Source organism: Streptomyces sp. CNS606, assembly GCF_000426325.1.
This window is the reverse complement of the sequence record NZ_AUFD01000014.1, coordinates 55,864-112,359: the sequence shown is the minus strand read 5'-3', so window position 1 is coordinate 112,359 and position 56,496 is coordinate 55,864. Positions and strand designations below refer to the sequence as shown.

At 72.4% G+C, this 56,496-nt stretch carries 52 protein-coding genes and 3 pseudogenes (2 of these 55 cut by a window edge); 25 read left to right on the top strand and 30 right to left on the bottom strand.

What is annotated here, in order from left to right; genetic code table 11:
• The 5 genes from K304_RS0111830 to K304_RS0111810 form a co-directional block, all read right to left on the bottom strand.
• A protein-coding gene (locus tag K304_RS0111830; protein ID WP_027763918.1) for a site-2 protease family protein crosses the window boundary here: on the bottom strand, positions 1–866 show its 5' portion. 445 nt of this gene lie to the left of the window's left edge; only the first 866 of its 1,311 coding nucleotides appear in the window; its start codon is at positions 864–866; the stop codon falls past the left edge of the window.
• A complete protein-coding gene (gene dxr / locus K304_RS0111825; RefSeq protein ID WP_027763917.1) occupies positions 863–2,137 on the bottom strand; it encodes a 1-deoxy-D-xylulose-5-phosphate reductoisomerase in 1,275 nt (424 codons plus the stop codon). Before dxr ends, K304_RS0111830 begins: the two co-directional genes overlap by 4 nt.
• Before the next feature lie 118 nt (positions 2,138–2,255).
• Entirely contained in the window at positions 2,256–3,755 is a 1,500-nt protein-coding gene (locus K304_RS0111820) for an FtsX-like permease family protein (RefSeq protein ID WP_199779600.1), read from the bottom strand.
• Positions 3,752–4,480 (bottom strand): ABC transporter ATP-binding protein, encoded by a 729-nt coding sequence (locus K304_RS28600; protein ID WP_051308330.1) that lies wholly within the window; start codon positions 4,478–4,480, stop codon positions 3,752–3,754. Before K304_RS28600 ends, K304_RS0111820 begins: the two co-directional genes overlap by 4 nt.
• Positions 4,477–5,016, bottom strand: a complete 540-nt coding sequence (locus K304_RS0111810; RefSeq protein ID WP_027763915.1) for a PadR family transcriptional regulator — start codon at positions 5,014–5,016, stop codon at positions 4,477–4,479. Before K304_RS0111810 ends, K304_RS28600 begins: the two co-directional genes overlap by 4 nt.
• Before the next feature lie 134 nt (positions 5,017–5,150).
• Here K304_RS0111810 and bla point away from each other — a divergent pair, with 134 nt between their 5' ends.
• The gene (bla, locus tag K304_RS0111805) at positions 5,151–6,086 is read left to right on the top strand and encodes a class A beta-lactamase (protein ID WP_027763914.1); all 936 of its coding nucleotides are present in this window, start codon (positions 5,151–5,153) and stop codon (positions 6,084–6,086) included.
• 64 nt (positions 6,087–6,150) lie between these two features.
• Here bla and K304_RS34000 read toward each other — a convergent pair.
• The 4 genes and pseudogenes from K304_RS34000 to K304_RS33340 form a co-directional block, all read right to left on the bottom strand.
• Positions 6,151–6,274 (bottom strand): annotated as a pseudogene (locus K304_RS34000) (PIN domain nuclease); the annotation flags it as partial.
• A 51-nt stretch (positions 6,275–6,325) separates the two neighbouring features.
• Positions 6,326–8,227 (bottom strand): acyl-CoA dehydrogenase family protein, encoded by a 1,902-nt coding sequence (locus tag K304_RS0111800; protein ID WP_027763913.1) that lies wholly within the window; start codon positions 8,225–8,227, stop codon positions 6,326–6,328.
• A 98-nt stretch (positions 8,228–8,325) separates the two neighbouring features.
• Entirely contained in the window at positions 8,326–9,129 is an 804-nt protein-coding gene (locus K304_RS28595) for a metallophosphoesterase (RefSeq protein WP_051308328.1), read from the bottom strand.
• Positions 9,130–9,324: 195 nt separating this feature from the next.
• The gene (locus K304_RS33340) at positions 9,325–9,936 is read right to left on the bottom strand and encodes a hypothetical protein (RefSeq protein WP_027763912.1); all 612 of its coding nucleotides are present in this window, start codon (positions 9,934–9,936) and stop codon (positions 9,325–9,327) included.
• A 70-nt stretch (positions 9,937–10,006) separates the two neighbouring features.
• Between K304_RS33340 and K304_RS0111785 the strand changes: the two genes are divergently transcribed.
• On the top strand, positions 10,007–10,774 hold the full coding sequence (locus tag K304_RS0111785) for a bestrophin-like domain (RefSeq protein WP_027763911.1): 768 nt from the start codon (positions 10,007–10,009) through the stop codon (positions 10,772–10,774).
• Positions 10,775–10,829: 55 nt separating this feature from the next.
• Here the strand turns inward: K304_RS0111785 and K304_RS0111780 are convergent, their stop codons facing one another.
• The 3 genes from K304_RS0111780 to K304_RS0111770 all read right to left on the bottom strand — a co-directional run bounded on the left by K304_RS0111780 (position 10,830) and on the right by K304_RS0111770 (position 16,796).
• Positions 10,830–12,287 (bottom strand): aldehyde dehydrogenase family protein, encoded by a 1,458-nt coding sequence (locus K304_RS0111780; protein WP_027763910.1) that lies wholly within the window; start codon positions 12,285–12,287, stop codon positions 10,830–10,832.
• Positions 12,288–12,815: 528 nt separating this feature from the next.
• Positions 12,816–14,585 carry a PucR family transcriptional regulator gene (locus tag K304_RS0111775; protein WP_027763909.1) on the bottom strand — a complete coding sequence of 590 codons (1,770 nt, stop codon included), beginning with the start codon at positions 14,583–14,585 and terminating at the stop codon, positions 12,816–12,818.
• A 48-nt stretch (positions 14,586–14,633) separates the two neighbouring features.
• Entirely contained in the window at positions 14,634–16,796 is a 2,163-nt protein-coding gene (locus K304_RS0111770) for a hypothetical protein (RefSeq protein WP_027763908.1), read from the bottom strand.
• 321 nt (positions 16,797–17,117) lie between these two features.
• On the opposite strand from K304_RS0111770, the gene gabT reads away from it, so the two are divergent.
• Entirely contained in the window at positions 17,118–18,467 is a 1,350-nt protein-coding gene (gabT, locus tag K304_RS0111765; protein ID WP_027763907.1) for a 4-aminobutyrate--2-oxoglutarate transaminase, read from the top strand.
• A gap of 384 nt (positions 18,468–18,851) precedes the next feature.
• Positions 18,852–19,541 carry a phosphatase PAP2 family protein gene (locus tag K304_RS28585; RefSeq protein WP_486591640.1) on the top strand — a complete coding sequence of 230 codons (690 nt, stop codon included), beginning with the start codon at positions 18,852–18,854 and terminating at the stop codon, positions 19,539–19,541.
• On the opposite strand, the gene K304_RS28580 is transcribed toward K304_RS28585, so the two are convergent.
• Positions 19,528–20,217 carry a DUF4190 domain-containing protein gene (locus tag K304_RS28580; protein ID WP_078528950.1) on the bottom strand — a complete coding sequence of 230 codons (690 nt, stop codon included), beginning with the start codon at positions 20,215–20,217 and terminating at the stop codon, positions 19,528–19,530. The two genes, K304_RS28585 and K304_RS28580, sit on opposite strands and share 14 nt — an antisense overlap.
• Before the next feature lie 96 nt (positions 20,218–20,313).
• Between K304_RS28580 and K304_RS0111750 the strand changes: the two genes are divergently transcribed.
• Positions 20,314–21,366: an adenosine deaminase gene (locus tag K304_RS0111750; protein ID WP_027763906.1), complete on the top strand. Its 1,053-nt coding sequence runs from the start codon at positions 20,314–20,316 to the stop codon at positions 21,364–21,366.
• 18 nt (positions 21,367–21,384) lie between these two features.
• Here K304_RS0111750 and K304_RS28575 read toward each other — a convergent pair whose 3' ends face one another.
• The 3 genes and pseudogenes from K304_RS28575 to K304_RS0111735 all read right to left on the bottom strand — a co-directional run bounded on the left by K304_RS28575 (position 21,385) and on the right by K304_RS0111735 (position 25,029).
• Positions 21,385–21,630: a zinc-ribbon domain-containing protein gene (locus K304_RS28575; RefSeq protein WP_037790066.1), complete on the bottom strand. Its 246-nt coding sequence runs from the start codon at positions 21,628–21,630 to the stop codon at positions 21,385–21,387.
• Between the two features lie 101 nt (positions 21,631–21,731).
• Positions 21,732–23,296: pseudogene (locus tag K304_RS28570) on the bottom strand (APC family permease).
• 284 nt (positions 23,297–23,580) lie between these two features.
• A complete protein-coding gene (locus tag K304_RS0111735; protein ID WP_027763905.1) occupies positions 23,581–25,029 on the bottom strand; it encodes a gamma-aminobutyraldehyde dehydrogenase in 1,449 nt (482 codons plus the stop codon).
• Between the two features lie 177 nt (positions 25,030–25,206).
• Between K304_RS0111735 and K304_RS0111730 the strand changes: the two genes are divergently transcribed.
• The 5 genes from K304_RS0111730 (at position 25,207) to K304_RS28560 (ending at position 31,278) form a co-directional block, all read left to right on the top strand.
• Positions 25,207–25,689 (top strand): Lrp/AsnC family transcriptional regulator, encoded by a 483-nt coding sequence (locus tag K304_RS0111730; protein WP_486591643.1) that lies wholly within the window; start codon positions 25,207–25,209, stop codon positions 25,687–25,689.
• Positions 25,674–27,053, top strand: coding sequence for an aspartate aminotransferase family protein (locus K304_RS0111725; protein WP_027763903.1), 1,380 nt, complete (start codon positions 25,674–25,676; stop codon positions 27,051–27,053). The genes K304_RS0111730 and K304_RS0111725 overlap by 16 nt, the downstream gene beginning before the upstream one ends.
• A 258-nt stretch (positions 27,054–27,311) precedes the next feature.
• Positions 27,312–28,292, top strand: a complete 981-nt coding sequence (locus K304_RS32070; RefSeq protein WP_078528948.1) for an ATP-binding cassette domain-containing protein — start codon at positions 27,312–27,314, stop codon at positions 28,290–28,292.
• Entirely contained in the window at positions 28,274–29,488 is a 1,215-nt protein-coding gene (locus K304_RS0111715) for a hypothetical protein (protein ID WP_027763902.1), read from the top strand. The genes K304_RS32070 and K304_RS0111715 overlap by 19 nt, the downstream gene beginning before the upstream one ends.
• Before the next feature lie 653 nt (positions 29,489–30,141).
• Positions 30,142–31,278: an SLOG cluster 4 domain-containing protein gene (locus K304_RS28560; RefSeq protein WP_037790064.1), complete on the top strand. Its 1,137-nt coding sequence runs from the start codon at positions 30,142–30,144 to the stop codon at positions 31,276–31,278.
• Between the two features lie 12 nt (positions 31,279–31,290).
• On the opposite strand, the gene K304_RS0111700 is transcribed toward K304_RS28560, so the two are convergent.
• From K304_RS0111700 to rlmN, 4 genes are all read right to left on the bottom strand, one after another.
• Positions 31,291–32,334 (bottom strand): ABC transporter ATP-binding protein, encoded by a 1,044-nt coding sequence (locus K304_RS0111700; RefSeq protein ID WP_027763900.1) that lies wholly within the window; start codon positions 32,332–32,334, stop codon positions 31,291–31,293.
• On the bottom strand, positions 32,334–33,950 hold the full coding sequence (locus tag K304_RS0111695; RefSeq protein ID WP_027763899.1) for an ABC transporter permease: 1,617 nt from the start codon (positions 33,948–33,950) through the stop codon (positions 32,334–32,336). The genes K304_RS0111700 and K304_RS0111695 overlap by 1 nt, the downstream gene beginning before the upstream one ends.
• A gap of 125 nt (positions 33,951–34,075) precedes the next feature.
• Complete coding sequence (locus K304_RS0111690) at positions 34,076–35,161, bottom strand: thiamine ABC transporter substrate-binding protein (protein ID WP_027763898.1); 1,086 nt, start codon at positions 35,159–35,161, stop codon at positions 34,076–34,078.
• Between the two features lie 313 nt (positions 35,162–35,474).
• The gene (gene rlmN, locus K304_RS0111685; RefSeq protein ID WP_027763897.1) at positions 35,475–36,581 is read right to left on the bottom strand and encodes a dual-specificity RNA methyltransferase RlmN; all 1,107 of its coding nucleotides are present in this window, start codon (positions 36,579–36,581) and stop codon (positions 35,475–35,477) included.
• A gap of 206 nt (positions 36,582–36,787) precedes the next feature.
• Between rlmN and K304_RS32065 the strand changes: the two genes are divergently transcribed.
• Entirely contained in the window at positions 36,788–38,131 is a 1,344-nt protein-coding gene (locus tag K304_RS32065) for a Fic family protein (protein ID WP_158687333.1), read from the top strand.
• Positions 38,132–38,446: 315 nt separating this feature from the next.
• Here the strand turns inward: K304_RS32065 and K304_RS0111680 are convergent, their stop codons facing one another.
• Entirely contained in the window at positions 38,447–38,914 is a 468-nt protein-coding gene (locus K304_RS0111680) for an NUDIX domain-containing protein (RefSeq protein ID WP_027763896.1), read from the bottom strand.
• A gap of 16 nt (positions 38,915–38,930) precedes the next feature.
• Between K304_RS0111680 and K304_RS0111675 the strand changes: the two genes are divergently transcribed.
• The 13 genes from K304_RS0111675 (at position 38,931) to K304_RS0111610 (ending at position 47,427) form a co-directional block, all read left to right on the top strand.
• A complete protein-coding gene (locus K304_RS0111675) occupies positions 38,931–39,710 on the top strand; it encodes a GntR family transcriptional regulator (protein ID WP_027763895.1) in 780 nt (259 codons plus the stop codon).
• 136 nt (positions 39,711–39,846) lie between these two features.
• Complete coding sequence (locus K304_RS0111670; protein WP_027763894.1) at positions 39,847–40,203, top strand: SCO3933 family regulatory protein; 357 nt, start codon at positions 39,847–39,849, stop codon at positions 40,201–40,203.
• Between the two features lie 2 nt (positions 40,204–40,205).
• Positions 40,206–41,549 (top strand): FtsK/SpoIIIE domain-containing protein, encoded by a 1,344-nt coding sequence (locus K304_RS0111665; RefSeq protein ID WP_027763893.1) that lies wholly within the window; start codon positions 40,206–40,208, stop codon positions 41,547–41,549.
• An 88-nt stretch (positions 41,550–41,637) separates the two neighbouring features.
• A complete protein-coding gene (locus K304_RS31675) occupies positions 41,638–42,378 on the top strand; it encodes a DUF2637 domain-containing protein (protein ID WP_051308325.1) in 741 nt (246 codons plus the stop codon).
• 19 nt (positions 42,379–42,397) lie between these two features.
• Positions 42,398–42,544 (top strand): hypothetical protein, encoded by a 147-nt coding sequence (locus K304_RS33335; protein ID WP_158687332.1) that lies wholly within the window; start codon positions 42,398–42,400, stop codon positions 42,542–42,544.
• Between the two features lie 2 nt (positions 42,545–42,546).
• On the top strand, positions 42,547–42,741 hold the full coding sequence (locus tag K304_RS0111650; RefSeq protein WP_027763892.1) for a mobile element transfer protein: 195 nt from the start codon (positions 42,547–42,549) through the stop codon (positions 42,739–42,741).
• Between the two features lie 13 nt (positions 42,742–42,754).
• Positions 42,755–42,949: a hypothetical protein gene (locus K304_RS0111645; RefSeq protein ID WP_027763891.1), complete on the top strand. Its 195-nt coding sequence runs from the start codon at positions 42,755–42,757 to the stop codon at positions 42,947–42,949.
• A gap of 16 nt (positions 42,950–42,965) precedes the next feature.
• Positions 42,966–43,310 carry a hypothetical protein gene (locus K304_RS0111640; protein ID WP_027763890.1) on the top strand — a complete coding sequence of 115 codons (345 nt, stop codon included), beginning with the start codon at positions 42,966–42,968 and terminating at the stop codon, positions 43,308–43,310.
• A gap of 98 nt (positions 43,311–43,408) precedes the next feature.
• A complete protein-coding gene (locus K304_RS0111635; RefSeq protein ID WP_027763889.1) occupies positions 43,409–43,597 on the top strand; it encodes a hypothetical protein in 189 nt (62 codons plus the stop codon).
• On the top strand, positions 43,594–44,991 hold the full coding sequence (gene repSA, locus K304_RS0111630; RefSeq protein WP_027763888.1) for a replication initiator protein RepSA: 1,398 nt from the start codon (positions 43,594–43,596) through the stop codon (positions 44,989–44,991). The genes K304_RS0111635 and repSA overlap by 4 nt, the downstream gene beginning before the upstream one ends.
• A gap of 2 nt (positions 44,992–44,993) precedes the next feature.
• A complete protein-coding gene (locus tag K304_RS0111625; protein WP_051308354.1) occupies positions 44,994–45,188 on the top strand; it encodes a helix-turn-helix domain-containing protein in 195 nt (64 codons plus the stop codon).
• Entirely contained in the window at positions 45,188–46,423 is a 1,236-nt protein-coding gene (locus tag K304_RS0111620) for a site-specific integrase (protein WP_027763886.1), read from the top strand. The genes K304_RS0111625 and K304_RS0111620 overlap by 1 nt, the downstream gene beginning before the upstream one ends.
• Before the next feature lie 551 nt (positions 46,424–46,974).
• Complete coding sequence (locus K304_RS0111610) at positions 46,975–47,427, top strand: hypothetical protein (protein WP_158687331.1); 453 nt, start codon at positions 46,975–46,977, stop codon at positions 47,425–47,427.
• 98 nt (positions 47,428–47,525) lie between these two features.
• Here K304_RS0111610 and K304_RS0111605 read toward each other — a convergent pair whose 3' ends face one another.
• The 5 genes from K304_RS0111605 to rpsB all read right to left on the bottom strand — a co-directional run bounded on the left by K304_RS0111605 (position 47,526) and on the right by rpsB (position 52,247).
• The gene (locus K304_RS0111605) at positions 47,526–48,692 is read right to left on the bottom strand and encodes a phosphatidate cytidylyltransferase (protein WP_027763884.1); all 1,167 of its coding nucleotides are present in this window, start codon (positions 48,690–48,692) and stop codon (positions 47,526–47,528) included.
• 12 nt (positions 48,693–48,704) lie between these two features.
• Positions 48,705–49,262 carry a ribosome recycling factor gene (gene frr, locus K304_RS0111600; protein ID WP_027763883.1) on the bottom strand — a complete coding sequence of 186 codons (558 nt, stop codon included), beginning with the start codon at positions 49,260–49,262 and terminating at the stop codon, positions 48,705–48,707.
• A gap of 109 nt (positions 49,263–49,371) precedes the next feature.
• Positions 49,372–50,145, bottom strand: a complete 774-nt coding sequence (gene pyrH / locus K304_RS0111595; RefSeq protein WP_486591639.1) for a UMP kinase — start codon at positions 50,143–50,145, stop codon at positions 49,372–49,374.
• Positions 50,146–50,319: 174 nt separating this feature from the next.
• Positions 50,320–51,156, bottom strand: coding sequence for a translation elongation factor Ts (tsf, locus tag K304_RS0111590; protein ID WP_027763881.1), 837 nt, complete (start codon positions 51,154–51,156; stop codon positions 50,320–50,322).
• A 173-nt stretch (positions 51,157–51,329) separates the two neighbouring features.
• Positions 51,330–52,247: a 30S ribosomal protein S2 gene (gene rpsB / locus K304_RS0111585; RefSeq protein ID WP_027763880.1), complete on the bottom strand. Its 918-nt coding sequence runs from the start codon at positions 52,245–52,247 to the stop codon at positions 51,330–51,332.
• Positions 52,248–52,577: 330 nt separating this feature from the next.
• On the opposite strand from rpsB, the pseudogene K304_RS32060 reads away from it, so the two are divergent.
• Positions 52,578–53,105, top strand: a pseudogene (locus tag K304_RS32060) (peptidoglycan DD-metalloendopeptidase family protein); the annotation flags it as partial.
• Positions 53,106–53,285: 180 nt separating this feature from the next.
• Here the strand turns inward: K304_RS32060 and K304_RS0111580 are convergent.
• The 4 genes from K304_RS0111580 to K304_RS0111565 form a co-directional block, all read right to left on the bottom strand.
• Positions 53,286–53,846 (bottom strand): TetR/AcrR family transcriptional regulator, encoded by a 561-nt coding sequence (locus tag K304_RS0111580; protein WP_027763879.1) that lies wholly within the window; start codon positions 53,844–53,846, stop codon positions 53,286–53,288.
• A 53-nt stretch (positions 53,847–53,899) separates the two neighbouring features.
• Positions 53,900–54,745: an RNA polymerase sigma factor WhiG gene (gene whiG, locus K304_RS0111575; RefSeq protein ID WP_027763878.1), complete on the bottom strand. Its 846-nt coding sequence runs from the start codon at positions 54,743–54,745 to the stop codon at positions 53,900–53,902.
• Positions 54,746–55,052: 307 nt separating this feature from the next.
• On the bottom strand, positions 55,053–56,261 hold the full coding sequence (dprA, locus tag K304_RS28550; RefSeq protein ID WP_051308322.1) for a DNA-processing protein DprA: 1,209 nt from the start codon (positions 56,259–56,261) through the stop codon (positions 55,053–55,055).
• Positions 56,258–56,496 carry the end of a YifB family Mg chelatase-like AAA ATPase gene (locus K304_RS0111565; RefSeq protein ID WP_027763877.1) on the bottom strand. The gene runs 1,363 nt beyond the window's last position, so only the last 239 of its 1,602 coding nucleotides appear in the window; its start codon lies beyond the right edge, outside the window — the gene reads right to left on this strand; its stop codon occupies positions 56,258–56,260. Before K304_RS0111565 ends, dprA begins: the two co-directional genes overlap by 4 nt.

The following is a 56,496-nucleotide window of genomic DNA, read 5'->3' as shown; positions in this document are numbered from 1 at the left end:
ATGTCGCCCATCCGGTCGACGGCCTGCGGGAAGGACTGCTCGACCACACCGGACGCGGGCCGGAAGCCGAGGAAGCCGGTCGTCACCGTCTCGCCCTCGACCTGTCGACCGTCCTCGCCGATCTTGGCGACCTCGTTCTCCACCAGGTCGGCCTGGAGGGTGCGGCGCTCTCCGTCCTTGCCCTCGACGACGAGGGTGGCCTCGCCGGTGGTCTTCCGGATGGCCTCGCGGAGCTGCTCCCACTCGGTGACCTTCTCGCCGTCGAACGACACGAAGGTGTCGCCCGGCCGCAGCCCGGCCTTCTCCGCGGGCGTGTCGGCGGCGCCCTTCGGACACTTCTCGTCGACGGACGCCGAGGCCGGCAGCACGCAGTCGGAGACGCTCGCCACCGTCGTGGTGGTGGTGTTGACGCCGAAGGTCATCAGGACCCCGAGGAAGACCGCCACGGCCAGGATCAGGTTCATGAACGGCCCGGCGAACATGACGATGACGCGCTTCCACGGCTTGCGCGTGTAGAACAGCCGCTTCTCGTCCCCCAGCTGGAGCTCCTCGTACGCGGCCTCGCGAGCGTCCTCGATCATGCCGCGGAACGGCGAGGTGGAACGCTTCCGCACCTTCCCGTCGTCGCCGGGCGGGAACATGCCGATCATGCGGATGTAGCCGCCGAGCGGGATGGCCTTGATGCCGTACTCGGTCTCGCCCTTGCGGCGGGAGAAGAGGGTCGGACCGAAGCCGACCATGTACTGCGGCACCCGGACGCCGAACATCTTGGCGGTGGTCAGGTGGCCCAGCTCGTGCCAGGCGATGGAGATCAGCAGGCCGATCGCGAAGACGACTATGCCGAGGATCCACATCAGGGTCGTCATGCGCGCGCCTCCACTACCGCCCGGGCCGCCAGCTCGCGGGCTCTCGCCCGCGCCCACTCCTCGGCCTCCAGGACACCGGTCAACGTCAGGTCGGTTCCGCCGGGCGAGCCGTCCGTGCGCCCGCCGGTGTGCTCCTCGACCACGGAGGCGACCGTATCGACAATTCCGGTGAAGGGCAGCCTGCCGGCGAGGAACGCGTCGACGCACTCCTCGTTGGCGGCGTTGTAGACGGCGGGGGCGGTGCCGCCGAGCGCGCCGACGTGGCAGGCGAGCGGGACGGAGGGGAAGGCGTCCTCGTCCAGCGGGAAGAAGTCCCAGGACATGGGCTGCGTCCAGTCGAACACCGGCCCGGCGTCCGGCACCCGTGCGGGCCAGCCGATGCCCAGGGCGATGGGCAGCCGCATGTCGGGCGGGCCGCACTGGGCGAGCGTGGAACCGTCGGTGAACTCCACCATCGAGTGGATGGCTGACTGCGGGTGGACGACGACCTGGATGCGGTCGAAGGGGATGTCGTACAGCAGATGGGCCTCGATGACCTCCAGGCCCTTGTTGACCAGGGTGGCCGAGTTGACGGTGATCACCGGGCCCATCGCCCAGGTGGGGTGGGCGAGGGCGTCCTCGGGGGTCACGTCCGCCAGCTCGGCCCGGGTGCGGCCGCGGAACGGACCGCCTGAGGCGGTGACCAGCAGCTTCCGCACCTCGCCGCGGGTGCCGCCCTTCAGCGCCTGGAACAGTGCCGAGTGCTCGGAGTCGACGGGGACGATCTGACCCGGGCGGGCGAGGGCCTTCACCAGCGGGCCGCCGACGATCAGCGACTCCTTGTTGGCCAGCGCCAGCACACGGCCGGCCTCGAGCGCCGCGAGAGTGGGGGCGAGACCGATGGAACCGGTGATGCCGTTGAGGACGGTGTGGCACTCGGACCCGGCCAGCTCGGTCGCCGCGTCGGGCCCGGCCAGCACCTCCGGCAGCGGTTCACCGGGGCCGAAGGCGGCGCGCAGCGCCTCGCGCAGGTCGTCGGCCCTGTCGGCGCGGGCGACGGCCACCGCGCGTACCCGCAGCCGCCGCGCCTGCTCGGCGAGCTCGGCCACGCGCCCGCCGTTGGCGGACAGCGCGGTCACCCGGAAGCGCTCCGGGTTGCTGAGCACGACGTCCACCGCCTGGGTGCCGATCGAGCCGGTCGAGCCGAGGATCACGATGTCCCGAGGGCCGCCGGACGGGGGTGGGTCGGCGGGACAGGGGGCGTGCGGGTCAGCGAGGAGGTGGTCCGTCATGGGTCCATTGTGTCTGTTCCACGGAGCGTCACGTGCAGCGGCGGGGCGGGGCCCCCTCTCCGGTGCCCCACCCCGCCGTACCGTGCCCCGGGGCGTCCCCGCCGGGCCGCGCCCGTCGTCAGCCGGTCCGCAGCTCCTCCACGGAGGTGCCGCCGCGCAGGAACGCCCATCCCACGGCGACCGCGCCCCCCGCGAGCGCCAGGGTGACCGCGCCGTACAGGCCCAGTTCGGCCCAGGGCACGGCCGCTTCGCGGACCACGTTGAAGGACGGCTCGTTGCCGAGGGCCTCGTACTCGTGGCCGTAGCCCCGGGCGAGGAGCGTTCCCACCGTCAGGGCGAGCGCCGTGGCCGGGACGAGCGGGGCGAAGGTCTGCCAGGCGACCACGCGCCGCAGCACACGCCGGGGCACCCCCGTGGCCGCCAGCGCGGCGTGCGCGCCGCGCCGGGAGACCACGCCCTCCGCGAGGGCGGCGATCAGGCCGAGTGTCGCGACGACGAGGGACAGCAGCACGGCCACCTGGACGAGGTCCATCGTGCCCAGGTAGAAGTCCGCGTCCGAGCCGCCGAGTCCGGTCGGTTCCCGCCCCGCCCGGATGTCGGAACGGCGCTGAACCTCGATCCGCGCGGCGACGAGCGCCGCGAACAGTTCCCGGACGCCCGCGGCCACCGCGCCGACCACCACACAGGTGAGGACGGCGGCGAGGGCCCGGCTGCCGCTCCACGGGTCTTCCCGGAGGCGGCGCGACGCGACCAGCGCCGCGGGCCCGCGGGCGTAGCGGTGCAGCACGCGACCTGCCGTGTGGGTGATCCACCCCGCGCCCAGGACGACGCCCAGAACGCAGCAGATCCCGCCGCCGAGCAGGGCGAACAGAGCGACGCCGACCGGTGGACCGGCGGGTCGGTCAAGAGCGAGCAGCGGCGTGAACTGGGCGAGCGTCGCCAGGGCGAGCCCGAGGGCGATCAGCGCCGCGGGCCAGGGCCGCGGCGCGCCTTTCCGGCGTGCCCGGCGGGTCACGCCCAGCGGACTGACGACGGCCCGGCGCAGCAGCACCACCGCGGTGAGGGCGGCGAGGCCCGGCAGGCCCAGGACCACCGCCCCGAAGGCCAGGGGAGACGGCAGGACGTCCGTGGGGAACGGCAGCCGCCCGTCGGGGCCCGGGTCGTGCAGCACCACGCGCAGGACGAGGAAGACACCCAGTCCGGCGACCGTGCCGGCCAGCGCGGCGAGGCCGGTCTCCGTCGCGGCGATCACCCTCGCCTGGCGGGGCGTGGCACCGGCCAGGCGTACGGCGGCGAGCCGGCGGTCGCGTGCCGGCGCGCCGATGCGGGCGCACTGGCCGAGCAGGGCCAGCACCGGCAGGGTCATCATCAGCAGCGCGAGGACGACGCCCGGCCGCAGGCCGGGCTGGCGGAGCAGTGCGCTGCTGTAGTGCTGCGCCGAGCCCGGCCGGGCGGCACCGAACGGTCCGGACGGGTCGATCGCCAGCACGGTCGCCGCACACAGCGCGGCGAGCCCTCCGAGGGCGGCGCCGAAAGCGGTCAGTGCCGCCCGCAGGGTGTCCGTGCGGGTGCCGGCGAGGGCGAGGCGGAGGAGGGCCGCGGGCTTCAACTCCCTCACGCGGCACCCCGGTTCTCCGCCGCGAAGCGGGTCGCCGCGGTGTCGAAGCCGGTGACGCCGAGGCCCGTGGAGTCGACCTCGCCGTCACGGAGCACGATCTCGCGGTCGGCGTAGCCGGCGACCCGTGGTTCGTGGGTGACCAGGACGACGGTGGTCCCCTGTTCCCGGGTGAGGCGGCTGAGCAGGCCGAGGAGTTGCTCCCCGGCCAGGGCGTCCAGCGCGCCGGTGGGCTCGTCGGCGAACAGCACCTGGGGCTCGGTGACCAGCGCACGGGCGGCCGCGCAGCGCTGCTGCTGGCCGCCGGAGGTCTCTCCGGGGAGGGAGTCGGCGACGTCGGCGACGCCGAGGCGTTCCAGCCAGGTCAGGGCGGTGGCCCGGGCCTCGCGGCGGCTCCGGCCGCCGAGCAGCAGGGGCAGCGCGACGTTCTCGGCGGCGGTCAGTTCGGCGACGAGACCACCGAACTGGAAGAGCACGCCGAACGCGGTGCGGCGCAGCCGGGAGCGGGCGTCCTCGGTGAGGTCGTCCAGCCGCCGGCCGCCGAAGTGCACCTCGCCCGCGTCGGGGGCGAGGATGCCGGCGAGGCTGTGCAGCAGCGTGGACTTGCCGGAGCCGCTGGGGCCGGTGACGGCGACGAACTCGCCGTGCGCGATGTCGAGGGTCACCCCCCGGAGCGCGGGGGTGCGTCCGTAGGACTTCTCGAGTCCGCGGGCGTGCAGGAAGGTCATGCGTGGACCTCTCGGTGCAGGTCGGCGACGCGTTCCAGAGTGGTCTGCATCCAGCGCAGGTCGGCGTCGATGTGGGCGAGGGCGAAGTCCGCGGCGACGACGTCGCCGAGCGGGGCCGCGGGGTCGGTCTTGAGTGCGGTCAGTTCGCGCAGGCGGGCGGCATGGGCCTGTCGTTGCGCGGACAGGTAGGCGCGCGCCTCGTCGGTGTCGGCGACGAGCAGGGCGACGACGACCTTGGCGAGCAGTTCGCTGCTGATGTACGGCGCGGGCGTCTCGACGTGTGCGAGCCAGCCGGTGAGTTTTTCCCGCCCGGCGGCGGTGAGGGCGAACTCGGTGCGGTCGGGGCCGCCGTCACGGCTCTGGCCGGCCTGCTCGACGAGTCCGTCCCGTTCGAGACGGCCCAGCGTGCCGTAGACCTGGCCGAAGGCGATCGGCTTCGCCTGCGGAAAGCGCTGGTCGTGCGCCTTCTTGAGGTCGTAGCCGTGCTGCGGGCCGGTGGCCAGCAGGGCGAGCAGCACGTGTGCGGCTGTGGACATGCACAGCACTATTCTCTGAGAGAATAGTGCCTGTCAAGTCACCCGTGCGCACCCGCCGGTGAGGGAACCGGGGGGCTGGTGAGGGCGTGTCAGGGGAGGCAGACGACGTTCGGTTCGGTGAGGGGAGAGTTCAGGTGGAGGTCAGGGGTACGGGTACGGGTGCGCACGCGTCACGGCGCGTCGCGCTCTCGCTGGGCGCCGGGGCGCTCGTGGCCGCGGCGGCGCCGCTGGGCGGCAGCGCGCACGCGGCACCGGCGACGGCCGACGGGGACCGACTCGCCCGGCGGCTCACGGAGCTGGAGAACCGGCACGCCGCACGGCTCGGCGTCTTCGCCCACGACACGGCCACCGGCCGGAGCGTGCAATACCGGGCGCAGGAGCGGTTCCCGATGTGCTCGGTCTTCAAGACCCTCGCCGTCGCCGCCGTGCTGCGGGACCTCGACCGGCACGGAGAGTTCCTGGCGCGGCGCGTGCGCTACGACGAGAAGACCGTCACGGACTCCGGCTACGCCCCCGTCACCGGGAAGCCGGAGCACCTCGCGCACGGCATGACGGTCGAGGAGCTGTGCGACGCGGCGATCCGGTACAGCGACAACGCCGCGGCCAACCTGCTGCTGCGCGCACTGGGCGGGCCGCGGGCCGTCACCCGCTTCTGCCGCTCCGTCGGGGACCGCGTCACCCGGCTCGACCGGTGGGAGCCGGAGCTGAACTCGGCGGAGCCCGGGCGGCGTACGGACACCACCACGCCGCGCGCCGTCGCAGGCACCTACGCGCGGCTCACCCTCGGGGACGCACTCGACCGCGGCGACCGGCGCCGGCTCACCGGGTGGCTGCTGGGCAACACCACCAGCGGCGCGAAGTTCCGGGCCGGGCTGCCCGACGGCTGGGCCGTCGCGGACAAGACCGGCGGCGGGGAGTACGGCACCAACAACGACGTGGGCCTCACCTGGCCGCCCGGCCATCCGCCGATCGTCCTGGCGGTGCTGACCACCCGCTTCACTCCGGACGCGGAACGGATCGACCCGCTCGTCGCCGAGGCCGCGTCCCTGGTCGCCGCCGAACTCGGCTGACGCGCCTGCGGGTGCAGCCGCCTCCAGCACGGCGACGGCGGGAGGACCCGATCGGGCCCTCCCGTCACAGAGCGCCGGGAGGGGCCAACCACTGGGTCGGCTGACCGGTCACCTCTGCGACGGTCTCGGTCACGGTCGTAGTGGAGCACTGTCAGACCCTGGAGTTCCGCCGTCGCCGCGATCATCAGTGGGAGGGAGGCCGCTGCGGAGCAGCGGCCTCCCTCCCCCGTGCGGAAACGTCAGCGGATGGGGCGGTGGGCGTTCTCCTTGGTGGACGGACCGGGGGTCTGGTCCGCGATCCAGGCGCCGTCGGTGGAGGCGTCGAGGACGCCCTCCTCCAGCCAGGTGTAGGAGCCGTTCATGAGGCCCTTGACCACGGTGCGGTCCAGGTCGTCGGTGTTGTGCCACAGGCGGCTGAACAGTTCCTCGACGCGGACCCGCGACTGGCGGCAGAAGGCGTCCGCGAGCTGGTGGGCGGCCTTGCCGTTGTCGTCGTCGCGGCGCATCTGCTCCGCACGGACGCAGGCGGCGCTCATCGCGAAGAGTTCGGCGCCGATGTCGACGATGCGGGCGAGGAAGTTCTGCTTGGTCTCCATCCGGCCCTGCCAGCGGGACATGGCGTAGAACGTGGACCGCGCCAGCTTGCGGGCGGTGCGCTCGACGTAGCGCAGGTGCGGGGCGAGGTTGTCGAACTCGGCGTAGGCGTTCGGCAGCTGGCCGGCGCCGGCGACCAGCTTGGGCAGCCAGCGGGCGTAGAAGCCGCCGGCCGCGAGGGCGGCCTTCCGCTTGTCGGCGAACGTGGCCTCCGGGTCGATCAGCTCGCCCGCGACGGAGAGGTGCGCGTCGACGGCCTCGCGCGCGATCAGCAGGTGCATGATCTCCGTGGAGCCCTCGAAGATCCGGTTGATGCGCATGTCGCGGAGCAGCTGCTCGGCGGGGATGCCCTTCTCGCCGCGGGCGGCGAGCGAGGCGGCGGTCTCGTAGCCGCGGCCGCCCCGGATCTGCACCAGGTCGTCGGCCATCTGCCAGGCCATCTCGCTGCCGAAAAGCTTCGCGAGGGCGGCCTCGATGCGGATGTCGTTGCGGTCCTCGTCAGCCATCTGGGAGGACAGGTCGACGACCGCCTCCAGCGCGAAGGTGGTCGCGGCCATGAACGCCATCTTGCCGCCGACGGCCTCGTGCTTGGCGACCGGCTTGCCCCACTGCACCCGGGCCTCGCTCCACTCGCGGGCGATCTTCAGGCACCATTTGCCGGCGCCCACGCAGGTCGCGGGGAGGGAGAGGCGTCCGGTGTTGAGCGTGGTCAGCGCGATCTTGAGGCCGGCGCCCTCCTTGCCGATGAGGTTGGCCTTCGGCACGCGCACCCGGTGGAAGCGGGTGACGCCGTTCTCGATGCCGCGCAGGCCCATGAACGCGTTGCGGTTCTCCACCGTGATGCCCTCGGCGTCGCCCTCGACGACGAAGGCGCTGATGCCGCCGGGGTGGCCGTCCGACTTCGGCACCCGCGCCATCACCACCAGCAGGTCGGCGACGACGCCGTTGGTGGTCCACAGCTTCACACCGTCCAGCACGTAGTGGTCGCCGTCGGGAACGGCCGTCGTGGCGAGGCGGGCCGGGTCGGAGCCGACGTCGGGTTCGGTGAGCAGGAAGGCGGAGATGTCGGTGGTGGCGCAGCGCGGCAGGAAGGTGTCCTTCTGCTCCTGCGTGCCGAACAGCTTCAGCGGCTGCGGCACGCCGATCGACTGGTGCGCGGAGAGCAGCGCGCCGACGGCCGGGCTGGCGGAACTGGCGAGGGCGAGGGCCTTGTTGTAGTAGACCTGCGACAGGCCGAGGCCGCCGTACTCGGTGCCGACCTTCATGCCGAGGGCGCCGAGCCCCTTGAGGCCGTTGATCACGTCGTCCGGGATCTGCGACTCGCGTTCGATGAGCGCGCCGTCGATGCTGGTCTCGCAGAAGGTGCGCAGCTTGGTGAGGAAGTCCTCGCCGCGCTGCACGGACTCGGGGTCGGGCGCCGGATGCGGGTGGATGAGGTCGAGCCGGAATCGGCCCAGGAAGAGTTCCTTGGCAAAGCTGGGCTTTCGCCAGTCCTGCTCCCGCGCCGCCTCGGCGACCTCTCGGGCTTCGCGTTCCGTAACGGTCATGACGCGTGCTCACCTCGCACTCTCGCACTACTGACGGGTGCTACTCGACCGTATGTACCCGGAACGGGCGATCCCTACCAGCCCTCACGCGAGCGGGCTCACCTCTCCGGTCCCCCGCCGGTACGCGCGCCTGCTCGGGGCACCACGCGGAAGTGGGTGGTCAGCCGCTCGCCGTCGTGGACGTGGTAGGCGAGCAGCGGGGGCAGCGCGTAGTCGATCGGCCCGTCCGCGTCGCCCTCCCAGGGCATCCGCAGGGTGGAGACGACGCCCGGCGCGGCGATCAGCGGGAGTCCGGCGAAGGTGGTGGCGGCCGGGGTGTGGGTGTGGCCGCAGAGCAGGGCGGCGACGTGCGCGTGGCGGGCGACGACGGCGGCGAGGCGTTCCTCCCCGAACTGGCGGATCGGGTCGACGTACTGGCCGTGCAGCGGCACCGGCGGGTGGTGGAAGCACACGAACGCCGGGAGGTCGTGCGGCCCGGCCGCCAGTTCGGCGTCGAGCCAGGCGAGGGTGGCGTCGTCCAGGTGGCCGTCACCGCGGCCGGGGATGCTGGAGTCGCACATCAGGAAGGTCGCGCCGGGCAGCCGGTGGACCTGGTTCACCGGCGCGTCGTCGGCGGGGTCGCCGCCGAGCAGGGCCGCGCGGTACGGCCCGCGGGCGTCGTGGTTGCCGGGGCAGTGCAGCAGCGGTGCGTGCCGGGAACGGGCGAGCAGCCCCGCCGCCTCGGCGTACTCCTCCTCGGTGCCGTGATCGGTCAGGTCGCCGGTGACCAGGACGGCGTCGAGGTCGCCGGGCAGCGCGTCCAGGTGGCCCAGTACCCGCTCGGTGCGCTCCCGGGCGCGGGCGCCGGCGTCGCCCCGGTCGTGGCCGAGGTGGATGTCGCTGAGCTGGGCGAAGACGAACATCGCCGATCCCTTCGTCGCCGCGGCGTGCGCGGCCGGGCGCCGTGGACGGGCCGGGCCCGCCGTGTGAGCGGTACCGGGACAGCCTGTCACCCGCCACCCGGCCCCCGTGGACGGGCCCGCACGGGCCGGGCAGCCGCGCCACGCCCGGCGCGGCTGGCCCGCACCGCCCCGGATCATGCGCCGGGGAGGGCAGGTTCAGCGCTTCGGGGGATCTTCGCCCCGGCCCTCTTCAGCCGCCCGGCCGCGGTCCGCATGCTCGGGCGATGTGACGACACCGACGTGGACGTGGATACCGAAGACGGCTGCTGCCGCGGTGTGCGCGGTCGCCGCCCTCGCCCTGCCGCCCTCCACCGCCTCGGCCGACCCGCTGCCCGTGCCGTCGGTGCGGGTACGCATCGACCCCACCGCGGGCGTCGAGGTGGACGTGCGCGGCCCCGGGGTGGACGTGGGGACGACCGTACGGCCGCCCGCGGCGGGCGGCTGCGGGAGCGTGGAGGCGGGCGCGGCACCGCCCGGCGTGCAGGTGCGGGTGTCCGGGCCGGGGTGTGCTCCACCGCCACCGCCGCCACCACCGCCGCCGCCACCCGCGCCTGCGCCCGTGCCGGAGCCGGAGCCGGTGGTGCGGGAGCCCGAGCCGACGCCCCCGCCCCCGCCACCTCCACCTCCCAGACCGACACCGCCCCCGTCGCCCACGCCGGAACCGAGCCGTACACCCGACCCGCCGCTCGCCGGGGCCGCGCGGGCGACGGCGCCGCGCCAGGAGCCGTCCGGGGAGATGTCGATGGTGACCCGCACACTGCTGATCATCGCGCCGGCCGTGCTGGCCGCGGCCGCGCTCCGTCCCCGCTCGTCCGCGTCCTCCCGCTAGGAGCCCTTCGTGTCGCAGTGGTTGATCCTGCTCGTCTGCCTGGTGGTCGCGTGTGCGGCGGTCATCGGCGTGGTGTTCCTCCGGCAGCGCCGGGCGGGCGAGGAAGACGACCCGTCCGAGACCCCGGACGTGATCGAGTACATGACGATGATGATCGGGGTGGTGTACGCGATCGTGCTGGGCCTGGCGATCGCCGGCGTGTGGGAGGCGCGCAACGCGGCCGACGAGACCGTGCAGCGGGAGGCGCAGGCGCTGCACGAGATACACGAACGTGTCCAGGTCTATCCCTCCGACGAGCGCGGCCGGATTCGCGCGGACGTGGCGGCGTACGTGCGCCACACCGTCGGCCCCGAGTGGACGCACATGACGGCCCAGGGCGAACTCACCGCCCGCGGCGACCGGTTGCTGAGCGCGCTGCGCCGCGACGTGCAGGCCGTGCGCCCCGAGAGCACACAGGCCGTGCAGGCGTACCAGGGGGTCGTCGATCAGGTCGCGGTGGTGGACGCGGCCCGGGTGCAGCGGGAGGCGCAGGCGGCGCCGACCATGCCGAGTGTGGTGTGGTTCGGGCTGATCGGCGGCGGGGTGCTGACCGTGGGGATGGTCTTCGCCCTGCAGATCCAGCGCTCACGGCGGGAGATGATGCTGGCGGGCCTGTTCAGCGCGCTGGTCGTCTTCCTGATCTTCCTGGTCTGGCACTTCGACTCCCCCTTCACCCGGGGGCTGAGCGAGCCGACCGAGGCGTACACGGCGCTGTTCCCGCGGGCCGCGCCCGACTAGCGAGGGCGGGGCCGGGGTGTTCCCCCGGCCCCGCCCTCAAGGGGTGCTGCGGCCGTCAGAGCTCCAGGCCGGTGAGCACCATGACCCGCTCGTAGGTGTAGTCGTCCATGGCGTACTGCACGCCCTCGCGGCCCACGCCGGACTGCTTGGTCCCGCCGTACGGCATCTGGTCCGCGCGGTAGGAGGGCACGTCGCCGATGATCACACCGCCGACCTCCAGCGCACGGTGCGCGCGGAACGCCGTCTGCACGTCGTGCGTGAACACGCCCGCCTGGAGGCCGTAGATCGAGTCGTTGGCGGCCTCGTACGCCTCCCGCTCGCCGTCGACCCGCGTAAGGGTGAGGACGGGGCCGAAGACCTCCTCGCAGCCGATCTGGGTGTCCCGGGGGACGTCCTCCAGCACGGTCGGAGCGTAGGAGGCGCCGTCACGCTTGCCGCCGGTGAGCAGGGTGGCCCCGGCGGTGATGGCCTCCTCGACCCAGGACTCGATGCGCTTCGCGGCGTCCTCGCTGATCTGCGGACCGACCTCGGTGGCGGGGTCGGTCGGGTCGCCGGTCACCTGCGCCTCGACGGCCGCGACGACCCGCGGCACCAGACGGTCGTACACCGAGGTGTCGGCGATGACGCGCTGCACGGAGATGCAGGACTGGCCGCCCTGGTAGTTGGAGAACATCGCGATGCGCTGCGCGGCGTGGTCCAGGTCGGCGTCCGAGGAGTAGTCGGACAGCACGAGCGCCGCGCCCTGGCCGCCGAGTTCGAGGGTGAGGTGCTTGCGCGGCACGGCGTCGACCAGGGACCAGCCGACGGGGCCGGAGCCGGTGAAGGAGATGACCGGCAGCCGCTCGTCCCGCACCAGGGCGGGCATCCGGTCGTTGGGGACGGGCAGCACGCTCCAGGAACCGGCGGGCAGGTCGGTCTCGGCGAGCAGTTCGCCGATGAGCAGACCCGACAGCGGCGTGGCCGGAGCGGGCTTGAGGATGATCGGCGTGCCGACGGCGATGGCCGGGGCGACCTTGTGGGCGCACAGGTTCAGCGGGAAGTTGAACGGCGCGATGCCCAGGACCGGACCGCGCGGGAAGCGGCGGGTCAGCCCGAGGCGGCCCTGCCCGCCCGCGTCGGAGTCGAGGCGCTGCGCGGTGCCGCCGTTGAAACGCCGGGCCTCTTCGGCGGCCCAGCGGAAGACGGAGATGCAGCGGCCGACCTCGCCCCGGGCCCAGCGCAGCGGCTTGCCGTTCTCGGCCGTGATCAGTTCGGCGATCTCGTCGGCGCGCTCGGTGACGCGGCGGCAGATGTGGTCGAGAGCGGCGGCACGCACGTGGGCCGGGGTGGCGGCGAACTCGTCCGCGACCGCGGTGGCTGCAGCGACGGCCTCCTCCACCTGGGCCTCGGTGGGGACGCTCACGGTGCCGACATGGCGGCCGTCCCAGGGGGAGGCGACGTCGAAGGTCTCCTCGCCGGTGGCCTGTCGGCCGGCGAGCCAGAACGCATGGGTGGCGGCTTCCTTGACTGGCACAGTGAATCCCGGCCCTTCCGAAATGGTGGGGATGGTGCGTTTGCTCTGGGCGACACGTTAGGCGGAGGACGCCGCGAGGGTGATTGTCCGACGCGGCCACATCGCGCACGGCCATGCGCCGTATTGGCGCGCGGCGCGGGAGCGGGCGCGCGGCGGTCGGCGCGCGGCGGTCGGCGGTCGGCGCGGGAGTGCGGGCCCGCTGCGGGAGTGCGGGCCCGCTGCGGGCGACGCCGGGAGACGACCCGCGCACGCGCCCGGATCGGCGCACGGCCCTGGCCGGCAACCGTGCGGAGTCTCGCCGCCTGGCCCGGTGCAGGCTCCCGCGAAGACGCGGCCGGGCGGGAGGGCTCCGCCCCCCCGTCGTCCGGCGGCGGCACGCGAGGCGTGCGGAAGTCGGGGCGGGCCGTTCCGCGTGAGGCGTGCGCGGGCCCACGTCCGCGTGCGCGCGGGCCGGGGACGTGACACCCGGTGCGAGACGTCCGCCCCGCGGCGGTCGCGAGGGCCTCGGTGCCCGGCGGAGCAGCCCGCTCAGGCGGTGACCTTGAGGGCGAGCCAGAGCTCCATGCGCACGTCGGGGTCGTCGAGTGAGCGGCCGAGGATCTCCTCGACGCGGCGCATGCGGTAGCGGAGGGTGTGGCGGTGCACGCCCAGGTCCGCGGCCGCGGCGTCCCACTGGCCGTGCCGGGAGAGCCAGGCGCGCAGCGAGGCGACCAGGTCGCCCCGGCCGTGGGCGTCGTGTTCGTACAGCTTGCGCAGCAGGCCGTCCGCGAAGGCCCGCACGGCGTCGTCGGCGAGCAGCGGCAGCACGGACCCGGCGGCCACGTCCTCGTGCTCCACCAGGACCGAGCCGCGGCGGCGGGCCACCGACAGCGCCTGGTCGGCCTGCTTGAACGCGACCCCGGTGCCGGCGAGTCCGGCGGGCGCCGAGACGCCGATGACCGGCGGGTCGTCCCAGCGGTCGCCCTCCGCGTCGGCCCGGCCGAACCGCTCGGCGCGGTCCGCGGCGGCCCGGGCCGCGTAGCGGGCGCACGCCGTGGCGGCGGCGCCTCCGTCGGAGGCGAGGACGACGAGCCGTTCGCCGTCCGGCACGACCAGGACGGCTTCGCCACTGCGGGCCGCCGCGGTCTCGATCGCGTCGGCGAGGTCGTCGAGCAGGCCGTTCTCCGGTGCCGACAGCGCGCCTGCGACCAGGCCGTCGGGCCGGCCGGCGCGGGCGGCGGCGGGCAGGTCCGGTTCGGGGCCGGCGACCGGGGCACCGGACGGGGTGATGGCCTGCGGCGCCGGTCTCCCGGCCTCGCCCCCGGCGGCGGCACGCGCGGTCGCCGCCCGGCGCCGGGACGCCGGCCCGGCCGCCGGTTCGGCGACGATGACCCGCATCGGCGCGTCCAGCAGGCTCCCGTAGAGCCGTCCGGCGACGGCTCGTGCATGTCCGGCCTCGCCCGAGAGCAACATGCGCAGCACCGCCGCGCCCAGTCGCTGCTCGGCCTCCTGGAGGGCGCGCGAGCGTTCCGTGGTGAGGGTGAGGAGCGCGACCGCGGAGTGCACGGCGTAGCGCTCGGCGGTGCCGGGCGGGGCGGCGGTGCCGACGGCCAGCACGGCCTTGGCGCGGCGCCCGGTGCCGACCGACTGGAGTTCCACCCGGTCGTCGCCGGCCTCCGGCTCGCTGACCACGGCGCTGGCGGGCGCCGGCCGGTCGCGGAGCCGTTCGGCGTCGGCGGCGTACCGGGCGGCGCGGCGGGCCGCCCACGCGGGCGCGGTGGCGACGACGGCGCCCGTCACGTCGTAGAGCGCGGCCCAGCCGTCGACGTGGGTGGCGAGCCGCCCGAGCAGCGCGGTGGGGCCCTCCTGGGAGAGCGCCGCGGTGGTCAGGTCGCGCTGTGCGTCGAAGCCCGCGGTGACCGCCTGGTACTGGTCGGCGGCGATGGCCGCGGAGACGAACTTGCTGATCGCGATGAACGGGGTGCGCCGCGGCACCTCCAGCAGCGGCATGTCCGCGTCTCGGGCCGCCTCGACCAGGGCGTCGGGCACCTTCTCGTAGTTGACCCCGGCCGCGAAGCCCAGCCCCACGACGCCCCGGCCGGCCAGCAGCCGCACGTAGCCGCGCATCGCCCCGGGATCCTCGGCGTCGAGTTTCAGCGCGGTGATCAGCAGGAGTTCCCCGCCGTCCAGATACGGCGTCGGGTCGGCCAGCTCGCTGGCGTGCGCCCAGCGCACGGGGGTGTCCAGCCGGTCGTGCCCCGCGAGCACGGACAACCGGAGTGCGGAGTGCTGCACGAGCGCGGCGAGAGTGGGTGGCATAACGCCCTCACCGTACCGCCGCGGGACCCGCCGCGGCCCTGGTCCGGGCTATTCGCCGAGCCTCGCGAGCACCGGGGGCGTGCGCCTGCCGCGGACGGTGGTGAAGGAGACCACGGCCTGGCCGGGCTCGAGCTCGTTGGCCAGGTCGGACGCGGACCAGCGCTGGCGCTGCACGGTCCGCACGGTGACCGACTCGGCGGTCACGTGGCGGCCGGTCACCATGCGCCGGATGCCGTGCATCAGCTTGGTCAGCGGCTCGTCGGAGACGAGCTGGCGGTTGGTGACGTCCCGGGTCTGCACCCACTCGGTGCCCCAGACCTCGGCGAACCGTTCCGCGTCCCAGGGCGTGACGCCCGCGCAGACCACGCGGCAGCCCACCGCGCCGAGCAGCGGCCCGCGCAGCGGCTCCGGCACGTCGTCCAGTGCCCGGAGGGTGAGCAGCACCCCGGCGTGGCCGCTGCGCAGCCGCTGGAGCCCGCGGAGTGCCTGCGGGGTGACGGTGCGGTCGGCGTCGTCCAGCACCAGGCAGGCGAAGAGCGACTGGTCGTCGCGGGCGAGCGCGGCGTCGGTGAACTGCGCGAGGACCAGCCGGGCGAGGATCCGGGAGGCTTCGGCGTGGCCGCGCTCGGGGAGGTCGATGCGCACCCGCAGCGGGTGTTCGAGGGCACGCAGCGAGAACGGCCGGTGGTCGCCGCCCGCGGCACCGCGGGCGAGGCCGGGGGGTGCGAAGAAGTCGGCGAAGGCGGGCCGGTCGAGCAGCGCGACGCGGTCGGCGAGCAGGGTGCCGGTGTCGCCGGGGCGGCCGAGCTGCCGCTCGTAGGCGTCGAGTTCACGCAGGTGCGCGCGGTGGCCGGGCCGGGCGGGGTCGCGGCCCAGCGCCTCGCGGAGTGCGGCGAGGGGTGCGGGGACGCCGTCGAGGAGTTCCCGGAGTTCGGGCACGGCGGGGAAGCGGCCGTGGGCCGTCCGGAAGGGGCCGAGGAGCTGGGCGAGCGTCGTCGCGGCGCGGCGGCTGTCGCCCCCGGGCAGTCCGTCGGCGAGGTCGCCGACCAGCGCCTCGGCGAGGAGGGCGGCGGCCTCGTCCGGGTCGTCGGTGCCGCCGTAGAGGTCGAGGTCGTAGGCGGATTCCGGACGGCCGGGCCGCACCACGACGTCGAAGGCGTCGTCCGGGGCGGGCTTCGTGCCGGAGGAGGTGACGGCGACGACGGCGGCCTGCCCGGCGAGCGCCTGGAGGCACAGCGATTCCACGACGGGCCGCACCAGGCGGGTCGTCTTGCCGGCCCCGGAAGGGCCGACGGCCAGCGCGGACGTGCCCAGCAGGGCGGGTTCGAGCGCCAGACCGGCGCCGCGGTAGTCCTGCGGATTGCGGTCGTCGGCGGCGGCGGTGCCGATCCGGACCTGACTCAGGGACAGGTCGTGCCGGGCAGCGCGCGACGGCAGGTCGCGCGCTCCGGAGGGGTGGGTGCAGGCGGCGGCACCGTCCCGCAGGACCGCCTCGGTGAACTGCGGGAGTCCGACGGGCCGGGACCGCACGGACTGCCAGGCCCGCTCGATGCGGGCGTGGTCGACGTCGCTCATCCGGCCGGCGAGCACTTCGGCGGTCAGCCGCTCGGCGGCCTGCTCGGAGCCGCCGCCCGCGCGGCGGAGCTGCGGCCACACGACCGGGTCCTCGCCCGGCGGCGGGGGCGCGGCGGCGCGGCGGGACGTACGGGAGCGGCCCTTCAGGCGCGCCGCGGCCCGGCGCCCCACCTCGTCCCAGTGGCCGAGGCGGCCGAAGACGGCGGCCAGCCCGGCGAGGACCAGGCCGTAGTAGAGGTAGGTGGCCATGACCAGGGGCACGGTGCCGCGCCAGGCGTCCGGGGTGAGGACGTACAGCGGCCAGAGCCAGTAGTCGCCGAGATAGCCGTTCCACAGCAGGGACCAGACGAGCCAGCCGATCAGGAACGAGAGCACGGCCCCGCTGGCGAGCTGCCGCGCCGGGGTGCGGTCGGGGTCGGCGGCCGGGAGGGGGTCGTGGCCGCAGCGCCAGATGCCGGGTTCGGCCTCCGGCCGCGGGGTGCGGAGCCAGTCCGCGAGCGGGGGCGCGCCGCGCGGAGCGGCCGACGGGAGGGGGGGCGCGGACGGCTGCGGGGGCACGTGGGGGGTGGTGGTGCCGTTCTCCACGTGCTCGACGCCTCTCGTGCCGTGGCTCCGTGCGGAGGGCCCGGTGTCCATCGTGTGCTGCACCCCTGCCTTTGCGCTGCGCGCGGCTGTGCGCGTGCCGTGTGTGGGCTCCCAATTTAGTGCGGGGTGCGACGAGTTGCCCCACGGTGCTCTTCCCCACCCGCGCCCCGTCCCGAAACCGGGGCTCCACCCGGGGTCCGGGGCCCCGCCGCGCCCGACCCCGCTGGGCGGGCCGGGCGCGGCGGGAAGGCTCCGTGGTGGCCAAGAGGAGGACGCGACTACTCCGTGGCGGTGCATGTCTCGGCCCCGGCCCAGGACCTAGCCTGCGGGTGACGCACACCACTTCCTCCTGAGGAGACCGCTATGACCACGATGACCGATCCGCACGGCGGCACCGCTCTCCCCCAGGAGCGCCGCCTGGTGACCGCCGTGCCCGGGCCCAAGTCGCAGGAGCTGATGGCCCGCAAGCAGGCGACCGTGGCGGACGGCGTCGGCACCGTGATGCCGGTGTTCGCCAAGCGAGCGGGCGGCGGCGTACTGGAGGACGTCGACGGGAACTCCTTCATCGACTTCGGCTCGGGCATCGCCGTCACCTCGGTGGGCAACAGCGCCGCCGAGGTGGTGCGCAGGGCGACGGCTCAGCTGGAGGCGTTCACCCACACCTGCGTGATGGTGACGCCGTACGAGCCGTACGTGGAGGTGTGCGAGCAGCTCGCGGAGCTGACGCCGGGCGACCACGCCAAGAAGTCCGCGCTCTTCAACTCGGGCGCCGAGGCCGTGGAGAACGCGGTCAAGATCGCCCGGGTGCACACCAAGCGGCACGCGGTCGTCGTCTTCGAGCACGGCTACCACGGCCGCACGAACCTCACGATGGCGCTGACCTCGAAGAACATGCCGTACAAGCACGGCTTCGGCCCGTTCGCGCCGGAGGTCTACCGGGTGCCGGTGGCGTACCCGTTCCGCTGGCTGACCGGCCCGGAGAACTGCGCCGAGGAGGCCGCGGCACAGGCCATCAGCCAGATCGAGAAGCAGGTCGGCGCCGAGAACGTCGCGGCGGTCATCATCGAACCGCTGCTGGGCGAGGGCGGGTTCATCGAGCCGGCGAAGGGCTTCCTGCCCCGCATCGCGCGGTTCGCGAAGGACAACGGCATCGTGTTCGTCGCGGACGAGATCCAGTCCGGCTTCTGCCGCACCGGTCACTGGTTCGCCTGCGAGGACGAGGGCGTGGTGCCGGACCTGATCACCACCGCGAAGGGCATCGCGGGTGGCCTGCCGCTCGCGGCCGTGACCGGCCGGGCCGAGATCATGGACGCCGCCCACGCGGGCGGCCTGGGCGGCACCTACGGCGGCAACCCGGTGGCCTGCGCCGCCGCGCTCGGCTCGATCCACACCATGCGCGAGATGGACCTGGCGTCCCGGGCACGCCGGATCGAGGACGTGATGAAGCCCCGGCTGCAGAAGCTGGCCGAGCAGCACGGCGTGATCGGCGAGGTCCGGGGCCGCGGCGCGATGCTGGCGATCGAGCTTGTCCAGCCGGGCACCAAGGACCCGAACCCGGAGGCGACGGCTGCCCTGGCGAAGGCCTGCCACCAGGAGGGCCTGCTGGTGCTGACCACCGGCACCTACGGCAACGTGATGCGGTTCCTGCCACCGCTGGTCATCGGCGAGGACCTGCTGAACGAAGGGCTGGACATCCTCGAGGGCGCGCTCGCCTCGCTCTGACCCCTGTCGCGCCGCGGATTTGCGCGGGCCCGGCACCCCGCCCGGACTCGGAGCCGTTCGCCGCGGTGCCCGTGACACGCCTCACGGGCACCGCGGCACCACAGCGGTCACCTGCGACGCTGAGCAGGTGACGCAGCACGTGAAGAATGTGTGCGAGCACCATGCCGGGTCCGTGAGGCGCCTGTCCGGCGTGGTCCGCCTGACGTACGGTTTCAGCAGATGAAAGCCGTGCCGCTTTTTCCCCGAAGCCGGCTCGGTCGTGCCCTCGCGCACACTCCTCACAGATCGGACGCCCGCACGCCCCACACCCCCCGGGGCGGGCGGAGGTCCGGTCCTTGCGGCCGCCCCGGAACTCTCCCCCCTGTTCCGGGGCGGCCGACTGTCGTGTATGCGCTCGTCATCGGCGCTCTCCTCACGGTCTTCGCCGTGATCAGCTGGCAGGTGGCGGTCGCCGGACCGCTGCTGGCCGCCGACCTCGCGGTGCGCGACGCGGCAGCCGGCCCGGCCTCCGGGAACGGGACCCTGCAGGCCCTCGCGGAGGCGGGCGCGGACCTGGGCGGGGGCGGGGCCGCGGGTGCCGTGCTGGCCGTCGGCGCCTCAGCTGCCGCCCGGCGCGCACGTTCCTGGCGACCGCTGCTGCTCGCCGCCCTCGCCGTCGTGGCGGTGCCCGCGGTGGTGCTGCCGCTCAAGGAGGCGTTCGGCCGTCTCGGCCCGGACGGGCTCCCGCTGTACGGCTACGCCGGCTACTACCCGTCCGGCCACACCCTGACGGCGGTCGTCGCGTACGGGACGACCGCGCTGCTGTGCGCGCACCGCTTCCCGGTGGCCGGGCCGGTGGCGGCGACGCTGCTCAGCCTGTGCACGGGGCTGGGCCTGGTGCTGCGCGGCTACCACTGGGCCACCGACGTGGTGGCGAGCGTGGCGCTCGGCGGGATCGTGCTGTGCCTCCTGGCCGCCCTCCCCGGACGCACCCCGCGGGGGGCCGGGCCCGGCTCCTCCCGTCCCGCACCGCCGGGCACGCGGGCCGCGCCCGGCCCGGAGCAGGCCGGGCGCGGGGCGGTCAACGGCCGCTGAGGGAGACGACGGAGGCGGCGGGGACGCGGAGCGCGTCCTGGTAGTCGCCGCCGTACGTGCCGCCGGTGCCGCTCTCGGCGTTCTCGGACAGCACGATCCCCACGATCAGGGCGGCCGCGACCAGCACCGACAACACGGTGCCGACGATGCCCATGACGAAGCCGCTGGTGGCGTGGCTGCGTCCGCCGCCCTCGCCGCGGTCGGCCTTGCGACGGGCGCTCACCCCCAGGCCGAGTGCGACGGGGGCGACGAAGATCCCGAGGAACGCCCCCCAGCAGGTGACGACGAGGATCAGTCCGACGATGCCCAGCACCATGGAGGCGGTGGCCGTGCCCTGCGGGAGGGGCGGGCCGCCCCAGCCGGGGCCGGGCTGTCCGTAGCCGCCGTGCCCACCGTAGGGAGAGCCGTAGGGATGGCCATGACCGTGGGGAGGGCCGTAGCCGGGAGGGTGGTCCTGCGGACCGTATCCCGCGGCACCGTAGGCCGGGGCGGGCTGCGGCCCTCCGGGCGCGGTCGGCGGCGGTCCCACGGGCGAACCCGGGGAGGTGGGTGCGTCCCCCCACGAGGCGCCGGACGCACCCTTGCTCAGCGGGTCTCCCGACGGGGCCTGCCAGGCCCCTCCCCCGTTTTCCGCGGGCCATCCGGAGTGCCCGGCCTGTCCGCTGTCTGTCCCCATGTCCCCTCCTTGCCACTCGTATCGTCATGCTATGCGTCCGCAGGGAGTCTCCGGCACGCCTACCATGCACGCGACACCTATCCCGGAGGCTTTCCGTTGTCCGACCTCACCGCCTTCATCGCCGGGCTCCCCAAGGCCGAGCTGCACGTGCACCACGTGGGGTCCGCGTCGCCCCGCATCGTCGCCGAACTCGCGGCGCGGCACCCGGACTCGCCCGTGCCGAAGGACCCGGCCGCTCTCGCGGAGTACTTCACCTTCCGCGACTTCGCCCACTTCATCGAGCTGTATCTGTCCGTCGTCGACCTGATCCGGGACGCGGAGGACGTGCGGCTGCTGACGTACGAGGTCGCGCGGGAGATGGCGCGCCAGCAGGTCCGGTACGCAGAGCTCACGGTGACCCCGTACAGCTCCACGAACCGCGGGATCCCGGACAAGGCGTTCGTCGAGGCCATCGAGGACGCGCGACGCGCGGCCGAGCGCGATCTCGGCGTGGCGCTGCGCTGGTGCTTCGACATCCCCGGAGAGGCGGGCCTGCCGGCCGCCGAGGAGACCGCCCGGATCGCCACGGACACGTCGCTGGGCGCCGACGGCCTGGTCTCCTTCGGCCTCGGCGGCCCGGAGGTCGGCGTGCCCCGGCCGCAGTTCAAGCCCTACTTCGACCGTGCCCTCGCGGCCGGTCTGCGCAGCGTGCCGCACGCGGGCGAGACGACCGGCCCGGAGACGGTGTGGGACGCGCTGACCTCGCTGCGCGCCGAACGCATCGGCCACGGCACCAGCAGCGTGCGGGACCCGGAACTGCTCGCGCACCTGGCGGAGCACCGCATTCCGCTGGAGGTCTGCCCGACGTCCAACATCGCCACCCGCGCCGTGGAGAACCTGGAGGAGCACCCGATCGCGGAGATGGTGCGGGCCGGCGTCCTGGTGACCGTGAACAGCGACGACCCGCCGATGTTCGGCACCGACCTGAACACCGAGTACGCCATCGCGGCGCGCCTGCTGGGGCTGGACGCGGGCGGAGTGGCCGACCTGGCGAAGAACGCCGTGCGGGCGTCGTTCCTCGACGATGCCGGGCAGCGGCGCCTCTGCGGCGAGATCGACGCCCACCTGGCGTCGTGGCGCAGCGGCGCGAGCGGCGCGGAACGGGCCTGACCGGGAAGGGGGAGCGGCCTACGGGCGGGCCGCGCCGCGCGTGAGCCGCTCCGCCTCGTCCCTCGACACGTCGCTGTACGCCCCGCAGTAGGTGCACTGCATCCCGTACTTCGCGGGACCGACCGGGAACAGCGGAACGAAGAACAGGGAGAACCTGCGCACGCGCCGGCGCAGCGGGTGGGCGGCGGTGTTGCCGCAGACGTGGCAGAGCAGGCTGAGCACCGCCAGCTGGTAGGTCTTGGACGAGATTCCGAAGATGATCACAGCGGGTGGCGCCTCTCCAGACGGGTGGGGCGTCCCCGGAGACGTCGGCCCGGGGAGGAATCCTGCTCCCCGGGTTCCCGCCGCCCCGCAGGCTCACTCCTTCACGCGCAGCGCGGGGTGTCCCGGGTGAGTATCCGCCCCGCGAAGAAGGCAGGGCTGCGGGGCCGCATGATCAGCATGAGCAGCGCCCCGAGCAGCAGGGTGCCGACGCCGATGACGAAGACGCTGCCGACCCCCGCCACGGAACTGCCGGACCCGTAGGCCGGATCCCACATGTCGACCAGCGTCTTGGCGAACACCCCGGTGAGCAGCAGCGCGCCGAGCAGAGGGAGGATCCCCTTGGTGAGCGCGTCGCGCACGGAGCGGGTGAGTTCGTTGCGGAAGTACCAGACGCAGGCGTAGGCGGTCAGGGCGTAGTAGAAGCAGATCATCAGGCCGAGCGCGTAGATGGTGTCGACCAGCACGTTCTCGCTGATCAGCGCCATGACGGTGTAGAACGCGCTGGTGGCGGCGCCCGCGACGACGGTGGCGCGGCCCGGCGTGCGGAAGCGGGGGCTGATGTGGGCCAGGGAGGCGGGCAGCGCCTGGTAGACACCCATGGCCAGCATGGTGCGGGCGGCCGGCAGGAAGGTGGTCTGCAGGCTGGCGGCGGCGCTGGCGAGCACGGCGAGGAACAGCAGCACGCCGAGCGGGCCCATCACCGGCTCCGCGAGGGCGGCGAAGACGTGCCCGAGGTGTCGGGGTTGCCGAGCCCGAGGCCCTCGGTGCCGGTACCGGCGAAGAGCAGGGCGGCCACCGCGGTCAGCACGTACGAGGCCACCAGCACGACCATGGCGATGAGCGCCGCCCGGCCGGGGGTCCGGTCGCTCCCCTCGGTCTCCTCGTTGACGGTCAGACAGGCGTCCCACCCCCAGTAGATGAAGATCGACAGGGACAGCCCGGCCGTGAAGGCGCCGAAGGAGGAGACGGAGAACGGGTCCATCCAGGCCCAGGAGAAGTCCGGCGCGTCCACCCCGGACTTCTCGCCCGCCTTGCCCAGCGCCATGGCGACGAAGCCGACCAGCACCACCATCTGGAGGCCGACCAGGGCGTACTGGAACCACTTGGTCGCCGTCATGCCGCGGTAGCTGATCACGGTGGCCACGGCCACGAACGCCAGCACGGTGAGCACGTGGACCTCCGTGCGGGCGCCGAAGTCCACCACCGCCCGGCTGCCGAGCACCTCGCCGACGAGCAGGTAGAGGAACTCGGCGGCGACGCCGGCGAGGTTGGACAGCACGATGACGGTGGCCACCACCAGTCCCCAGCCGCACATCCACCCGGTGCGCGGACCGAGGGCCTTGACCGTCCAGGTGAACGAGGTGCCGCAGTCCGGCACGACCCGGTTGAGCTCCCGGTAGGCGAACGCGACCAGCAGCATGGGGAGGAAGCCGGCGAGGAACACCACGGGCATCTGGAGGCCGACCTCACCGACCGTCGGGCCGAGGGTGCTGGTGAGGCAGTAGACGGGGGCGACCGTGGAGAGGCCGATGACGGCGCTGCCGAAGAGGCCGACCGAGTTGCGCCGCAGGCCCTTGGACCGTACGTCGTCGGGTCCCGGGGCGGGGGTCGGGGCACCCGTGCGGTCGGCGCCCGGGGTGGTGGAGTCGTCGAGAAGTGAGGCCATGCGCGGGAGGCTGGAGCGTGCGTTTTCCGTATCGCGGATCTCTGCAGCGCACACGAATCGCCTTCACTTGCCAGGCGGAGAGCCTTTCACGTCTGCACATCGTCGGCCATGCGCGCAGCGGGCCTTTCACACCCCACCCCGGTGCCGGTTCTCCGGCGGGTGCGGAAACCGCAGCGTGTCCGCTTTGCCCGGCGGGAAAACTTTCCGCCGCGGACGCCGGAACCCCCCGGACGCCTCGGGCGCCGGGGGGTTCCGCTCGTGTCCTCGCGAGTCCGCGACGGACCTCAGAGAGCCGTCATGACGTGCTTGACACGGGTGTAGTCGTCGAAGCCGTAGGCGGACAGGTCCTTGCCGTAGCCGGACTTCTTGAAGCCGCCGTGCGGCATCTCGGCGACCAGCGGGATGTGGGTGTTGATCCACACGCAGCCGAAGTCGAGGGCCTTCGACATCCGCATGGCGCGTCCGTGGTCCTTGGTCCACACCGAGGACGCCAGGGCGTACTCCACGTCGTTGGACCACTTCACCGCCTGCTCCTCGTCGGAGAAGGACTGCACGGTGATGACCGGGCCGAACACCTCGTTCTGGATGATCTCGTCCTCCTGCCGGAGACCGGAGACCACCGTCGGGGCGTAGAAGTAGCCGTTCTCGCCGACGCGTTCGCCGCCCGACTCGACCTTGGCGTGGGCGGGCAGGCGGTCGATGAAGCCGGTGACCTTCTCCAGGTGGGTGGCGTTGTTGAGCGGGCCGTAGAAGCAGTCCTCGTCGCTCAGGTCGCCGGTCTTCACCTCGGAGGCGGCCTTGGCGAGGGCGGCGACGAACTCGTCGTGCACGTTCTCGTGGACGAGGACGCGCGTCGCGGCGGTGCAGTCCTGGCCGGCGTTGAAGAAGCCGCCGTCCCGGATGCCCTCGACGGCCGCGGGGATGTCGGCGTCGTCGAAGACGACGACCGGCGCCTTGCCGCCCAGCTCCAGGTGGACCCGCTTGAGGTCCTTGGCGGCGCTGCCGGCGACCTCCATGCCGGCCCGGACGGAGCCGGTGATCGAGGCCATGGCGGGCACGGAGTGCTCGACCATGAGGCGGCCGGTGTCCCGGTCGCCGCACACGACGTTGAAGATGCCACGCGGCAGGTCCAGCTCGGCCAGCACCCCGCCGATGACCTCGGCCATGAAGACCGTGGACGCGGGAGTGGTGTCCGAGGGCTTGAGGACGACCGTGTTGCCCGCGGCGAGCGCCGGGGCGAACTTCCACACGGCCATCATCATCGGGTAGTTCCAGGGAGCCACCTGAGCGCAGACACCGACCGGCTCCCGGCGTACGAAGGAGGTCAGGCCCTCCATGTACTCGCCGGCCGCCTTGCCCTCCAGCATGCGGGCGGCGCCGGCGAAGAAGCGGATCTGGTCGAGCATCATCGGCAGTTCCTCCTGCCGGGTCAGCTCCAGCGGCTTGCCGGTGTTCTCGCACTCGGCGGCCAGCAGTTCGTCCTGCCGCGCCTCGAGGGCGTCGGCGATCTTGAGGATCGCCCGCTGGCGGGTCCCGGGGGTCGCGTCGCGCCAGGCCGGGAAGGCGGCCTCGGCGGCGGCCATGGCGGCGTCGACGTCCGCGGCGGCCGAGAGCGGCGCCGTCGCGTACGCCGCGCCCTTGGCCGGGTCGATCACCTCGGTGGTGCGCCCGTCCGCGGCGTCCCGGAACTCTCCGTCGATGTAGTTGCGCAGGCGACGCAGCTCGGCGTTCACTTCGCACCCCTCCAGTTCAGCTTGTCCATTGGGTGAGACATCCAGCCTAACCACGGGAATGACGCTTTCGATATACCCGCCACCCCGCGACTGCGGATTCAGTGGCTTCAGAAGCCCTGGGCAACGAAATTCAGCGCTCACGGCTTGCCATACCGACGAGACCTCGTGCAGAGTCGAATCGTGGCTCGAAACTCGAAGAACGCGAACGGCTCACCGACGGTCGACTCCGTCTCCAAAGCGATCATCGAGCAGCTCCAGGAGGACGGCAGGCGGCCGTACGGCGCGATCGGACGGGCGGTCGGCCTGTCCGAGGCGGCCGTGCGGCAGCGTGTCCAGAAGCTGCTCGACCAGGGCGTCATGCAGGTCGTGGCGGTCACCGACCCGCTCACCGTGGGCTTCATGCGGCAGGCGATGGTCGGCATCACCGTCGACGGCGACGTCGAGCAGGTGGCCGACGCGCTCGCCGAGCTGAAGGAGGTCGAATACGTGGTCGTGACCGCGGGCTCGTTCGACCTCCTGGTGGAGATCGTCTGCGAGGACGACGAGCACCTGCTCGAGATGATCAGCAAGCGGATCCGGTCGCTGCCCGGCGTCCGCTCCACCGAGAGCTTCGTCTACCTCAAGCTGCGCAAGCAGACCTACGCGTGGGGAACCCGATAACCGTGAGCAAGACCCAGTCCCAGACGGCGTACGACCACCTGTGGATGCACTTCACCCGGATGTCGTCGTACGAGCACGCACCCGTGCCGACGATCGTCCGCGGCGAAGGCACCTCGATCTTCGACGAGAGGGGGAAGCGCTACATCGACGGGCTGGCCGGGCTGTTCGTCGTCCAGGCCGGGCACGGCCGCACCGAGCTCGCCGAGGCGGCCGCCGACCAGGCGCAGGAGCTGGGCTTCTTCCCCATCTGGAGCTACGCGCACCCGCGCGCCGTCGAACTCGCCGAACGCCTCGCCCACCACGCCCCCGGCGACCTGAACAAGGTCTTCTTCACCACCGGCGGCGGCGAGGCGGTGGAGACCGCCTGGAAGCTGGCGAAGCAGTATCACAAGCTGACCGGCAACCACACCAAGTACAAGGTGATCTCCCGCGCCGTCGCCTACCACGGCACCCCGCAGGGCGCCCTGTCACTGACCGGGCTGCCCGCGCTCAAGGCGCCCTTCGAGCCGCTGGTGCCGGGCGCGCACAAGGTGGCCAACACCAACCTCTACCGGGCGCCGGAACACGGCGACGACCCGAAGGCGTTCGGCCGCTGGGCGGCCGACCAGATCGAGCAGCAGATCCTCTTCGAGGGCCCGGAGACGGTCGCCGCGGTCTTCCTGGAACCGGTGCAGAACGCGGGCGGCTGCTTCCCGCCGCCGCCGGGCTACTTCCAGCGGGTGCGGGAGATCTGCGACCGCCACGACGTGCTGCTCGTCTCCGACGAGGTCATCTGCGCGTTCGGCCGGCTCGGAACGATGTTCGGCTGCGACAAGTTCGGCTACGTGCCGGACCTCATCACCTGCGCCAAGGGCCTCAGCTCCGGCTACTCCCCCATCGGCGCGACGCTCGTCTCCGACCGTGTCGCCGAGCCCTTCTACCACGGCGACAACACCTTCCTGCACGGCTACACCTTCGGCGGCCACCCCGTCTCCTCCGCCGTCGCCATCGCCAACCTCGACCTCTTCACCCGCGAGGGCCTGCTCCAGCACGTTCTCGACCACGAGGACGCCTTCCGCACCACCCTGGAACGGCTGCTGGACCTGCCGATCGTCGGCGACGTGCGCGGCAACGGCTTCTTCTACGGCATCGAGCTGGTCAAGGACAAGGACACCAAGGAGACGTTCTCCGCGGACGAGTGCGAACGCGTGCTGTACGGGTTCCTGTCCAAGGCGCTCTTCGAAGCCGGCCTGTACTGCCGCGCCGACGACCGCGGCGACCCGGTCGTCCAGCTCGCGCCGCCGCTGATCGCCGACCGGACGACGTTCGACGAGATCGAACAGATTCTGCGCGGCGTGCTGAGCGAGGCGTGGACGAAGCTCTGAGCCCCGGCCGGCGTCCGTTCCTCCGGTCGCGGGTGCCGGCGCCGCGCACGGGCGGTGCCGGCACCCGCGACCGGAACGGACCGGGCCGACCCGGGCCGTAAATGAGTCCATATGGACGGTCCTCGGCGCGTGCCGCGCCGAGCCTCCCCTCTCCCCGCCCGTCACTGTCCCTACGGTGCGAGTGACCGAAGCCCCTGACGGTCGTTCAACCCCTCAGGGGTCTTCCCTGCGGAGCAGAGGCGAGTGGAGGTGCCATCCATGACGGCCCCGCCGGACGACGACGTGCTGTGGGCACGCGGACTGACGTACGCATATGACGGCTCCCCGGCTCTCCAGGACGTCACCCTGGGGATCCGCACCGGTGAGATCGTCGCCGTGACCGGCCCGCGCGGCAGCGGCAAGTCGACCCTCCTGAGCTGCCTCTCCGGGCGGTTGCTGCCGGACGAGGGCGAGGTGTGGTTCCAGGACGTACCCGTCCACACCCTGGGCCTGCACTCGCGGGAACGCCTGCGCCGCGAACGGTTCGGCTGGATCGGCAGCGAACCGCAGCTCGTCCCGGAGCTGAACGCCTGGGAGAACGCGGCCCTGCCGCTGCTGCTGGCAGGCGTCGGCAGTCGTGCCGCCCGCCAGGCGGCGCACGAGTGGCTGGAGCGGCTCGACATCGGCGACTGCGCCCGCAAGCGGCCGGCCGCGCTGCTCCAGGCGCAGCGGCAGCGGGTGGCCATCGCCCGGTCGCTGGTCCACTCCCCCACGATCCTCTTCGCCGACGAACCGACGGCGCCGCTGCACCAGGCCGACCGGGTCCAGGCGCTGCGCACCCTCACCACGGCGGCCCGCACCCACGGCATCACGGTGGTGCTGAGCAGCCACGGGTCCGTCCCGGCGGCGGACACGCCCTCCCCGGTGCCGGCGCCCGCGCCCGTGCCCGTGCCGGCGGTCGCGGGGGACGAGGGCACAGCCGGGAGCGAGGAAGGGGACGGCGTACCGGCCGGCCCCGTCGGCCCGGCCGACGCCTCCGCCTCCGGTGACACGCCCTCCCCGGCCGGTCCGGGCGACGCGCAGACGGCTCCCGCGACCGGCGCTCCGGCGACCGCGGGCTCCGCCGCCACGACCGCACGGAACGACCTCACCGGCAGCCGGATCATCGACCGCGTCATCGTCCTGCTGGACGGCCGCTGTGTGCGGGGCGAGGCGCCCCGGGAGACGGAGGGAAGCACCGCGTGCTCGCTCTCCGTCTAGTCCGCGGCGCCCCGCCGCTCGCCCTGCTCCGACGCCTCCTGCTGGCGGCCGCGGCGGCAGGCGTCACCTTCCTCATGCTCGGGGCCGTCGGCCACGCCGCGGGCCATCCGGAAGCCGCCGGGGACGGCGCCACCCGGATGCTGTGGTGCCTGGTTCCGCTGGCCGCCGCCCTGCAGCTCGCCGTCGCCGTCGCACGGACCGAGACCAGCCGACGTGCGCTGACCGGACTGGACGCGGCGGGCGTGGGTCCGTCCCGGATGCCCCTGCTGGCGGCCGCGTCGACGACCGCCTCCTGCCTTCTCGGCAGCGTGGTCGCACTGCTGCTCTTCCTGCTGCTGCGCGGACATCTGGGCGGTCTGCCGTTCGCCGGAGCGGCGTCCGACGTCCTCGGCGCCGGGCCGGCGCTGCCGCTCGGCGCGGTCCTGCTGCTCTTCCTCCTGGTGCCGCTGACCGCCGCGGCGACCTGCCTCGTCGCGCTGCGGCCCCGCCCGCTGCCTCCCGGCCGCCGCGAGGGGGACCGGAGCGAACCGGCCACCCTGGCGGACGCCCCGCCGACCGCGCTGCCCCCCGGCCTGCCGTGGGGCGTCGCCCTGACCGCGACCGGGCTCGCGCTGGAGACCTTCGCCGGCCGGGGATCCGGCGACCCCGCCGCGGGGGCGCTGCTGCCGATGCCGGGGACGCTCGCCGGCAGCCCGCCCGGCGCGCTCGCCGGCTGGGTGCTCACCGCGATCGGACTGGTACTGGCCGGACCCGGCCTGACGCACCTGTGCGGCCGGCTCATCACGCTCGGCCGCCCCGGCGCGCTGCGCCTGCTGTCCGGGCGGATTCTCCAGGACGACGCCGAACGCGTCGGGCGTCCGCTCGGCGTGCTGTGCGCGGTCGCCTCCGGAGCCCTCGCGGCCGGAGAGCTGTACGGTCCGGCGCGTGGCGGCGAAGCGGCTCCGGGGGCGGTGTTCGGGCCGCTCACCCTGCTGGGCGGAGTGCTGGTGCTGGGCTGCGCGACGGTGAGCGCGCTCGCGGCCGCGGCGGAGTCGCGTGCCCTGCGGGCCCCGGCCACGGCCTCGCTGCTGCAACTCGGGGCGCCACGGTCGCTGTTGCGGAACGCGGCCGCGCTGCGCGCGGTGGTCGTCGTCGCCGTGCTCGGTCCGATCGCCTGGGCCGTTGGCCGCCTCGTGGCCCTGCCGCTGACCACCTGACCGCACCACCCGGCCTCCCACACCCGACTCCGCGCGGGCGCCCCTGCTCCGGGGCGCCCGCGCCGTCGTGTGCGCCGGGCACGGCAGTGGCCGGGAGTTCCCGGAGGGGTCCGCGGGAGCACGTGCGCTCGGAGAGGCGTGACCGCGAGCACGGCGGCCCCGGCGACACCCTGGCGCGGTCCTGGGGACACCCTGGGGACGGCCCGGCGACGAGCCGATGGGCCGGTGGCGGCGCGGCGGGAAGACCGAGCGCGGGCGGGCACGTCGCGTCCTCACCACCCGGCTCGTCCGGGACCCTCGGCGCACGACGCCGCTGGTGTCACCTCCGAGGCCGTCGAGCGAGCGTGGGCGAAGCGCACGGTGCCCTCACCGCTTCGCCTGCCCGGCCTGCACGAGGACCGCGCCGACGGCGGCGCACCAGGGCGGCCGTACCGCTCCCGTGCCGGAGATTCCGCAGGCGCCGGCAGCGGCGGCCCCGTGGGACGGCACCGGGGGGAGCCGGGCGGTCCGCACCACCGGCGGGCCCCGACGCGCGCGACCTTCGCCGCCTCGGAAGCCGCTCACGGCGAACGGCCGCGGCGGACCGTGCACGCCGCCCCGCACGGGCATGCGCATCTGTCGGCTTCCGCGCCGGAGGCGCCTACGCTTGCCGGATGCCGCCTCACGACGCCGACCGCCGCGAACCCGTCCCCCACCGCACCGATCGTGAGATCGAGACGCTCGAAGCCTTCGACCGGGTCGTCGCGGGGCACGGTTCGCTCCAGGGCTGGCGTGTCCAGTCCCTCGACCTGACGGGCCGTACGGACGCCCTCGCCGCCGCCGACACGGCGGGCGCGGTGTTCCTCGGCTGCACGATGCCCCCGGAGGCGGCCCAACGCGCCCGGGAGGGCGGCGCGCTGGTGTTCCCGCCGATTCCGGATCTGCCGTTCAACCCCTACCGGGGGTCCCTCTACACGCCGGAGGAACTGTTCGACGGCCTCGGCGGCGGCTACGCGCACACCCCCGACGGCCGGACGTACGACTGGTTCCGCCGGACCCGCGCCGACGGCGACGTGTTCGCCTCGATGCTGCGCGCGGTGCACGACGACGCGGTGTCCGACGCCCTCGACGAACTCCTCGCCGGTCACCGGGTGGTGGGCGTGATGGGCGGGCACGCGCTGCGGCGCGGCTCGGACGCGTACGCGGGCGCCGCCCGGCTCGGCCGGGTGCTGGCACGTACGGGCATGACGGTGGCCACCGGCGGCGGACCGGGCGCGATGGAGGCGGCCAACCTCGGCGCCTACGCGGCGCCCTTCGAGGACCCCGTGCTGGACAAGGCCCTCCAGGTCCTCGCGGCCGTACCCTCGTTCGAGCCTTCGGTCGCGGACTGGGTCCGCGCCGCCTTCGACGTGTGCGAGAGCCACCCGGACGGCGGCCCGTCGGTCGGGATCCCGACCTGGTTCTACGGCCACGAGCCGCCCAACGTCTTCGCTCGGCACATCGGCAAGTACTTCGTGAACGCCGTGCGCGAGGACGGTCTGCTGGCACGGGCGCGGGCGGGCGTGGTGTTCCTGCCGGGCGCGGCCGGCACCGTCCAGGAGGTGTTCGACAACGCGACGCCGAACTACTACCGGTCCCGCGGCGAGCCCACCCCCATGGTGCTGGTGGACCGTGCGCACTGGACCGAACGGCTGCCGGTGTGGCCGCTGCTGACGTCGCTCGCGAAGGAGCGGGCGATGGAGGCGCGGATCGCGCTGGTCGACTCCGTCGAGGAGGTCCCCGCGACCCTGGCCCGGCTCCAGCAACCCTGACGGGCAACGCCGTCAGCCGGCGGCCCCACCCTCGTGCAGCACCACGACGCCGTCCGGATCGAAGGAGACGCCGACCCGTCCGCCCTCCTCCGGGGCGTGCGGCAGGGGGCAGGTCGCCTCCAGCGGCGGCGCGTCCACCGGCTGCAGCAGCAGCGAGACGACGGACGTCGGCCCGCCGCGGAAGGTACGGCCGGTGACCGTGCAGGGCAGCCCGTCCGCCGGCGCGGTGAGACGGACGCCGGACGGGCGGACCAGCACCTTCCGTTCCCCCTGCGGGGAGGCGGCCGGCACCCGCACCGTGCCCCACGGGGTGTCGGCGGTCGCGTCGCGCACAGTCGCCGGCACGACGTTCTCGAAGCCGAGGAAGCGGGCGACGAACTCCGACGCGGGGCTCCGCCACACCTCCAGCGGCGTGCCCGCCTGGGCGACACGTCCGCCGTCCATCACCACGATGCGGTCGGCGAGCGCGAACGCCTCCCCCTGGTCGTGCGTCACGGCCAGCACGGTGGTGCCCAAACGGCGGAAGAGGGCCCGGAGTTCCACGACGAGGCGTTCACGCAGCGCACGGTCCAGCTGCCCCAGCGGCTCGTCCAGCATCAGCAGCCGCGGGCTGGGCGCGAGCGCGCGGGCGAGCGCCACGCGCTGCTGCTCCCCACCGGACAGCGACGGCACCTCACGGCGCTGGGCTCCCGGCAGGCCCACCAGGCCGAGGAGTTCGGCGACCGCCGCCGCCTGCTCGGCGCGGCCCGCCCCGCGCATCCGCAGGCCGAACCCGACGTTGCCGGCGACGTCGCGCTGCGGGAAGAGCTGGTGGTCCTGGAACATCAGCCCGAGCTCGCGCTTGTGCGCCGGAACGCCGTGCTGGTCGCGTCCGGAGAGCAGCACCCGCCCGGCGTCGGCGTGCTGGAGCCCGGCCACGACCCGCAGCAGCGTGGACTTGCCGCTGCCGCTGGGGCCGAGGACGCACACGATCTCGTGGTCGGCGACCTCCAGGTCGACCGCGTCCAGGGCCGTGTGGCCGTCGAAGCGTACGGTCACGCCGTCCAGTCGCAGCATCAGAACTCTCCCGAGCGGTCGTCGGACGCCCGCACCCGTTCCAGGGCCAGCAGGGTCACGGCGCACAGCGCCATCAGCACGGTGCTCATCGCCATGGCCTGCCCGTAGCTCAGCTCCCCCGCACGCCCGAGGAAGCGGGCAACGGCCACCGGCAGCGTCGGGTTGTCGGCACGGGCGATGAACACCGTCGCGCCGAACTCGCCCAGCGAGACGGCGAACGCGAAGCCGGCCGCCACCAGCAGCGCCCGCCGTACCAGCGGAAGGTCCACCTCCCGCCAGGCGCGCCACGGCGAGGCGCCCAGCACCGCGGCGGCCTCCCGCAGCCGCACGTCCACCGCGCGCAGCACCGGCAGCAGGGTGCGCACCACGAACGGCACGCCGACCAGCGCCTGCGCGAGCGGCACGATGATCCACGACGCGCGCAGGTCCAGCGGCGGTTCGTCCAGCGCGATGAGGAAGCCGAAGCCGACGGTGACGGCTGAGGTGCCCAGCGGCAGCATCAGCAGCGCGTCGAAGCCGCGCACGAGCCTCCCGGCGCGCCGGGTGAGCGCCGCCGCCGCGAGGCCGCCGACGACCAGGGCCACCCCGGTGGCGACCGCCGCGTACGCCAGGGAGTTGCCGATCGCCTCGACCGGGGCGACCAGGAAGGTGCTGTCGCTGCCGTGCTCGGTCAGGGCGCGGTAGAAGGCCAGTCCGTAGCCGTCGCTCGTGCGCAGCGAGCGGAGCGCGAGCACGACGAGGGGGGCGACCAGCAGCACGGCGACCAGGGCGAGATGCGACCACAGCAGCGCCCACTGGCCGGTGCCGCGCGGGCGGCGCGCGGTGTGCCGGGCATCGACGAGGGCCAGCGCCGACTCCCGCCGCCGCACCGTCCAGGCGTGCACCGCCAGCAGCGCGGCCACCGCGGCGAGCTGGAGCAGGGTGAGCACGGCGGCGGCCGGCAGGTCGAGCAGTGCGGCGGTCTGGCGGTAGATCTCCACTTCGAGCGTCGCGTACCGGGGACCGCCCAGCACCTGGATCACGCCGAAGGAGGTGAAGGTGAAGAGGAAGACCATCAGTGCGGCGGCGGCGACGGCCGGTGTCAGCGCGGGGAGCGTGACACGGCGCCAGGCCCCGAACCGGGTCGCGCCCAGCACCCGCGCGGCCTCCTCCTGCCGCGGGTCCAGCTGCGCCCAGAGCCCGCCCACGGTCCGCACCACGACGGCGTAGTTGAAGAAGACGTGCGCGAGCAGGATCGCCCACACGCCGGTGTCCAGCCGCACCCCCCACAGCTGGTCGAGGGTGCCGCCGCGCCCGGCCAGAGCGAGGAACGCCGAGCCGACGACGACCGTGGGGAGCACGAAGGGCACGGTGACGACCGCCCGCAGCACCTGCTTGCCGGGGAAGTCGAAGCGGGCGAACACGTACGCGCCGGGCAGGGCGACGACGAGCGTGAGCGCGGTGGAGGCCGCGGCCTGCCACAGCGTGAAACGCAGCACCTGGAGCACCGCGGGGTCGGTGAGGACCTCGGCGGCGCGGGCGAACTGCCACCGGCCGCCGTCGTGCAGGCCGCGGAGCGAGATCGCGACGACCGGGTAGGCGAAGAAGAGGGCGAAGAACGCGGCCGGCAGGGCCATCAGGGCCAGCCGCCGGACGGCGTCGCGTGCGCCGCCCGGTTGCCGTCCGGGGGTGGGCAACGGCTCCTTCCACGGCGCGGGGACGTGTGTCCGCGCCCGCCGGAGCGCCGGCCGCGCCTCGGTGTCTACCGCACGACGAGCGAGGTCCACGCCTTCACCCACTGCTCCCGGTTGTCCGCGATGCGCTCCGGCGCCATCGTGGCCGGGTTCTCGACGTCCGCGCCGTACTCGGTGAACACCTCGGGGAGTACGGCGTCCTCGCGCACCGGGGAGACGAACATCTGGAGCGGCAGGTCCTCCTGGAACGCCGTGCCGATCAGGAAGTCCAGCAGCGCCCTGCCGCCCTTCGGGTTGTCCGCGCCCTCCAGCAGGCCGGCGAACTCGACCTGGCGGAAGCAGGTGCCCTCGGCGACGCCGGTCGGCGCCTGCTCGGGCATCGGCTTCTTCCCGAGCACCTCGGCGGGCGGGCTGGACGCGTACGACACGACCAGCGGACGGTCGCCCTTGCCCTCTCCGCCGGCCGAGCCGCTGAACCGGTCGTAGTACGCCTGCTCCCAGCCGTCGACGACCTCGACGCCGTTGGCCTCCAGCTTCTTCCAGTAGTCCTTCCACCCGCCGTCCCCGTACTCGGCGACGGTGGCGAGCAGGAAGCCCAGGCCGGGCGAGGAGGTGGCGGCGTTCTCGGTGACGAGCAGGTCCTTGTACGCGGGCTTCGTCAGGTCGCCGAGCGTGCGGGGCGGCCGGAGGCCGTTCTTCTCGAAGTACGCGCGGTCGTAGTTGACGCAGATCTCGCCGGTGTCCACCGGAGTCACGTCCGCGCCGCCGCCGGCCGGCCGGTACTCCTGCGGGACCTTCTCCAGGCCGCGGGCCTCGTAGGGGGTGAAGATCTCGTTCTCCAGCGCGCGGGAGAGCAGGGTGTTGTCCACGCCGAAGAGGACGTCGCCCTGCGGGTTGCCCTTGTTCAGCACCGCCTGGTTGACCGTGGATCCGGCGTCGCCGGCGCGCAGGATCTCCAGTTCGTAGCCCGTCTCGTCGGTGAACCGCTTCAGCACCTTCTCGGAAGCGGCGAAGGAGTCGTGCGTGACCAGGGTGACCTTCTTCGCGTCCCCGCCGTCCGCGGAGGAGTCGCCCGACCCGCCGGAGCCGCCGCACCCGGCGAGCAGCGAGACGCCCAGCGTGACGGCGAGGAGGGTGGTGGCGGTGTGCTTCATCGTGCAGCCTTCTTCCCGGGTCCTCGACGGACCTCCAGGTGGGCGCACGCGGGCAGCACGAGAGGTGTGAACCGATCTTCCTACCCAGCATGACCTGGGCGAGGTTCTAGGGTCTGCGGCCGGACGGTGCCGCACTCTCAGCGCTGCGCGCGCTCCCCTGTCGGATGGAAATACGGTTGTACGGTACCAGCCGGGCTCTCACGGCGAGCAGGCCCGGCCTCCGCCGGGGCACGGGCGGCGCCCGGCCCGGTACGCCGCCGCCGCTCCGCAGCTGTTCTGCCGCCGCTCCGCCGCCGCGTTCCGCCGCGGCCGGTCAGCGCTCCGTGGCCGCCAGCTGGCCGCAGGCCCCGTCGATCTCCTGACCCCGGGTGTCCCGCACGGTCACCGGTACGCGGTGCGCCTCCAGGGCCCGTACGAACTCCCGCTCGTCCTCCGGCCGCGACGCGGTCCACTTGGACCCCGGCGTCGGGTTGAGGGGGATCAGGTTGACGTGCACCGGCCGTCCCTTGAGCAGCCGTCCCAGCAGATCGGCCCGCCACGCCTGGTCGTTGATGTCCCGGATCAGCGCGTACTCGATGGAGACCCGGCGCCCGGACTTCTCCGCGTACTCCCACGCCGCGTCCAGCACCTCGCGCACCTTCCACCGGGTGTTCACCGGCACGAGGGTGTCGCGCAGCTCGTCGTCCGGCGCGTGCAGCGAGACCGCCAGGCGGCACTTGAGCCCTTCGTCGGCGAACCGCAGCATCGCGGGCACCAGACCCACCGTCGACACCGTGATGCCCCGCTGCGACAACCCGACGCCGTCCGGCTCCGGATCGGTCAGGCGGCGGATGGCGCCGACCACCCGTTTGTAGTTGGCGAGCGGCTCGCCCATACCCATGAACACGATGTTCGACAGCCGCGCCGGGCCCCCGGGCACTTCCCCGTCGCGCAGCGCACGCATGCCGTCGACGATCTGGTGCACGATCTCCGCCGTCGACAGGTTGCGGTCCAGGCCCGCCTGTCCCGTCGCGCAGAACGGGCAGTTCATCCCGCATCCGGCCTGCGAACTGATGCACATCGTGACCCGGTCCGGATACCTCATCAGCACCGACTCGACCAGCGTGCCGTCGTGCAGCCGCCACAGCGTCTTGCGCGTCGTGTCCTCGTCACAGCTGATGTGCCGCACCACGCTCATCAGCTCCGGCAGCAGCTCGCCGGCCAGCCGCTCCCGCGACTGCTGCGGGATGTCCGTCCACTGCGCGGGGTCGTGCGCGTACCGGGCGAAGTAGTGCTGCGACAGCTGCTTCGCGCGGAACGGCTTCTCCCCCAGCGCGGCCACGGCCTCCTTCCGTTCCTTCGGCGAAAGGTCGGCCAGATGCCGCGGCGGCTTCGCAGCCCCGCGCGGCGCCACGAACGTGAGCTCTCCAGGTGCAGGCATAACCGCTCCAGTGTCGCAGATCCCCGGGCCGCCCCGCTGGTCAGCGCGTGCGACAGTCGTCACCCTCCGGCGCCCTCTGTCAGCCTTGGCCACCCTCGCACGGCCCACAGACGGCCCCAGCACAGAACTCTGATGACCTGAAGATTTGACCGAAGACTTCGCAGATGCCACCCCGTACAGAAAGAGCATCACGTAGACTCCGGCATATGGGAATCATTGATGACATTTTCAGGGGTACTCCTTACCTTATCTCCGGAGACGAAGCGTCGATGAAACGCTTTGACGTCGTGAAGAGTAAAGCCGAAAAGTCACGCGACAAGTCCATTGCCGTACAATCGAGAATTGCCAACGAAGGGCAAGAGCTTTTCGAGCCGTACACACGGGCGATCCGCAGCCGAATCGTATCAGAGAGCAATAAGATCGAGGGGTACGAATGGACGTACGACGAGGTGAACAAAGTGGTTCTCACTTACCGAGAGCTACTGGAATCATCAATCGGGTCCATCATGCAGGCAGTACGGCATGACCCTCGCGTCTATCAAGCACTGGGGCTCTACAAAGCCCATCAAGTAGCGGACGATTGGGCAAAGTCGGCCGAAAGGCCTCGCGAATACGAGATTCGGGCACTCCATGAACTAATCACGAGCGGCGAGTCACATGCAGGCCGCTACAAACAAGTGGAAAACGAGATTGGCGGCACGAACCTCCGAACGGCCGGCCCTTGGGAAGTCCCGCAGAAAATGCACGAGCTGAGCAGTTGGTGGCAAGAGTGCACAGTCGACCCGGCCCTAGAAGCAACTGTTGTGCACGCATGGTTGACACATATTCACCCCTTCGAGGATGGAAACGGGCGCATGGCCCGAATCCTTGCGAATATGGCACTCGCGAGAAATGGATTTCCGCCCCTCCTAGTGCAATCCGGGGTTGACCGGGGTCAGTATTACGACGCGTTGGCAGCAAGCGACGGAGGCGACCTTCTACCCCTGTACGACCTGTTCGTCTCCATCCTCAACCGCACTGTTCGACTCATGTCCAAGCCAGGATACGTTCGGGACCTTATTCACGACAGGCTCCTGACTACATCAAAAGATCGCTACAACCTCTGGAAGCAGTCGCCGCAGACATTCTTAAACCTACTAAGAGACGAACTCACCGAACGAGGGTGGACGGTACAACTCCAGGGAATTCCAGATCTACATTCATTTTCCTTGCTGGAAGAGCGCGACAGAGATGGGAATTCTTGGTTCGCAAAAGTCTACGACGAGGATGGATTCCCCAAATGGCTCTTGTGGTGGGGCTTCAACTCGACAGACATGTGCGACCTCATGAAGAATAAAACCCATTTTCCGTCAATCTTCACGTCGATTAGAGACGATGACCCAAACAAGGTTCATCCGTTCAAGCACCTATCGATGGGCGGAGAATTCCCAGACGAGGTTGTGTTGCGCCCTCTGGAAAAGACTCCCGTCCTTTACCGATCCGGCTATCATCTTGAAGACCTCGATATGTACACGGCTGCCCGCTACATGGCTCAATCGCTGACGAGTTAGGTCGGCATAGCGGCTTTGGGCTGGAGCTGCCATGGGGCGAGAGGTCGGGGGCCCGTAAGCTTGCCGCGACTCGGGCAGCACCTAGCCTGCCCGCAATAGCCCGAAGTGGGCCCCCGATCTTCGAGGCTCGCCCCATGGTGGCTGCCTAAAGCCGTGGAGCCGACCGCCCCAGCCACGACGGCGCCCTCTTCTGTGGCTCGCGCCGCGCGCGGGCCGGCGGCCGGGCCGGAGCGGGGCGAAGACAGGAGCGTCGGCCCGGCGGCGAGCCGGGCCGCGCGGCGAGCGGAGCGAGCCCTTGATGAAGTAGAGAAACTCTTACCGCGTCTCGATGAGCTGCTGGCCGTCATGGTTGCGAACATGCGGCCCATCGCTGGCAGTTGCGTCCAGCAGGCGTACTGCGTAGACCTCGCTCATCCGCTCGGCCACCTCTTCGGGCGTGAGCCATGCGACGGCAGTCGATTCGTCGGAGGTGCGCTCGACTCCGCCGGACGGCTTGCACCGGAAGACCAAGGCCACGACGCCACGCGCCAGGTTCTTGTAGACGCCGCTGAGCTGGTCCACCTCGACCCGGACGCCGGTCTCCTCGTAGACCTCGCGTCGCACGCCCTCCTCCGGTGACTCGTCGAGTTCGAGTACGCCCCCGGGGAGCTCCCACTTGCCGTTGTCCGCGCGCTTGATGGTGAGGAACCTGCCGTCTTCGCGGATGACCGCTCCGGCGACGGACACGGAGTGCAGCGGCGTTGACCGCGCCGTCGGGGTACCGATACTCATGTATAGGAGCATAGGAGGAAGCAAGGACATGGGTACACCTGCGGCACGCGACTCGGCCGTCCCGAAGTATCTCCAGATCGCCGAGGGCCTGGCCCAGCAGATCCGCGAGGGCGTACTCGCCCCCGGTGAGCAGGTGCCCAGTGAGGCCGAGGTGATCAAGCAGTACGGCGGATCGGTCGGCACCGTGCGGAAGGCCATCGCCGAGCTGCGCACGGCCGGGCTGGTCGAGACGCACCATGGCCGCGGCTCCTTCGTGAAGCGCCGGCCTCCTGTGCGCCGGAAGTCCTCCGACCGGTTCCGCCGCTCGCACCGCAAGGCCGGTAAGGCCGCGTACCTGGCCGAGAGCGAGCAGACCGGGTCCACTCCGTCGGTGAACGTGCTCTATGTCGGTCCGATGGAGGCACCCGAGGAGATCGCCGAGCGACTGGCTGTCGAGCCTGGCACGAAGGTGCTCGCCCGGCGGCGGCTGTACTTCAGCGACGGCATCCCGACCGAGGAGGCCACCTCGTACCTGCCGTGGGACGTGGTCAAGGACATCCCGGAGATGTTCGAGGAGAACCCCGGCGGCGGTGGCATCTACGCCCGCCTGGAGGAGCACGGCAACACCCTCGCCGAGTACGTCGAGACCGTCCGCGCCCGGCTGGCAACCAAGCAGGAGACGTCCGGCCTCAGCCTGAGCCCCGGCTCGCCCGTCATCCACCTGGTGCGCGAAGCGATCACGGACACCGGTCGCGTGGTCGAGGTGTGCGACACCGTGATGGCCGCTGACAAGTTCGTCCTCGACTACCGCATCGTCGCCGGAGACTGACGCACCGGCAGGTCAGAGCGTCGCGAACAAGAAACTTCGAGAGGGGACTTGACTCATACACATGAGTACGCGACTCTTCTAACCGTCGCTCATATACATGAGTGACGGAGTCGATCACATCTAGAGGAGTCTCCTCATGCGTCAGATCCCCGTCGACACCAACGCCGCTCAGGTCATGGCCGCTGGCCCGGCTGAGCCGAAGGTCAACCGTCAGACCGGTGAGGTCCAGACCGACCGTGAGACCGGCGCGAAGCTGATGACCGTGAACGTGATGTTCGCGCTGGAGGGCAACGCCCCGGAGATCCTGTCGATCACCGTTCCCGAGTCGGGCGTGTGCGGTGAGCTGGTGATGGGTACGCCGCTGGCGCTGACCGGTCTGGTCGCGCGGCCGTGGGAGAACGAGTTCAACGGGCAGCGTCGGCACGGCATCGCCTTCCGCGCCGTGGCGGTCACCTCCCTCGCGGAGACGGGCGCGAAGGCCAAGGCGGCCTGATCATGGAGACGCTGACGATCATCGTGCTGGTGGTCATCCTGGGCACGGCGGCGCTGCTGCGGTGGCGCCGCCCGGCCTGGCACTGGCTCACCTTCGGCGCCCTCGTGGCCGTGGTCCGCCTCCGCATCCGCTACGCCTCGGTCATGGAAGCCTGCGGCCTGACCGTTCCGCCGTCGCGATTGCGGCTGCTGCTCGCACGGGCCACCCGCAGCGAGGTGCCGGCCTCCCGCATCCCGCGCATCCGCCGACTGCGGGTCACTCGGACTGGTCTGGTGGTGCGGGTCAAGCTCCAGCCGGGTCAGGACGCGTTCGACTTCGCCGCCGCCTCGGACCGGTTGCGGCACTCCTTCGGCATGCAGGGCGTCTCCTCGCGAGAGGTCAAGGCCGGGATGGTCGAGCTGCGCATGACCGGCTACGACGTCCTCAAGCGGGTGCAGATGCCCACCAAGACCGAAGAGTCGACGCTGCGGGTTCCGGTCTCCCTCCGCGAGGACGGCTCGGTGCACTACCGCGACTACCGGCAGGTCCCGCACGCGCTGAACATTGGCGCCACCCAGTCGGGCAAGTCCGTCTACCAGCGGCGTCTGGTGGCTGCGCTGGCGGATCAGCGGGTGGCGCTGGTGGGGATCGACTGCAAGAACGGTGTGGAGCTCTACCCCCTGGCACGCCGCTTCTCCGCCCTGGCCGACAACCCGGACGATGCCCTGGGCCTGCTCGAAGCGCTCATCGACCGCATGGAGACGATCCTCGACGTCATCCGGCGTGAGCAGCGCATCAGCGCAGAGGTGCCGGACGCGGAGATCACTGCCGACATCTGGGGCCTGCCCGAGCATCTGCGGCCGGTACCGGTCGTGCTGCTGGTCGATGAGGTGGCCGAACTCGCCCTCGCATCCGGCAGCAGGGCGGAGGAGAAGCGCCGCGACGCCATCGTCACCGCCCTGGTCCGTCTCGCCCAGCTCGGCCGCGCCGCCGGCATCTACGTAGAGGTCTGCGGGCAGCGCTTCGGCGCCGACCTCGGCAAGGGCATCACCCTCCTGCGCTCCCAGCTCACCGGCCGCACCGCCCACCGGGTCAACGATGAGGCCTCCGCGAACATGGCGTTCGCCGACATCGCCCCGGACGCCGTACTCGCCGCCGTCCAGATCCAGACGGAGCGTCCCGGCACCGCTGTTGCGGCGGATTCCTCCGGCGGCTGGGTGCTGACCCGTACGCCGTTCACGACGCTTCGGCAGGCCGTCAACGTCTGCAACCAGTACGCCGACCTGACACCGGAACTCCCGGAGCTGGCTGACTACCGGCCCGCCCTTGATGCGGCCCCGGCCCGTGAGCTGACCGAAGCGGCCTGACCCCTTCGCGCACTCCCCCTCGGTTGGTGTGACCGCCTCACGCCACGCCCCTACCCGATCCATGCCAACCGGAAGGAGTGAACCGACCATGACGCAGCAGCAGGCAGAACGGGCCGCGATCCTCACCGCCGGGGCCGTCATCCTCGTCCTGACCGTGGCCGCGTTCTGGCTCTCCTACGCCCACCTGGCCGAGGTGGCCAAGGAACACGGCCTCGCTTCCAGTCCCGAACGCGCTTGGGCCTGGCCGGGCACGATCGACCTGTTCATCCTCGCCGGTGAAGTCCTCATGTTCCGCGCCGCACTGCGCGGGGCCTGGGACTGGTGGGCCTTCGCCCTCACCGCCGCCGGGTCACTCGGGTCCATCGGCCTCAACGTCGCCGGAGTCGAACAAGACAGCCTGAGCCTGGAACACGTCGTCGCCGCCGTGCCCCCGACCGCCGCCCTCCTCGCCTTCGGCGCGCTGATGCGGCAAGTCCACGGCCTCGTCACCGACACCTCGACTGCCGACGAACCGGAGCACGCCCCGGCCGTCGCCGTCGAACGCGACGCACCCGCCAAGCCAGCCCCGGCCGCGCTCGCACCGGCCGAAGAGCCGGCACCCCCGCCCCACGAGGTCGAGCAGGAGCCCGCACCGGTTGAGCCGGTCAAGGCCCCCGCCCCGGCTCCGGTACCGGCGGTCACGGTTCCGGCTCCGCTGGTCGAGCACGCCCGAAAGCTCGCCACAGCTCACCGGAAGCGCACCGGGGCGCAGATGGACACCGACACCCTCCGCGCCCGCCTAGGCGTCCCCGCGCCGATGGCCGACGCCATCGCCGCCCAACTCACCTGACCGGAAGGACACACCCGCCATGGCCGGACGAGAGCCGACCTCCGCAGAGTTCCGCGACGCCGCCGAGGAGATGGAGGCCACCGGTCACCACTTCCTCGCCCGCGAGCTGCGCGCGGAAGCCGCCGAACGCGACGCGCGCACAGCCGACACCGACAAGGAGAACTGATCGTGCCTGCCCGTGACTTCTTCCACTCCGTCGAGCGCATCGGCCCGGTGCAGATCGGCACCCACCGCGACCGCCGCACCGGCCAGACCCGCCACGCCGCCGTGTGCACCTCCGAGCGCTGCGGCTGGTCCGCCGACTACGGCACCCGCACCGCAGCCCAGCTCGCCGCCCGCACCCACCGCTGCCGCATCCGCTGAAAGGACACCCGCCATGAACGTCGAAATCCCGCTCGTCGCCCTCCTGGCCGTCTTCGGCTACTTCGGCATCAAGCTCTTCCGCCCGCCGACCTGGCTCGTTGTCACCCTCCTCCTCGGCGGCTTCCTCCTCGCCGACACCTTCATCGCCCCCGCCATCGAGAGCGGCGCCGAAACCGGCACCGAGATCGTCAACGGCACCAACGACTGAGACAGGAGACTCCGCCATGTTCCGACCCAAGTACCCCGCCGCTCCTGCCCCGACCGGCACCACGCCGCACGTGGTCACTCCGGCCGCGATCCGTCGAAGCGCCGCTGTCGAACCGACCGGCTGCGGCTGCCAGCACCCCGCCCCGGCTCCGACCCAGGTGCCGGCCAACCCGGCCCCCGCCGCTCCGGCCCGGATGACGCCCGGAACCGCTGCCGCGCTGGTGGCCGGTGGAACCGCGGCCGTCCTCGTCGTCGGCGCGGTGCTGGTCTCCATGCTCCTGGCCGTTGCCATCACCGCCGCATCCCTCGCGGTGTGCGTGCTGGTCATCCGCTCCCTGCTCCGCGGCCAGCACCAACGCTGACCGGCCCTCCGGGGCGGCACCGATACCGCCAAGCATCCGCCGCCCCGGCAGGGCTCCAGCCCCCAACCAACCCAGTCAGATCAGAAGGGACACCCATCATGGCCCAAACCCTCACCACCCGCCGTATGCGGCACTGCCGCGACTGCGACGGCTTCCCCATCGTCGCCATCGACACCGGCACCCTCCACCCGGACGGCACCCGCCGCACCCTCCGCGTGGTCTGCAAGACCTGCCACGGCACCGGCCTCACCCCGCTGCTCACTCGCCCGGCCGAGGTGCGCGCATGACCCACACCGCCACCCCGGCGGCCAGCCTGGACCCGACCACCCTCGCCGACGCGCTCAGGGTGGCCGGGTCCCCCGGCTTCGACCGCTGGCAAGAACAGATCCGCCGCACCGGTGGCTGCGCCAACCCCATCCACCTGACCGGCTGGACCCTCACCAAAGACCGCACCAGCGGCGAGACACTGCACCGCTACTCCACCGAGGACGAGCCCGGCGGCCGTCTCCGCGTCGCCTGCGGCAACCGCCGCGCCTCCCGCTGCCCGGCCTGCGCCCACACCTACGCCGGGGACACCTGGCACCTCATCCGCGCGGGACTCGCCGGAGACGACCGCCGCAACATCCCCGCCACCGTGCGGGATCATCCGCGCGTCTTCGCCACCCTCACCGCACCGTCGTTCGGCCCGGTGCACAACCGGCCCGACTCCGGACGATGCCGCTGCGGCACCCACCACGCACCGGACGCTGAGGAGCTGGGCACGCCACTCGACCGGGAGTCGTACGACTACGCGGGCGCCGTGCTGTTCAACAACCACGCCGGACAGCTCTGGCAGCGCTTCACCACCCGCCTGCGCCGCGAGATCGCCCGCCGCGCCGGGATCACCCAACGGGAGCTGTCCAACACGGCGCGGGTCTCCTTCGGCAAGGTCGCAGAGTTCCAAAAGCGCGGCGCGATCCACTTCCACGCCGTGATCCGCCTCGACGGACCCGACGGCCCGAAAGACCCGCCGCCGTCCTGGGCCACGCTCGAGCTGCTGACCGACGCCATCCGCGCCGCCGTGCAGCACGGCTACACCTCGGTCACCGTGCCCGCCGCCGACGGGCACCCCGCCCGAACCCTCCGGTGGGGCACGCAACTCGACGTGCGGCCCGTCAAGGCGTTCGGTGACGGCTCGGAGCTGACCGAACAGGCGGTCGCCTCCTACGTCGCCAAGTACGCCACCAAAGCCGCCGAGACGACCGGCACCCTCGACCGCCGCATCGGCGAACTCGCCGAACTCGACCACCACCAGGTGCCCGCCCACACCCGCCGCCTCATCCGGGCCTGCAAGGACCTCGACCCGATCTATCCGGACCGTCGGCTGTGGGCCTGGGCTCACATGCTCGGCTTCCGGGGCCACTTCTCCACGAAGTCGCGCCGGTACTCCACCACCCTCGGCGCACTGCGGCAGACCCGTGCCGACTACCGCGCCACCGAGCAAGCCGCCGCCCTCGGCATCGAGGACCTGGAGCCGGACACCGTCCTCGTCCTCGCCGACTGGCAGTACGCCGGACACGGCCACACGCCCGGCGAATCCGCCCTCGCCGCCGGCATCGCCAACGACATCCGCATCAACCGAGAGACCGCCCGCGAAGCCCTACGAGACCGGCTCGGCCTGGCCGACGGAGAGGAGTGGTGACCGTGCCGCGTCGCCTGCCTGAGCGCTACCTGACCCCGCTGGACCTGGCCGACCTCCTGGGCGTGCCCGTTGAGACCGTCTACCAGTGGCGCCGCAAGCACACCGGTCCCCGCGGCTTCCGCGTCGGCCGACACCTCCGCTACGACCCCGCCGACGTGTCCGCCTGGGTCGCCGAGCAGCTGGAGGCGGCTGTCTGATGGCCGGACACATCCAAGACCGCTGGTACAAGACCACCACCGGTCCCGACGGCAAACCCGTCAAGGTCAAGACCGAACGACATGGCTCCGGGCTCCGCTACCGCGCCCGCTACGTCGGCCCCGACGGCACGGAGAAAAGCAAGTCGTTCCCCGACCGCCAGAAGCGACGGGCTGACGAGTGGCTGGCGCAGACTGAGGCCGACATGCTGCGTGGTCAGTACGTCGACCCCAGCTCCGCCCGCGTCACCTTCCAGCAGTACGCGGAACGCTGGATCGACGGCCAGACAACCGACCCGACGACGCGTGTCGCCGTGGAGACCCGGCTCCGGCTGCACGCCTTCCCCCGGCTGGGCCCTCGCCCGCTCGGCTCGTTCCGGCCGGAGCACATGCGCTCCTTCGTGCGGGAACTGGAGGCGGCCCCGATGGAGGGCACCTACGCCCGCTCGATCTACGCGAACGTCCGGGCTGTGCTCTCGGCCGCCGTCGATGACGGATACCTCGCGCGGAATCCGTGCTCGGCCGCATCCGTCCGTCCTCCCGCTGTCTTCGCCGGCCGTGTGGTGCCGTGGCTGCCCTCCCAGGTGCAGGCCGTTCGCGACGCGCTGCCCCCTCGGTATCGGGCACTGGTCGACGTGGGAAGCGGCTGTGGGCTCCGGCAGGGTGAGATCCTGGGCCTGGCCCTCGACGCCGTGAGCCCCGACAGCGAGACACTGCACGTCGTCACGCAGGTGAAGATGATCCGTGGCACGGCCGTCTTCGCTCCGCCCAAGGGTGGCAAGGAGCGCGACGTGCCCCTTCCGTCCTCGGTCGCCAGAGCCCTCAAGCGTCACAGCGAGGATCACCCGCCGGTGGCCGTTGAGCTGCCGTGGAAGACGCCGGACGGCCCCCGCGTCACGCGGGAGCTCCTGTTCACCAACTCCGCCGGCGGTCTGGTCTGGCGGAGCAACTTCAACACGCACACGTGGAAGCCCGCGCTCGCTGCGGCCGGGATGATTCCTACGCCTGGCAAGGGTGACCCGTACGCATCCGCGAGGGAACACGGCATGCATGCGCTGAGGCACTTCTACGCCTCGGTCCTCCTGGACGCGGGCGAAAGCATCAGGGCCGTGAGCGAATACCTGGGCCACTCCGACCCGGCCATGACCCTCCGCGTCTACGCGCACCTGATGCCCTCAAGCAGGGAGCGTGCCCGACGCGCCATCGACGGAGTCTTCGGCACGGCCCAAGAACCCTGACGGCCCAGCGACGGCCCACGGCTCACAAGACGGCCCCTCACTGGCAGAAAACTGCTGGTGAGGGGCTTCTCTGTGCCTGGGGACGCTCAGTCCTCCAGGTGCAGGCATAACCGCTCCAGTGTCGCAGATCGTTCACGGGCCCCTGGCCGACGGAGTGCGACGGTGGTCACTCCTGGGCGTCGTCCGTCAGTGTCGACCAACGTGGGACGGCCCTCAGCGCCGGCCGAATCACGGCCTCACGTGTCCTATGGCGATAAGCCCTAGTCCGATGAGTAAGACAGTCCGGGAGGTGGAGCCGCTCGTCGCTACGAGCAGAGCGCCGGCTCCCTATACCCTCGGCCGCCGCACATATCGTTGCAGAAGCCGACCGGGCATACGCCCCAGCAGCAGGCCGTGAACGCCCAGCACCGCACTCGCGAACGCCAACGCGAAGAGTACGGCGAACGCGAGCATCATCGTGGCCCCGAACATCTCCCCCATTGCCCACTCCTCCAAGCAGCCCGCGTTCCGGCGACCGATCGTCAGTCTTGCACGGAGCACACCGTGAGGTGGTGTCGTATCCCAGGGTCAGCCGATCGCCGACGAGCCGCCCGCTGCTCCGCCCCGCACTGGTGGGCCGGCACCTGGTCAAGCGGGCCGAACAACGGACCTGGGTCTTCGAGCTTCTGCTGGAGCAGTGCGCTCTGGTGGCGCCGTCGTCTTCCGACTTCCAGCACCGCATCTGGGAAGAACGGCATCTGGGTCTGGAGGGACGGGTCGCCGCTTGGGACCTCTCGGCACAGCGCCTGGCCACCCCCCGCCTCCACATCCTCTCGAGGGACGAACGCCTCCTCACGTCCCTGGACCGGATGAACAAGGCGGGTCGACGTCTCGGCAGCCGCCGGCGGCGAGGAAACGTCGACGACGCCGAGTTCTCCGGCCTCTGGGACGAGCACGCCACGGCGGTGGAGGCATTCGTGGCGGCGAGTGGTGCAGCCGTACGCCGCATGCTGGCTCACGCCTGATCCCCGCCTCCGCACTCCGGGCCGCGTACCGCGGGCTGGTCGCCGTCCCGGCCCGCCGGGGACGGCGACCGGCCGGTGGCGCCGCTACGGGTCGGCGGTCAGGCCGTGCCGGTGAAGAGGACGAAGAGGAGCCAGGTGACGGGGGCGGTGGGGAGGAGGGAGTCGAGGCGGTCCATGATGCCGCCGTGGCCGGGCAGGAGCGTACCCATGTCCTTGATGCCGAGGTCCCTCTTGATCATGGACTCGCCGAGGTCGCCGAGAGTGGCACTGACGGCGACGGCGAAGCCGAGGATCAGGCCCTGCCACCAGGCGCCGCCGTCGACGGCGAACTCCATGCAGAGCGCGCCGGCGGCCATGGCGAAGGAGACGGCGCCGAGCAGGCCCTCGCGGGTCTTGCCCGGGCTGATGCGGGGAGCCAGCTTGTGCTTGCCGAAGCGCCAGCCGACGGCGTACGCACCGGTGTCGCTGACGACGGTGAGGACGAGGAACGTCAGGACGCGCCACGACCCGTCGTCGGCCGCGAGCATCAGGGCCACGAAGGTGGCCAGGAACGGGACGTAGAAGGCGGCGAAGATGCCGGCCGAGACGTCCCGCAGGTAGTCCTGGGGGGACCGGGTCATCTGCTGGAGGAGGACGCCCAGCGCGGTGAGGGCCATGCCGAGCCACGCGCCGGCCGCACCCCACACGTATCCCGCGACGACCATGCCCGTTCCCCCGGCGACCAGGGTGGCCAGCGGGGCGCGGATGCCCTTGCGCTCGGAGAGCCGGGAGGTCAGCTCCCAGATCCCGACGGCGACGGCGAGGACGACGACGCCGACGAAGAGGTGCTTGTAGACGAACAGGGACGCGATGATCACCGCGCCGAGGCCGAGGCCGACTCCTATCGCGGCGCGCAGGTCACGGCCGGCACGCTTCTTGCCCTTCGCGGGGGGCGGACCACCGGGCATGCCGGAGTGCGCCGGCTCGACCGGCTGCTGTCCGCCGTCCGGCCCGCCCGGGCCGTCGCCGGGCACACCGCGGGAACTGGAGCCACCCACTGCGTCCTCACCGTTCTCGGGGTCGCCCGGCTCCCCGGGGACGGGGCGATCGGCGGCGTGGCCGCCGACCACGGGCATGGGCCTGGTCGCGGCCGGGTCGCCGACGGGTGCGGAGCCCCGCGCGGCGGGCGTCGGCGCGCCCGCCGGAGGAGCCGGTGCCGGGGCCCGGCCGGGCGGGCCGGAGAAACCGGCGCCCGGCGAGGGAGCACCCCAGGAGGAGTCGTTCACGGAACTCAAGCCTCAGACCTCGAGCAGCTCGGCTTCCTTGTGCTTCAGGAGCTCGTCGACCTGCGCCACGTACTTGGAGGTGGTGTCGTCGAGCTCCTTCTCGGCCCGGCGGCCCTCGTCCTCGCCGACCTCGCCGTCCTTGATCGCCTTGTCGATGGTCTCCTTGGCCTTGCGGCGGACGCTGCGGATGGAGATCTTCGCGTCCTCGCCCTTGGCCTTGGCGACCTTGGTGAACTCCCGCCGGCGCTCCTCGGTGAGCTCGGGGAAGACCACCCGGATGATGTGGCCGTCGTTCGACGGGTTGACGCCCAGGTCGGAGTCGCGGATGGCCTGCTCGATGTTGCGCAGCGCGCTCTTGTCGAACGGGGTCACCACGGCCATCCGGGCCTCCGGCACCGAGAACGACGCCAGCTGGTTGATCGGCGTCATCGCACCGTAGTAGTCCGCCACGATCTTGTTGAACATCGCCGGGTGCGCACGGCCGGTGCGGATCGCGGCGAAGTCCTCCTTGGCGACGACGACCGCCTTCTCCATCTTCTCCTCGGCCTCGAGGAGGGTCTCTTCGATCACCACGTGCTCCTGGTTCGGAAGTGTGAAGCCTGATATGTCCATCGAGCGCCGTTCCGCCGGACCCGCAGGTCAACGGCACGGCACGGCCGGTGAGTTGGGCCGCCGGGCGTCAGCCGCGGCTGCCCTGGCTGCTCACCAGGGTGCCGATCTTCTCACCCTTCACCGCACGTCCGATATTCCCTTCGGCGAGCAGCTCGAAGACGTAGATCGGCAGCGCGTTGTCACGGCAGAGGGTGATCGCGGTGGCATCGGCGACCTTGAGGTCACGGGTGATGACCTCGCCGTACTCCAGCGCGTCGAACTTCACGGCGTCCGGGTTCTTCGCCGGGTCGGCGTCGTACACCCCGTCCACGCCGTTCTTGCCCATCAGAAGCGCCTCCGCGTTGATCTCCAGCGCGCGCTGGGCCGCGGTGGTGTCGGTGGAGAAGTAGGGCATGCCCATGCCCGCGCCGAAGATGACCACGCGCCCCTTCTCCAGGTGCCGGATGGCCCGCAGCGGGATGTAGGGCTCCGCCACCTGACCCATCGTGATGGCGGTCTGGACCCGCGAGTCGATGCCCTCCTTCTCCAGGAAGTCCTGGAGGGCGAGGCAGTTCATGACGGTGCCGAGCATGCCCATGTAGTCGGAGCGGGCGCGGTCCATGCCGCGCTGCTGGAGCTCCGAGCCGCGGAAGAAGTTGCCGCCGCCGATCACCACGGCGAGCTCGGTGCCCTCGCGGATCACGGAGGCGATCTCCCGCGCCATCTTGTGCACGATGTCGGGGTCGACTCCGAGACCTCCCCCGCCGGCGAACGCCTCGCCGGACAGTTTCAGCAGAAAGCGACGCCGGGAGTCCTTGTCGGTGTCGGTGTCATTGCTCATGGTGGAGATCTCCTCGTGCATACGAAGAAGGCCACTGCCGGTGGGATCCTCTCGGCTCCTTCAGGCAATGGCCTCCTCGTGTTCAGCTGCCGTGTGCCCGACCCTAGCCGGTCGGCGACCCGTCTGCGGGACAGGCGGGCGGGCGGTGCGGCGTCATGGGGCGTGTCCCGGGCCCGCAGGCCCGACGGACCGCGCTCAGGCGCCGACGCGGAAGCGGGCGAAGCGCTTCAGCGTGACACCGGCCTCGTCCAGGATCTTCTGGACGGACTTCTTGTTGTCCTTGGCGAACGGCTGGTCCAGGAGGCAGTTCTCCTTGAAGAAGCCGTTCACCCGGCCCTCGACGATCTTGGGCAGGGCCTGCTCGGGCTTGCCCTCCTCGCGGGCGGTCTCCTCGGCGATGCGGCGCTCGTTCTCCACCGTCTCGGCCGGGATCTCCTCGCGGGAGAGGAACTTCGGGGAGAACGCCGCGATGTGCTGGGCGACGTCCTTGGCGATCTCCGCGTTCTCCTTGTCCAGCTCGACCAGGACGCCGACCTGCGGAGGCAGGTCCGGGCTGGTGCGGTGCAGGTAGGAGGCGACGAAGCCGCCGGAGAACTGCGCGAAACGGTCCAGGACGATCTTCTCGCCGAGGTTGGCGTTGGCCTCGTCGACGTAGGCCTGGACGGTCTTCCCGGCCTCGATCTCGGAGGCGAGCAGGGCGGCGGTGTCCGCCGGGGAGGTGGCGGCCACGTGGGCGGCGACGGCGTCGGCGGCGGCCTGGAACTTCTCACCCTTGGCGACGAAGTCCGTCTCGCACTTCAGCTCGACGAGCACGCCGGAGGCCTTGTCGTCGGCGATGCGGGCCACGACCGCGCCGTTCTCGGCGGTGCGGGACTCGCGCTTGGCGACGCCCTTCTGGCCCTTGACGCGCAGGATCTCGACGGCCTTGTCGACGTTGCCCTCGGCCTCGTCCAGCGCCTTCTTGCAGTCCATCATGCCGGCGCCGGTCAGCTCACGGAGCTTCTTGACGTCGGCGGCGGTGTAGTTCGCCATGTCGGTGAATCTCTCTCGAAGTCGATGAGGGTGGTCGGTGCACGGGGAGTGAGGCCCGGCACCGTCGGTGTCGACGACACCGGCGAAACCGCCTCACTCCCCGTGGACGCGTGGTACTCGGACGACCCCGCTGGGGTGACGGTCCGAGCCGGGCGCTGAGGCCCGGGCGGGCGTCAGGCCTGCTCGGCCTGGGCCTCGGCGGGCGCCTCGGCCGGCTTGTCCTCGGCCTTGGGCTCCTCGGCCTTGGGCTCGTCCGCCTTGGCCTCCTCAGCCTTGGGCTCCTCGGCCTTGGCGTCGGCGGCCGGCTTCTCGCCCTCGGCCTTGTCGCCCTCGAGAAGCTCGCGCTCCCACTCGGCCAGCGGCTCGCCGGCGGCCTTCTCACCCTTGCCCTCGGCCGCGCCGGAACGGGCGATGAGGCCCTCGGCGACGGCGTCGGCGATCACGCGGGTCAGCAGGGTGACGGAGCGGATCGCGTCGTCGTTGCCCGGGATCTTGTAGTCGACCTCGTCCGGGTCGCAGTTGGTGTCGAGGATCGCGACGACCGGGATGTTGAGCTTGCGCGCCTCACCGACGGCGATGTGCTCCTTCTTGGTGTCCACGATCCAGACGGCGCTGGGCACCTTCTGCATCTCGCGGATACCGCCCAGCGTCTTCTCCAGCTTCGCCTTCTCGCGGGAGAGGACCAGCAGCTCCTTCTTGGTGAGGCCGGAGGCGGCCACGTCCTCGAAGTCGATCTGCTCGAGCTCCTTGAGCCGCTGGAGCCGCTTGTAGACGGTCGAGAAGTTGGTCAGCATGCCGCCGAGCCAGCGCTGGTTCACGTAGGGCATGCCCACGCGGGTGGCCTGCTCGGCGATGGCCTCCTGGGCCTGCTTCTTGGTGCCGACGAACATGACGGAGCCGCCGTGCGCGACGGTCTCCTTGACGAACTCGTAGGCGCGGTCGATGTACGACAGCGACTGGAGCAGGTCGATGATGTAGATGCCGTTGCGCTCGGTGAAGATGAAGCGCTTCATCTTCGGGTTCCAGCGGCGGGTCTGGTGCCCGAAGTGGACGCCGCTCTCCAGCAGCTCCCGCATCGTGACGACGGCCATGGCCGTTCTCCTTGTTTTCGTGTCTCGGTTGTCCCGCGACGGCCCGGACGGGTGTCGCGCCTGACGCCCCGGACGCGTTGTGCCCGGGAAGCTCCTGGTGAGGGGTCTTCCGAGGACCGAGATACGCGGCCACCGGGTGAGGGTGGCGGGGCGTGCGAAGTCGACCCGGTGACCCGGATCGCCACCAGAAGTGTACGGGACCTCCGGAACTGCCCGCGACCACGTCCTCGGTCGCTGAGCGGAGTGACCGAGTTGTGCACAGGTGGGCGGTCGTCCACGGATTCCCGGCGGTCTGCTCCGGAGGCGGAGGACGCGGGGCACGCTGGCGGCATGGGGACGAGGGCATGGGTGGCGACCGCACTGATCGTGGCGGTGATGGGTGCGGTGGTACTCCTGCGGGCCCCCGCCGGCGCGCGGGCGGCGGCGGGTCCGGAGGCGGCGAAGGGCCGGGGGACGGACGCCGTCCCCCGGGCGGAGAAGGGCCGCGAAGCGAAGGAGGGACGGCGCGGAGCGCAGGACGAGGGCGACGGCGACGGGTGGAGCTGGCCCGTGGCGGGTGCGGACGCAGGGACGCGGCCCGTGGTGCTGCACGGCTGGGACCCGCCGCCGGCGCCGTGGGCGGCCGGTCACCGCGGGGTCGACCTGGCCACGGCGCCGGGCGCCGAGGTGCGCGCCGTCGGGGCGGGCCGGGTCGCGTTCGCCGGCCGGGTGGCGGGGCGCGGCGTGGTTTCGGTGACGCTGCGGGGCACGGGTGACGTGCCGCTACGGGTCACCTTCCAGCCGGTGCGGGCCGTGGTGGAGGCCGGTGACCCGGTGCGGGCCGGCGCAACGGTGGGGCGGCTGGAACCGGGCGGCTACCACTGCGACCGCCCGTGTCTGCACTGGGGACTGCTGCGGGGCGACCGCTACCTCGACCCGCTGTCCGTACTGCCGGAGTGGATGCTGCGGACGGGAGCCGTACGGCTGCTGCCGCACGCGGGAGTGCCCGTACCCGGTGCCCGCCCGCTCCCCGGGCACGGCCGCCGCGGGGTGGGGCGGTCAGGACCGCCGTACGCCTTGGCGGGCCAGGGCGACCGCGACCTCGGTGACGGTGGCGGGGTCCTCGGCGGCACCCAGCTCGATCCGGCGCACCGCCGCGTCCACGATGCCCTGGAGCAGCATGGCCGTCAGCCGGGGCTCTGCGTGCCCGAGCTCGGCGAGTGCGTCGACGATCATCGAGATCAGCCCGCCGTGCGCGGCTCGGATGCGTTCGCGGGCACCCGCGTCCAGCTCGCCGGCCGAGATGGCGACCACGGCCCGGTGCCGCCGGTCGCCGACCAGGGCGAGCTGGCTGCGGACGTACGCCTCGACTCGCGCCTCGGGACCGTCCGCGGCGGCCATGGCCGCCTCCACCTCGGCTGCCCACTCGGGGAAGTCGACGGCGCACAGCTCCTCGACCACGGCGGCGCGGGAGCGGAAGTACTCGTACACCGAGGAGCGTGCGAGGCCGGTGCGGCGGGCGAGGGCGGGGAAGGTGAGCGCGTCGGTGCCTCCCTCGGACAGCAGCGAGCGTGCGGCGTCCAGCAGGGCCGCACGCTGCATCGTCCGGTGCTCGGCCACGGAGGCTGCTCGAATCCTGGGCACCCGTCCACTCTACGTACGGCAGGACCGATTCAGCGACCCACCTCGGCCAGCTTCCCGCGCAGTTGCAGCACGGACTTGGTGTGGATCTGGCTGACGCGACTCTCGGTGACGCCCAGCACCTGCCCGATCTCGGCGAGGGTGAGCCCTTCGTAGTAGTAGAGCGTGACCACGGTCTTCTCACGGTCGGGCAGCGTGTTGACGGCCCGGGCCAGGAGGCGCCGCAGCTCGCGGTCCTCGGCCACCTCGACGGGATCGTCGGCGGCGGTGTCCTCGAGGGTGTCCACGAGGCTGAGCCGGTCGCCGCTCTCCGCGCCGACGTGCAGCAGCTCCTCCAGTGCCACCACGTTGGTCAGGGAGACCTGGCTGAAGACGGCGTGCAACTCGTCGACGGGGATACGCATCTCGGCCGCGACCTCCGCCTCGGACGGTGTGCGGCGCAGCGACGCCTCCAGCGTCGCGTACGCGCGCTCCACCGCACGGGCCTTCTGGCGCACCGAGCGCGGGATCCAGTCCATGGCCCGCAGCTCGTCGATCATCGCGCCGCGGATCCGGGTGATCGCGTACGTCTCGAACTTGATCGAGCGGCCGGGGTCGAACTTCTCGATCGCGTCGATCAGGCCGAAGACACCGGACGAGACGAAGTCGGCCTGCTCCACGTTGGCGGGAAGGCCCACGCTGACCCGGCCGGCCACGTACTTCACCAAGGGGGAGTAGTGGAGGATGAGCTGCTCACGCAGCCGTTCGTCGCCCGTCCCCTTGTACGACCGCCACAGCTCGTCGAGCGAACCGGGGACGGGTCCGGGTGCAGCGTCCTCCACGGCGACCGGACCTGAGCCGGTGGCCGCGCGGTCAGGCCCGGAGTTGTGCTGGGGCATGCGTCGCCTTGAGCCGTTCTGAGAGATCTTCCGAATTTCGTGAGCGTAGCGTGACGGTGAGGTTGCGGGGTGCGAGCACGGTCGGGCTGCGGCATGCGCAGATACGTTCCGCTGCCCGCACCCTGGGGTGATGTCGCTGGCGGGACGGCCCTGGGGATGCCCGGGGCCGGCAGGAGCGCGCTGCGCGCCACTGTCACCCTTTCACCCGGGAGTCGCAGTTCAAGGACCGCCGCGTCACCCGATGGGGTGCCTTGGAAGCACGGAAGGGGCGCCCCACGAGTCAGACGGGTCTCCCGCGTCGCACGGGTCACTGTGGCTGCGGTGACGGCCGCCCGCAGCCCCCGCGCGCTCGGGGCACGGGATCGAGCAGCCACCAGCGGTCCCCCGCGGAGCCGACGAACCCGAGGGCCCTCAGCTCGTGCAGCCGGACCAGCACCCGGTCGGCCGGCGTGGCAGAGGCCGCGGCCAGCCTCGGGACGGTGACGGCGGCCCGGGCCGGGAGCGCCTCCAGCACCCGCGCGGCCTCGGGTGGGAGCAGGTCGCGTGGCAGTACCGGTACCTCCTGCTCGGGCGCGAGCTCTCCCATGGCACCGACCATCTCGATCACCTCGTCCGCGTCCGTGACGACGGCGGCGGCGTCGTGCTGCAGCAGCCTGTGCACGCCGGCGGAGAGCCCGGAAGTGACCGGACCGGGGACACCCATCACGATGCGGCTCAGGTCACGGGCCCGGCGGGCGGTGACCAGGGAGCCGCTGCGCTGCTCCGCCTCGACGACCACGGTGCCGCGTGTGAGAGCCGCGATGACGCGGTTGCGCAGCACGAAGCGGCCACGCGTGGGGTGGCTGCCCGGCGGCAGCTCGGCGACGAGCAGGCCGTACTCGCCCAGGCGCCGGATGAGGTCAGTGTGGCCGGGCGGGTAGGCGACGTCGACGCCGCACGCCAGGACTCCGACGGTCGCCCCTCCCGCGCCCAGCGCTCCCCGGTGGGCGGCGCCGTCGACCCCGTAGGCTGCGCCCGAGACCACGGTCCAGCCGCGCGCGGCCAGGCCGGCCCCGAGGGCCGCGGCGACGTGTATCCCGTAGTCGGTGCAGGCCCGGGCGCCCACCACGGCCACCGAGCGCAGCGCCCAGAAGCGCAGAGACGGCGCGCCCCGGACCCACAGACCGTAGGGCCGGGAGGTGCCGAGGTCGTCGAGCTGCCCCGGCCAGTCGGGGTCGCCGGGGCAGACGAAGCGGGCGCCTCGGGCGGAGGCCGCGGCGAGGTCCGCCCCGGGCCGCACCTCGCGGGCGCGCAGCCTGAGTCCTTCCCAGCGCCGTGCGGAGGTTCCCGGTGGAGGGGGGCCGCCGCCACGCAGCCGTCGCACGATCTCTGCCGGCCCGTAGTCCTCCAGCCAGCGGCCGACCGTCTCGTCACCGGGCTCGGCGACACGGGTGAGCAGGGCGCGGTCGCGCCGCTCGTCGGAGTCCGGGCCGGCTTCGGCGTGGGCTGCGGCCTCGCGCGTCGGTCCGGTACTCATCGGGCGGGCTCCGGGACAGCGACACCACGGCGGATGCCGGTGCGCATCTCCAGCGCGCGGTCCACGTCCTCGCGGGTGGGCCGGTCACGCCCCGCCAGGTCGGCGACCGTCCAGGCCACGCGCAGCACCCGGTCCAGGCCGCGGGCGGTGAGCAGTCCGCGCTCCATGTCGTCCTCGGCCCGGTCGAGAGCGCCGAGCGCGACCGGCCAGCGGGTGCGCAGGGCGTGGCCGGGGA

What these genes read in the sequence shown, in the direction of transcription:
- K304_RS28595 (WP_051308328.1), bottom strand. Translation starts at nt 9,129, where the DNA reads ATGTTCGTCTTCGCCCAGCTCAGCGACATCCACCTCGGCCACGACCGG.
- K304_RS0111645 (WP_027763891.1), top strand. Translation starts at nt 42,755, where the DNA reads ATGAACGTCGAAATCCCGCTCGTCGCCCTCCTGGCCGTCTTCGGCTAC.
- K304_RS0111620 (WP_027763886.1), top strand. Translation starts at nt 45,188, where the DNA reads ATGGCCGGACACATCCAAGACCGCTGGTACAAGACCACCACCGGTCCC.
- dprA (WP_051308322.1), bottom strand. Translation starts at nt 56,261, where the DNA reads ATGAGTACCGGACCGACGCGCGAGGCCGCAGCCCACGCCGAAGCCGGC.
- pyrH (WP_486591639.1), bottom strand. Translation starts at nt 50,145, where the DNA reads ATGCACGAGGAGATCTCCACCATGAGCAATGACACCGACACCGACAAG.
- K304_RS0111770 (WP_027763908.1), bottom strand. Translation starts at nt 16,796, where the DNA reads ATGGACACCGGGCCCTCCGCACGGAGCCACGGCACGAGAGGCGTCGAG.
- whiG (WP_027763878.1), bottom strand. Translation starts at nt 54,745, where the DNA reads ATGCCCCAGCACAACTCCGGGCCTGACCGCGCGGCCACCGGCTCAGGT.
- K304_RS32065 (WP_158687333.1), top strand. Translation starts at nt 36,788, where the DNA reads ATGGGAATCATTGATGACATTTTCAGGGGTACTCCTTACCTTATCTCC.
- rpsB (WP_027763880.1), bottom strand. Translation starts at nt 52,247, where the DNA reads ATGGCCGTCGTCACGATGCGGGAGCTGCTGGAGAGCGGCGTCCACTTC.
- K304_RS0111670 (WP_027763894.1), top strand. Translation starts at nt 39,847, where the DNA reads ATGCGTCAGATCCCCGTCGACACCAACGCCGCTCAGGTCATGGCCGCT.
- K304_RS28580 (WP_078528950.1), bottom strand. Translation starts at nt 20,217, where the DNA reads ATGGGGACAGACAGCGGACAGGCCGGGCACTCCGGATGGCCCGCGGAA.
- K304_RS33340 (WP_027763912.1), bottom strand. Translation starts at nt 9,936, where the DNA reads ATGATCAGCAGTGTGCGGGTCACCATCGACATCTCCCCGGACGGCTCC.
- K304_RS0111690 (WP_027763898.1), bottom strand. Translation starts at nt 35,161, where the DNA reads ATGAAGCACACCGCCACCACCCTCCTCGCCGTCACGCTGGGCGTCTCG.
- K304_RS0111680 (WP_027763896.1), bottom strand. Translation starts at nt 38,914, where the DNA reads ATGCTCCTATACATGAGTATCGGTACCCCGACGGCGCGGTCAACGCCG.
- K304_RS0111695 (WP_027763899.1), bottom strand. Translation starts at nt 33,950, where the DNA reads ATGGCCCTGCCGGCCGCGTTCTTCGCCCTCTTCTTCGCCTACCCGGTC.
- K304_RS33335 (WP_158687332.1), top strand. Translation starts at nt 42,398, where the DNA reads ATGGCCGGACGAGAGCCGACCTCCGCAGAGTTCCGCGACGCCGCCGAG.
- rlmN (WP_027763897.1), bottom strand. Translation starts at nt 36,581, where the DNA reads ATGCCTGCACCTGGAGAGCTCACGTTCGTGGCGCCGCGCGGGGCTGCG.
- K304_RS0111675 (WP_027763895.1), top strand. Translation starts at nt 38,931, where the DNA reads ATGGGTACACCTGCGGCACGCGACTCGGCCGTCCCGAAGTATCTCCAG.
- K304_RS0111635 (WP_027763889.1), top strand. Translation starts at nt 43,409, where the DNA reads ATGGCCCAAACCCTCACCACCCGCCGTATGCGGCACTGCCGCGACTGC.
- K304_RS0111640 (WP_027763890.1), top strand. Translation starts at nt 42,966, where the DNA reads ATGTTCCGACCCAAGTACCCCGCCGCTCCTGCCCCGACCGGCACCACG.
- dxr (WP_027763917.1), bottom strand. Translation starts at nt 2,137, where the DNA reads ATGACGGACCACCTCCTCGCTGACCCGCACGCCCCCTGTCCCGCCGAC.
- K304_RS0111700 (WP_027763900.1), bottom strand. Translation starts at nt 32,334, where the DNA reads ATGCTGCGACTGGACGGCGTGACCGTACGCTTCGACGGCCACACGGCC.
- K304_RS28600 (WP_051308330.1), bottom strand. Translation starts at nt 4,480, where the DNA reads ATGACCTTCCTGCACGCCCGCGGACTCGAGAAGTCCTACGGACGCACC.
- tsf (WP_027763881.1), bottom strand. Translation starts at nt 51,156, where the DNA reads ATGGCGAACTACACCGCCGCCGACGTCAAGAAGCTCCGTGAGCTGACC.
- K304_RS32070 (WP_078528948.1), top strand. Translation starts at nt 27,312, where the DNA reads ATGACGGCCCCGCCGGACGACGACGTGCTGTGGGCACGCGGACTGACG.
- gabT (WP_027763907.1), top strand. Translation starts at nt 17,118, where the DNA reads ATGACCGATCCGCACGGCGGCACCGCTCTCCCCCAGGAGCGCCGCCTG.
- K304_RS28560 (WP_037790064.1), top strand. Translation starts at nt 30,142, where the DNA reads ATGCCGCCTCACGACGCCGACCGCCGCGAACCCGTCCCCCACCGCACC.
- K304_RS0111810 (WP_027763915.1), bottom strand. Translation starts at nt 5,016, where the DNA reads ATGTCCACAGCCGCACACGTGCTGCTCGCCCTGCTGGCCACCGGCCCG.
- K304_RS0111800 (WP_027763913.1), bottom strand. Translation starts at nt 8,227, where the DNA reads ATGACCGTTACGGAACGCGAAGCCCGAGAGGTCGCCGAGGCGGCGCGG.
- repSA (WP_027763888.1), top strand. Translation starts at nt 43,594, where the DNA reads ATGACCCACACCGCCACCCCGGCGGCCAGCCTGGACCCGACCACCCTC.
- K304_RS0111775 (WP_027763909.1), bottom strand. Translation starts at nt 14,585, where the DNA reads ATGCCACCCACTCTCGCCGCGCTCGTGCAGCACTCCGCACTCCGGTTG.
- K304_RS0111665 (WP_027763893.1), top strand. Translation starts at nt 40,206, where the DNA reads ATGGAGACGCTGACGATCATCGTGCTGGTGGTCATCCTGGGCACGGCG.
- K304_RS31675 (WP_051308325.1), top strand. Translation starts at nt 41,638, where the DNA reads ATGACGCAGCAGCAGGCAGAACGGGCCGCGATCCTCACCGCCGGGGCC.